The organism is Myxococcota bacterium, assembly GCA_035498015.1.
Classification (GTDB): Bacteria; Myxococcota_A; UBA9160; order SZUA-336; family SZUA-336; genus VGRW01.
Map to the genome: position 1 here is coordinate 1 of DATKAO010000092.1, position 52174 is coordinate 52174.

At 72.5% G+C, this 52174-nt stretch carries 53 protein-coding genes; 23 read left to right on the top strand and 30 right to left on the bottom strand.

Annotated features, from left to right (window positions below; genetic code table 11):
- The coding region (locus VMR86_07525) for a glycosyltransferase family 39 protein (protein HTO06895.1) at positions 1-710 on the top strand (710 nt) is incomplete at its 5' end.
- Complete coding sequence (locus VMR86_07530) at positions 707-1756, top strand: glycosyltransferase family 39 protein (GenBank protein ID HTO06896.1); 1050 nt, start codon at positions 707-709, stop codon at positions 1754-1756. The genes VMR86_07525 and VMR86_07530, both read left to right, overlap by 4 nt.
- Here VMR86_07530 and VMR86_07535 read toward each other — a convergent pair.
- Positions 1753-3510, bottom strand: a complete 1758-nt coding sequence (locus VMR86_07535) for an acyl-CoA dehydrogenase family protein (GenBank protein HTO06897.1) — start codon at positions 3508-3510, stop codon at positions 1753-1755. The genes VMR86_07530 and VMR86_07535 overlap by 4 nt on opposite strands.
- Positions 3511-3564: 54 nt before the next feature.
- On the opposite strand from VMR86_07535, the gene VMR86_07540 reads away from it, so the two are divergent.
- Positions 3565-4206 (top strand): IMP cyclohydrolase, encoded by a 642-nt coding sequence (locus tag VMR86_07540; protein HTO06898.1) that lies wholly within the window; start codon positions 3565-3567, stop codon positions 4204-4206.
- A 23-nt stretch (positions 4207-4229) separates the two neighbouring features.
- Complete coding sequence (locus VMR86_07545) at positions 4230-5519, top strand: AmpG family muropeptide MFS transporter (GenBank protein HTO06899.1); 1290 nt, start codon at positions 4230-4232, stop codon at positions 5517-5519.
- Here the strand turns inward: VMR86_07545 and VMR86_07550 are convergent.
- From VMR86_07550 to VMR86_07570, 5 genes are read right to left on the bottom strand one after another with little or no spacing between them, the layout of a single operon-like run.
- The gene (locus tag VMR86_07550; GenBank protein HTO06900.1) at positions 5465-7246 is read right to left on the bottom strand and encodes a hypothetical protein; all 1782 of its coding nucleotides are present in this window, start codon (positions 7244-7246) and stop codon (positions 5465-5467) included. The genes VMR86_07545 and VMR86_07550 overlap by 55 nt on opposite strands.
- Complete coding sequence (locus VMR86_07555) at positions 7243-8436, bottom strand: glycosyltransferase family 9 protein (protein HTO06901.1); 1194 nt, start codon at positions 8434-8436, stop codon at positions 7243-7245. Before VMR86_07555 ends, VMR86_07550 begins: the two co-directional genes overlap by 4 nt.
- Positions 8408-9235, bottom strand: a complete 828-nt coding sequence (locus VMR86_07560; GenBank protein HTO06902.1) for a methyltransferase domain-containing protein — start codon at positions 9233-9235, stop codon at positions 8408-8410. Before VMR86_07560 ends, VMR86_07555 begins: the two co-directional genes overlap by 29 nt.
- On the bottom strand, positions 9232-10815 hold the full coding sequence (locus VMR86_07565; GenBank protein HTO06903.1) for a hypothetical protein: 1584 nt from the start codon (positions 10813-10815) through the stop codon (positions 9232-9234). Before VMR86_07565 ends, VMR86_07560 begins: the two co-directional genes overlap by 4 nt.
- Positions 10816-10824: 9 nt before the next feature.
- Positions 10825-11721 (bottom strand): DNA-formamidopyrimidine glycosylase family protein, encoded by an 897-nt coding sequence (locus VMR86_07570; GenBank protein HTO06904.1) that lies wholly within the window; start codon positions 11719-11721, stop codon positions 10825-10827.
- 146 nt (positions 11722-11867) lie between these two features.
- Between VMR86_07570 and VMR86_07575 the strand changes: the two genes are divergently transcribed.
- Positions 11868-12116, top strand: coding sequence for a hypothetical protein (locus tag VMR86_07575; GenBank protein ID HTO06905.1), 249 nt, complete (start codon positions 11868-11870; stop codon positions 12114-12116).
- Between the two features lie 17 nt (positions 12117-12133).
- On the opposite strand, the gene VMR86_07580 is transcribed toward VMR86_07575, so the two are convergent.
- From VMR86_07580 to larE, 4 genes are all read right to left on the bottom strand, one after another.
- Entirely contained in the window at positions 12134-12463 is a 330-nt protein-coding gene (locus tag VMR86_07580) for an FHA domain-containing protein (GenBank protein ID HTO06906.1), read from the bottom strand.
- Between the two features lie 80 nt (positions 12464-12543).
- Positions 12544-13926 carry a carotenoid oxygenase family protein gene (locus VMR86_07585; GenBank protein HTO06907.1) on the bottom strand — a complete coding sequence of 461 codons (1383 nt, stop codon included), beginning with the start codon at positions 13924-13926 and terminating at the stop codon, positions 12544-12546.
- A 10-nt stretch (positions 13927-13936) separates the two neighbouring features.
- Positions 13937-14728, bottom strand: coding sequence for a hypothetical protein (locus tag VMR86_07590; GenBank protein ID HTO06908.1), 792 nt, complete (start codon positions 14726-14728; stop codon positions 13937-13939).
- Positions 14725-15582: an ATP-dependent sacrificial sulfur transferase LarE gene (gene larE / locus VMR86_07595; GenBank protein HTO06909.1), complete on the bottom strand. Its 858-nt coding sequence runs from the start codon at positions 15580-15582 to the stop codon at positions 14725-14727. Before larE ends, VMR86_07590 begins: the two co-directional genes overlap by 4 nt.
- 71 nt (positions 15583-15653) lie before the next feature.
- Here larE and VMR86_07600 point away from each other — a divergent pair, with 71 nt between their 5' ends.
- Positions 15654-16754 carry a D-alanine--D-alanine ligase family protein gene (locus VMR86_07600; protein ID HTO06910.1) on the top strand — a complete coding sequence of 367 codons (1101 nt, stop codon included), beginning with the start codon at positions 15654-15656 and terminating at the stop codon, positions 16752-16754.
- 10 nt (positions 16755-16764) lie between these two features.
- Here the strand turns inward: VMR86_07600 and VMR86_07605 are convergent, their stop codons facing one another.
- Entirely contained in the window at positions 16765-18039 is a 1275-nt protein-coding gene (locus VMR86_07605) for a patatin-like phospholipase family protein (GenBank protein HTO06911.1), read from the bottom strand.
- 357 nt (positions 18040-18396) lie between these two features.
- On the opposite strand from VMR86_07605, the gene VMR86_07610 reads away from it, so the two are divergent.
- Both VMR86_07610 and VMR86_07615 read left to right on the top strand, forming a co-directional pair.
- On the top strand, positions 18397-18933 hold the full coding sequence (locus tag VMR86_07610) for an ACT domain-containing protein (protein HTO06912.1): 537 nt from the start codon (positions 18397-18399) through the stop codon (positions 18931-18933).
- A 5-nt stretch (positions 18934-18938) separates the two neighbouring features.
- Positions 18939-20144 carry an FAD-dependent oxidoreductase gene (locus tag VMR86_07615; protein HTO06913.1) on the top strand — a complete coding sequence of 402 codons (1206 nt, stop codon included), beginning with the start codon at positions 18939-18941 and terminating at the stop codon, positions 20142-20144.
- 86 nt (positions 20145-20230) lie between these two features.
- Here VMR86_07615 and VMR86_07620 read toward each other — a convergent pair whose 3' ends face one another.
- Positions 20231-22648 carry a Smr/MutS family protein gene (locus VMR86_07620; protein HTO06914.1) on the bottom strand — a complete coding sequence of 806 codons (2418 nt, stop codon included), beginning with the start codon at positions 22646-22648 and terminating at the stop codon, positions 20231-20233.
- Between the two features lie 15 nt (positions 22649-22663).
- On the opposite strand from VMR86_07620, the gene VMR86_07625 reads away from it, so the two are divergent.
- Complete coding sequence (locus VMR86_07625) at positions 22664-23506, top strand: N-acetylmuramic acid 6-phosphate etherase (GenBank protein HTO06915.1); 843 nt, start codon at positions 22664-22666, stop codon at positions 23504-23506.
- 1 nt (position 23507) lies between these two features.
- Here VMR86_07625 and bamE read toward each other — a convergent pair whose 3' ends face one another.
- Genes bamE through VMR86_07640 form a run of 3 tightly spaced genes read right to left on the bottom strand, consistent with a single transcriptional unit; the run spans position 23508 to position 24993 of the window.
- Positions 23508-23837 carry an outer membrane protein assembly factor BamE gene (gene bamE / locus VMR86_07630; GenBank protein HTO06916.1) on the bottom strand — a complete coding sequence of 110 codons (330 nt, stop codon included), beginning with the start codon at positions 23835-23837 and terminating at the stop codon, positions 23508-23510.
- Complete coding sequence (locus VMR86_07635) at positions 23834-24619, bottom strand: hypothetical protein (GenBank protein HTO06917.1); 786 nt, start codon at positions 24617-24619, stop codon at positions 23834-23836. Before VMR86_07635 ends, bamE begins: the two co-directional genes overlap by 4 nt.
- A gap of 5 nt (positions 24620-24624) precedes the next feature.
- On the bottom strand, positions 24625-24993 hold the full coding sequence (locus VMR86_07640; GenBank protein ID HTO06918.1) for a cytoplasmic protein: 369 nt from the start codon (positions 24991-24993) through the stop codon (positions 24625-24627).
- Positions 24994-25090: 97 nt separating this feature from the next.
- Here VMR86_07640 and VMR86_07645 point away from each other — a divergent pair, with 97 nt between their 5' ends.
- From VMR86_07645 to VMR86_07660, 4 genes are all read left to right on the top strand, one after another.
- The gene (locus VMR86_07645; protein HTO06919.1) at positions 25091-26029 is read left to right on the top strand and encodes a 1-acyl-sn-glycerol-3-phosphate acyltransferase; all 939 of its coding nucleotides are present in this window, start codon (positions 25091-25093) and stop codon (positions 26027-26029) included.
- The gene (locus tag VMR86_07650; GenBank protein ID HTO06920.1) at positions 26029-26820 is read left to right on the top strand and encodes a DUF1295 domain-containing protein; all 792 of its coding nucleotides are present in this window, start codon (positions 26029-26031) and stop codon (positions 26818-26820) included. The genes VMR86_07645 and VMR86_07650 overlap by 1 nt, the downstream gene beginning before the upstream one ends.
- 83 nt (positions 26821-26903) lie before the next feature.
- Positions 26904-28178 (top strand): cyclopropane-fatty-acyl-phospholipid synthase family protein, encoded by a 1275-nt coding sequence (locus VMR86_07655; GenBank protein ID HTO06921.1) that lies wholly within the window; start codon positions 26904-26906, stop codon positions 28176-28178.
- The gene (locus VMR86_07660) at positions 28179-29636 is read left to right on the top strand and encodes a deoxyribodipyrimidine photo-lyase (GenBank protein HTO06922.1); all 1458 of its coding nucleotides are present in this window, start codon (positions 28179-28181) and stop codon (positions 29634-29636) included.
- Here the strand turns inward: VMR86_07660 and VMR86_07665 are convergent.
- From VMR86_07665 to VMR86_07675, 3 genes are read right to left on the bottom strand one after another with little or no spacing between them, the layout of a single operon-like run.
- A complete protein-coding gene (locus tag VMR86_07665; GenBank protein HTO06923.1) occupies positions 29618-30235 on the bottom strand; it encodes a 3-isopropylmalate dehydratase small subunit in 618 nt (205 codons plus the stop codon). The two genes, VMR86_07660 and VMR86_07665, sit on opposite strands and share 19 nt — an antisense overlap.
- The gene (gene leuC, locus VMR86_07670) at positions 30232-31632 is read right to left on the bottom strand and encodes a 3-isopropylmalate dehydratase large subunit (protein ID HTO06924.1); all 1401 of its coding nucleotides are present in this window, start codon (positions 31630-31632) and stop codon (positions 30232-30234) included. The genes VMR86_07665 and leuC overlap by 4 nt, the downstream gene beginning before the upstream one ends.
- A 27-nt stretch (positions 31633-31659) precedes the next feature.
- A complete protein-coding gene (locus VMR86_07675) occupies positions 31660-32418 on the bottom strand; it encodes a class I SAM-dependent methyltransferase (GenBank protein ID HTO06925.1) in 759 nt (252 codons plus the stop codon).
- A gap of 126 nt (positions 32419-32544) precedes the next feature.
- Here VMR86_07675 and VMR86_07680 point away from each other — a divergent pair, with 126 nt between their 5' ends.
- Both VMR86_07680 and VMR86_07685 read left to right on the top strand, forming a co-directional pair.
- The gene (locus VMR86_07680; protein HTO06926.1) at positions 32545-33513 is read left to right on the top strand and encodes a lysophospholipid acyltransferase family protein; all 969 of its coding nucleotides are present in this window, start codon (positions 32545-32547) and stop codon (positions 33511-33513) included.
- 18 nt (positions 33514-33531) lie between these two features.
- Positions 33532-34827, top strand: a complete 1296-nt coding sequence (locus VMR86_07685) for a hypothetical protein (protein HTO06927.1) — start codon at positions 33532-33534, stop codon at positions 34825-34827.
- Between the two features lie 3 nt (positions 34828-34830).
- On the opposite strand, the gene VMR86_07690 is transcribed toward VMR86_07685, so the two are convergent.
- Positions 34831-35370, bottom strand: a complete 540-nt coding sequence (locus VMR86_07690) for a hypothetical protein (protein HTO06928.1) — start codon at positions 35368-35370, stop codon at positions 34831-34833.
- Between the two features lie 39 nt (positions 35371-35409).
- On the opposite strand from VMR86_07690, the gene VMR86_07695 reads away from it, so the two are divergent.
- On the top strand, positions 35410-35934 hold the full coding sequence (locus VMR86_07695) for a DUF4149 domain-containing protein (GenBank protein HTO06929.1): 525 nt from the start codon (positions 35410-35412) through the stop codon (positions 35932-35934).
- Between the two features lie 119 nt (positions 35935-36053).
- Positions 36054-36257, top strand: a complete 204-nt coding sequence (locus VMR86_07700; protein HTO06930.1) for a hypothetical protein — start codon at positions 36054-36056, stop codon at positions 36255-36257.
- Positions 36258-36299: 42 nt separating this feature from the next.
- On the opposite strand, the gene VMR86_07705 is transcribed toward VMR86_07700, so the two are convergent.
- A complete protein-coding gene (locus VMR86_07705; protein HTO06931.1) occupies positions 36300-36761 on the bottom strand; it encodes a M48 family metallopeptidase in 462 nt (153 codons plus the stop codon).
- A gap of 44 nt (positions 36762-36805) precedes the next feature.
- Here VMR86_07705 and VMR86_07710 point away from each other — a divergent pair, with 44 nt between their 5' ends.
- Positions 36806-37480 (top strand): LON peptidase substrate-binding domain-containing protein, encoded by a 675-nt coding sequence (locus VMR86_07710; protein ID HTO06932.1) that lies wholly within the window; start codon positions 36806-36808, stop codon positions 37478-37480.
- Positions 37481-37826: 346 nt separating this feature from the next.
- Positions 37827-39182, top strand: a complete 1356-nt coding sequence (gene dnaA / locus VMR86_07715) for a chromosomal replication initiator protein DnaA (GenBank protein ID HTO06933.1) — start codon at positions 37827-37829, stop codon at positions 39180-39182.
- Here the strand turns inward: dnaA and rfbB are convergent.
- Genes rfbB through VMR86_07735 form a run of 4 tightly spaced genes read right to left on the bottom strand, consistent with a single transcriptional unit; the run spans position 39121 to position 43478 of the window.
- Entirely contained in the window at positions 39121-40149 is a 1029-nt protein-coding gene (gene rfbB / locus VMR86_07720) for a dTDP-glucose 4,6-dehydratase (protein ID HTO06934.1), read from the bottom strand. The two genes, dnaA and rfbB, sit on opposite strands and share 62 nt — an antisense overlap.
- Before the next feature lie 32 nt (positions 40150-40181).
- A complete protein-coding gene (gene cofH / locus VMR86_07725) occupies positions 40182-41396 on the bottom strand; it encodes a 5-amino-6-(D-ribitylamino)uracil--L-tyrosine 4-hydroxyphenyl transferase CofH (GenBank protein HTO06935.1) in 1215 nt (404 codons plus the stop codon).
- On the bottom strand, positions 41377-42603 hold the full coding sequence (cofG, locus tag VMR86_07730) for a 7,8-didemethyl-8-hydroxy-5-deazariboflavin synthase CofG (protein HTO06936.1): 1227 nt from the start codon (positions 42601-42603) through the stop codon (positions 41377-41379). The genes cofH and cofG overlap by 20 nt, the downstream gene beginning before the upstream one ends.
- Before the next feature lie 23 nt (positions 42604-42626).
- Positions 42627-43478 carry a site-specific DNA-methyltransferase gene (locus VMR86_07735; protein HTO06937.1) on the bottom strand — a complete coding sequence of 284 codons (852 nt, stop codon included), beginning with the start codon at positions 43476-43478 and terminating at the stop codon, positions 42627-42629.
- An 18-nt stretch (positions 43479-43496) separates the two neighbouring features.
- Here VMR86_07735 and VMR86_07740 point away from each other — a divergent pair, with 18 nt between their 5' ends.
- Positions 43497-44240, top strand: coding sequence for an HAD family hydrolase (locus VMR86_07740; protein ID HTO06938.1), 744 nt, complete (start codon positions 43497-43499; stop codon positions 44238-44240).
- Here VMR86_07740 and VMR86_07745 read toward each other — a convergent pair.
- Positions 44237-45418: a glycosyltransferase gene (locus tag VMR86_07745; protein HTO06939.1), complete on the bottom strand. Its 1182-nt coding sequence runs from the start codon at positions 45416-45418 to the stop codon at positions 44237-44239. The two genes, VMR86_07740 and VMR86_07745, sit on opposite strands and share 4 nt — an antisense overlap.
- Before the next feature lie 251 nt (positions 45419-45669).
- Between VMR86_07745 and VMR86_07750 the strand changes: the two genes are divergently transcribed.
- Positions 45670-46866, top strand: a complete 1197-nt coding sequence (locus VMR86_07750; protein HTO06940.1) for an aspartate aminotransferase family protein — start codon at positions 45670-45672, stop codon at positions 46864-46866.
- The gene (locus VMR86_07755) at positions 46863-47477 is read left to right on the top strand and encodes a YceI family protein (protein HTO06941.1); all 615 of its coding nucleotides are present in this window, start codon (positions 46863-46865) and stop codon (positions 47475-47477) included. Before VMR86_07750 ends, VMR86_07755 begins: the two co-directional genes overlap by 4 nt.
- An 8-nt stretch (positions 47478-47485) precedes the next feature.
- Here VMR86_07755 and VMR86_07760 read toward each other — a convergent pair whose 3' ends face one another.
- The 4 genes from VMR86_07760 to VMR86_07775 are packed head-to-tail and all read right to left on the bottom strand — an operon-like array spanning position 47486 to position 51440.
- Entirely contained in the window at positions 47486-48178 is a 693-nt protein-coding gene (locus VMR86_07760) for a hypothetical protein (GenBank protein HTO06942.1), read from the bottom strand.
- Positions 48175-48828 carry a hypothetical protein gene (locus VMR86_07765; protein HTO06943.1) on the bottom strand — a complete coding sequence of 218 codons (654 nt, stop codon included), beginning with the start codon at positions 48826-48828 and terminating at the stop codon, positions 48175-48177. The genes VMR86_07760 and VMR86_07765 overlap by 4 nt, the downstream gene beginning before the upstream one ends.
- 34 nt (positions 48829-48862) lie before the next feature.
- Positions 48863-50503 (bottom strand): thiamine pyrophosphate-binding protein, encoded by a 1641-nt coding sequence (locus VMR86_07770; GenBank protein HTO06944.1) that lies wholly within the window; start codon positions 50501-50503, stop codon positions 48863-48865.
- 49 nt (positions 50504-50552) lie between these two features.
- Positions 50553-51440 carry a hypothetical protein gene (locus VMR86_07775; protein ID HTO06945.1) on the bottom strand — a complete coding sequence of 296 codons (888 nt, stop codon included), beginning with the start codon at positions 51438-51440 and terminating at the stop codon, positions 50553-50555.
- Positions 51441-51585: 145 nt separating this feature from the next.
- Between VMR86_07775 and VMR86_07780 the strand changes: the two genes are divergently transcribed.
- Positions 51586-51921: a hypothetical protein gene (locus VMR86_07780; protein HTO06946.1), complete on the top strand. Its 336-nt coding sequence runs from the start codon at positions 51586-51588 to the stop codon at positions 51919-51921.
- A gap of 51 nt (positions 51922-51972) precedes the next feature.
- Here the strand turns inward: VMR86_07780 and VMR86_07785 are convergent.
- Positions 51973-52174, bottom strand: a 202-nt coding sequence (locus VMR86_07785; GenBank protein ID HTO06947.1) for a hypothetical protein, incomplete at its 5' end; no start/stop codon positions are given.

Here is a 52174-nt window from a genome sequence, read left to right on the forward strand (position 1 = left end):
CGCTCGAGCCGGCGAGCGGGCTCGCCGCGGCGGCGGCGCTCGCGGCCATGGCGCAGTTCTGGCTCTCGGCCCGGCTGGGCACGGCCGACATGCTGCTGGTGCTCTTCACCACCGCCGCGCTCGCCGCGTTCGAGAGACTCGCGGTGACTCGCGAGCTGCGCTGGCTGCCGGTGCTCGCGGCGCTCTTCACCGCGGCGTTCCTCACCAAGGCGACCGCCGCGCTGGTCGACGTGGCGGTGCCGGCGCTGGCCTGGCTCGCGGCCGAGCGCCGGCTCGGTGCGCTGCTCCGGCCCCGCGCGCTCGCCTGGGCCGGTGTGGCCGCATGCGCGTCGCTCGCCTGGTACGCGGCGGCTCTGCTCAGCGTGCCCGAAGCCGCGCCGCACCTGCGCGAGTTCTTCTTCGTTCCGCTGGGCGCGGGCCACAGTGACCTGGCGAGCGACCACTACCACCCGGTCTGGTGGTACCTGCCGCGCTTTCTCGGCGCGGCGCTTCCCGCCGTGCTACTCCTGCCGCTCGTGCTCCGGGACGGCGTGCAATCGAAGCTCTGGCGCGGGGTTCCCACGCTGCGCTTCGCGGCGACGAGCTTCGTCTCACTGTTCGCAGTGTGGTCGCTGATCCCGCAGAAGGGGCGTCACTACCTGTTGCCCATGCTGCCGTTCTTTGCGCTGCTCGCGGGCTCCTCGCTCGCGCGCCTCGCGAGGCGCGCGTGACTCTGCGCCGCAGCCTGCTCGTGCTCGCGCTGTTCGGCGCGATCGCCGCCGGTCTGTTCGTGGGCTCGGCGCGGGGCAAGCTCTGGCGCTCGTCGGAGGAGCGCTGTCTGGGCGTGGTCCAGGAGATGGTGCGGAGCGGCGACTGGCTGGTGCCGCGGCTCGACGGCCAGCCGCGCCTGCAGAAGCCGCCGCTCTTCTATTGGGCCGGCGCGGCGGCGGTGGAGCTGACCGGCGCGCCCGCGCTCTCCGCGCTGCGCTGGCTGTCGGGAGTGATCGCGCTCGTTCTGGCCGCGGCGGTGTTCGCAGCGGGTCACTCGCTCGGCGGCTTCCCGGCCGCGCTGGCCAGCACCGGGGCGCTGGGCGCGAGCGCGCTCCTCTACGCGCAGGGCCGCGTCGGCGACGCCGAGATGCTGCTGACGCTCCTGGTCTTCGCAGCGTTGGCTGCGTTCGAGACACTCTGGCGCACGCGCGACCGCCGCCTCCTGCCCGTGCTGGCGGCGCTGGTCGGGCTGGCGTTTCTCACCAAGGCGACCGCGGGCCTCGTCGACGTGTTTGCGCCGATCGGCGCGTGGCTCGCGCTGCAACGCGCGCTCCGCCTGGCGCTCCGGCCCGCGGTGCTGGCCTGGGGGCTCCTGGCGCTGGCGATCAGTCTCTCGTGGTATGCGCTCATGCTCTGGCGCGTGCCCGACGCGCTCGGGATGTTCCGCGAGTATCTCATCGGTCCGCTCGGAGTCCATGCCGCCGGGCGCGACGCGACTCACCTGCGGCCATTCCTGTACTACTGGCCGCGCTTCCCGCTGCAGAGCGCGGCCACCGGTCTCCTGCTGCCCTGGCTGCTCTGGGAGGCGTGGCGGAGCCGCGGCTTCGCCAGAGACCCGCGGGCGCGCTTTCTCGCGCTCTCACTTGTCGCGCTGCTGGTCGCCTGGTCGTTCGTGCCGAGCAAGCAGATGCACTACCTGCTGCCGATGGTCCCGCTGCAGGCGCTGTTGGTGGCGAAGCTCGGGGTGGAGCGCTGGCAGGCCTTCCGGGCTCGAAGCGCGAGCTAGCCCCAGAGCCGGACGATCTTCTCGCAGCGCTCGATGCGGCCGGCGTCGCCGTCGATCACGCGCCGCGCCTGGCTCTCGAGCTCGAGCATCTTCACGAAGATCCAGCGCGCGGCGAGCTCCGTGCGCTCGGGGGCGTGCTCGGCCTGACGGAGCAGCTCCGAGGACACGATCACCGAGATCACCATCTCGGCGACCGCGCGCGCCGAGAGCAGCGCGTAGCCGAAGTCACTCAGCAGCGCGTGCGCCGACTGCTCGATGCGCTCGATGCCGGCCACGACCCGCTCCGCGAACGACTTCAGCACGGGCTGGGTGAGCGCGCCGAGCTCCTTGCGCAGCTCCTCGAACACGATCGCGAGCGCCCCCTTGCCGATCTCCTTCAGCGCGAAGCTGACCTGGATCTCGCTCGTGCCCTCGTAGATCGTGGTGATGATGCCGTCGAGGTGGAGCTTGCCCGCGACGCTCTCCGCCATGAAGCCGACGCCGCCGTGCACCTGGATCGCGGCGCGCGTGATCTCGTCGCAGCTCTCGGTCGCGAGGAACTTCGCGAGCGGCGTGAACAGGCGGATCTGCACCTGGTTGCGCTCGATCACGCGCTCGAGCTCGCCCCGCTCGGACGCCGAGATCGTCTTGTCGCGCTGCAGGCTCGAGCGGAGGGCGTTGGAGTGGTCGATCAGCGCCGACACGCGGTAGAGCAGCGAGCGGCTGCCCTCGAGTGACACGATCATGCGCGAGAGCAGATTCTTCATCAGCGGCTGGTCGCCGATCGGCATGCCGAACTGTTTGCGCTCGTGCGAATAGCGCACGGCCTCCTCGACCGCGGCTTCGGCGATGCCGATGCCCTGCGCCGCTACGCCCAGGCGCGCGTTGTTCATCAGGTCGAGCATGGCCTTGAAGCCGTCGCCCCGGGTGCCGATGCGCCAGGCCTCGGCGCGCTCGAAGCGCATGACCGCGGTCGGAGACCCGTGCAGTCCGAGCTTGTGCTCGAGTCTCTCGACGCTGACCCGGTTCTTCGTGCCGTCGGGCAGCGTGCGCGGGCAGATGAAGAGCGAGAGACCCTTGGTCGTGCCCTTGGACTGCTCGAAGGTCTCGGCGTCGCGTGCCAGCACGAGATGGATCTCGGCGCCGCCGTTGGTGATGAAGATCTTCTGGCCGTCGAGGAACGAGCGGCCGTTCTCCTCGTACGCGCGAGTCACGATGCCGCCCAGGTCGGAGCCGGCCTGCGGCTCGGTCAGGTCCATCGCGCCTTGCACCTCGCCGGACACGAAGCGCGGCAGGTAGCGCTCGGCGAGCTCGTCGGGCGCGTAGCGCTGGATGTCCTCGGCGACGCCCGCCTGCAGGCCCATCACCGTCATGAGCGCGGCGTCGGCGCGCGCCACCATCTGGATGAGGACGTTCGCGATCAAGGTCGGCAGCTCGAAGCCGCCGAAGCGCTCTCTCACGCCCACGCTCACCAGCCCCGCCTCGCGCAAGAGCTCGTAGCCGTGGCGCACGTGCTCGGGGTGCACGACCTCGCCGTTTGAGAGCTTCGCGGGCTCCCACCAGCCGGCGCGCGCCTCGGGCTCGATCTTGGTGCAGATCTCGGCGGCGGTCTCGAGCAGGCTGCGCAGCGCGCCGCGCTCGGCTCCGAGGTCGGCGCCGTCCCCTTTGCGGCGCGCGTAGTAGTCGTCCCAGTCGACGAGCTTGTCGAGATAGAGCAGGACGGCGTCGTGGAGATAGGCGGCCATGTGACCCTCGGAGCATGGGTAGGTGCCCATGCGATCAAGACGTTTCTGGCTATGATCGCCGGGCTCCCCGCCGGAGGTTAGCGCATGTACGTCGGACGGATCGTCGCCGTGGGTCGCACTCGCGCGGGCATGAACGCGGCTCTGTACCGCGTATCGTCGCGCTCGTTCCCGAATCGGATGGCCGTCGAGGTCGAGGGCCGGCTCGCGGTCGTGCCGCGGCCCGGGCACGAGGGCGACCTGCACAAGAACCCGTACATCGCCTACAACTGCGTGCGCGTCGCGCGCGAGCTCGCCGTCGCGACCAACGGCAGTCAGACCGATCCGATCGCCGAGAAGCTCGCGCTCGGCGTGCCCGCGCGCGACGCGCTCGCCTCGGTGCTGCTCGCGCTCGACTTCGAGAAGGATGCCCTGCAGACCCCGCGCATCGCGGGCATCGTGCCGCGCGACGGCGACGTGGGCTGGCTCGCGATCGTGCGCCACGACGCGCTCGTGGTGAAGGCCGTGCCGCTCGAGCCCGGCCGCGCGTGGTACGTGGCCACCTACGAGCACGACGACGTGCGCGAGGCGCAGCGCGTGGACTTCGACGCCCCCGACGCCGAGGCGTGCGCGCGCTTCGCGGTCGACGGCGGGCGCTTCGCGGAGCTCGAGAAGCCGGTGACCGCCGCGGCGGCGCTGGCGTCGAGCCGGGGCTTCCGGCTCGGCACCTTTCTCGTCAATCCGTCGTAGGAACGCGCCGATGAGGATGCCAGATGCGTCCTCGTGAGGTGCTCGCCGCCTATCGCAACCCGCGACAGCTGACGGTGCTGGCCATGGGCTTCGCCAGCGGTCTGCCGCTGGCGCTCACGGGCGCGAGCTTGCAGGTGTGGCTCACGCGGGCGGGTGTGTCACTAAAGGACGTCGGCCTGTTCGCGCTGGTCGGCTTCGCGTACAGCCTGAAGTTCCTGTGGTCGCCGCTGCTCGACGCGCTGGCCGTGCCATGGCTCGGCGCGCGCCTGGGGCAGCGGCGCGCCTGGCTGGTGCTCCTGGGTCTGGGGCTCATGGGCGCGATCGCGGCGCTGGGTCACACCGATCCCGCGCTCGAGCCGTGGCGCACGGCCGGGCTGGCCGCGCTCGTGGCATTCCTGTCCGCGAGTCAGGACATCGTTATCGACGCCTACCGCATCGAGCTGCTCACGAAGGAGGAGCAGTCCGCGGGCGCGGCGGCGACTCAGTGGGGCTACCGCCTCGGCATGATCGCCTCGGGCGCGTTCGCGCTCTCGCTGGCGCAGCACTACGGCTGGCCGCTGAGCTATCTCGCGATGGCGGCGCTCGCGGGCGTGGGCGTCGTGACCGCGCTCGTCTCGCCGGAGCCGGAGCACCTGCGCGGGCGGAGTGACTCGTTCCTGGCCAGCGCGGTGATCGAGCCGTTCCGCGAGTTTCTCTCGCGGCCCGGTGCCTGGCTCTTGCTCGTGTTCATGCTGGTGTACCGCATGGGCGACGCGCTCTCGGGCGGCATGGCCAGCCCGTTCTACGTGCGCCTGGGCTTCTCGAACGACGAGATCGCGAGCGTGGCCAAGGTGTTCGGCGTGATCGCCTCGATGGCGGGCATCGCGGCGGGCGGCGCGTTCGCGTTCCGGCTGGGGGTTTCGCGCGCGCTCGTGGCTGCGGGCGTGGTCCACGCGCTCGGCAACCTGGCGTTCATCGTGCAGGCCTATGCGGGTCACGACCTGCGCGCGCTCACGCTCACGATCTTCGTCGAGAACTTCACCGGCGGGCTCGTGTCTGCCGCGTTCGTCGGCTATCTCTCGACGCTCTGTCACCCGTCGTTCACTGCGACTCAGTTCGCGCTGTTCACCTCGCTCACGGCGGTTCCGCGCAACTTCCTGGCCTCGGGTGCGGGCTGGCTGGCGGAGCAGCTCGGCTGGCCGGCGTTCTTCGCGGCGGCCTTCGTGGCGGCGCTGCCGGGCATCGCGCTGGCGGTGTGGCTCGACGGGGGAATGGGCGGTCAGTCCTTCCGGCGCCAGAGCTCGAACGCGCCGAAGCTCTCCTCGAACTCGTAGGTGGCGTCGAGGTAGCTCATCACCTCGGGAATTGCCTTGCGATAGCCGATGGCGTCGACCGGATCGGCGTAGCGGTACACCGCCGCGTAGTGCGGGCGTGTGCGCTCCAGATCGGCCACCAGCTGCTGGCGCTGCTCGCGAGTCACTGCGAGGATGGCCATCGGGAAGCGCGTGGGCTGCGGGCGGTCGGCCAGGAAGTAGAGCAGCGCCTCGTTCGGGAAGGCCAGAAAGGGCTCGTCGGGGCGCACCCGCGCCTGCAGGACGTGCGTGATGGTCTCGAGGTGCAGGGCGATCTCCGCCGGCATGCTCGCGCCGCCGCCGCGCGCCACGTCGAGCACGCGATAGCCCGTGGGAGTGGCCGGCCACAGTGACTGCGCGTTGGCCAGCGCGACGCTCGTCCAGGGCGCGAGCGCCAGCGTGCCCGCGAGCGCGCCCGCGGCGCAGGCGACTCGCCACGCGGGCGTGGTCAGCCCGAGCGCCGCCTCTTCCAAGAGCCCCGCGAGCAGGATCAGCACGGGCGGCGCGGCGAAGGCGAGATGCGTGTCGTCGGGCCGCGACAGCGCGCCGCTGAACAAGAGCGCCCCGAACACGGCGAGCGCAAGCTCGCTGCGCGTGCGCGGATCGCGCGCTCCCCGCAGGAGCTTCGTGCCCGCGACGAAGCCGGCCACCACGAGCAGCGCCGGCGCGAACCACGCGCGCAGTGACTCCGCGGTGGGCTCGAGCGCGGGGAACGGCAGGGCGCCGAAGCCGAGCAGGCGCGTGCGCGGGAACACGAACAGGTTGTCGAGGGTCGCGGACAGCGCTCCGACCGCGCCGAGATAGACGCCGATCGGGAGCAGCACCGCAGCCGCGCCCACGGTCAGGCGCGCCCACACGCGCCACGGCTCACGAGCGGCGAGCAGGGCCGCGCCGGCGCCCGCCGCGCACGCGACGCCGACTTCCTGACTGAATCCGAGCGTGATGGCGAGCAGCGCGCCCGAGACCCCGGGCCGCCCGCGCGTGAGGGCCGCCAGCGCCGCCAGGCCGAGGCCGACGCGCGCCAGACACCAGCTCATGGCCGGGAGCGCGGGCGCACACAAGAGCCCCACGACCAGCGTCGCAGCGAGCGCACCGGCGCGCGTGCGCAGGAGCTCGCGCACGAGCCAGTAAGTCGCCACGAGCGCCAGGGCGTCGAGCGCGAAGACCCAGATCCGCCACAAGCCCAGCGAGGGACCGGCCACGCGGAACAGCCACGACGTCGGCCAGGTGGCGAGCGGCCCGTAGAGACAGAAGGTGTCGCGCGACAGGACTTCTCCGCGCAGCACCGTGTTCACCCAGGCCAGCGCCTCGCCTTCCTCGGAGAACAGCATGAACGGATTGGCCCAGGACGAGCGCGCGGTCCACGGCCGCGCGAACAGCAGCGCGAACAGTGCAGTCACCGCGAGCAGCTCGAGCCAGGTCAGCTTCGGCCCGCGCGGCAGCGCGACCCAGGGCTCGCGTGGCCGCGCCCAGACCGCCCAGATGCCCAGGCCCACCGCGAGCGCCACGGCCATGCCCACGGCGTAGGCCAGTGACTCTGCGGACTTCGAGTGACCCGCGAGGATCGACACCGACACGATGCCGAGCTCGCGCGCGCGCGCGACGTCGCCGCCCGTCGCGGGCAGCAGCCAGATCGCCGCGCGCGCCGCCAGCGTGCCCGCGGCGAGCGCACCCGCGCCGATCCAGAAGCCCGCGTCCGCGCGCTTCACGCAGGGCCCCGCGCCGGCAGCACGCTCCTGCCCGACGCGTCCTCGCACCAGGGCGTGGCGGGCACGCGGTCGAGCGTGAACAGCCGCATGCACACGTTCTCGCCCTTGCACGGCGGGACCTGGGCCACGTGCAGGCACGGCGAGCAGATCGGCGGCCGGTAGTGGACCGTCTCGCTGTAGCCCTCGATCGGCTCCAGCAACGTGGCGGGGTCGGTCGGCCCGAAGAACGAGACGCTCGGCACGCCGAGCGCGCGTGCCGCGTGCACCAGCGCGGAGTCGATGCCGAAGAAGCGGCTGGCGTGGGCGAGCACGCCCAGTGACTCGCCGAGCGTGAGCTGGCCGCACAGGTTCTCGTGCTGGAGCTCGCCGCCCAGGGCGTCGCGCAGCGCAGCCGCGACCTCCTCGGCCACGGCGCGGTCGCGCGCGTCGCCCAGGAAGCGCCACAGGCGGCCCGCCAGCTCGCCGCGCCGCGCCTGCGCCCAGGCCCGCCACTCCGCGGCCGGCAGCTGCCGGACCGAGGCGAAGTCCGAGCAGCCGGCGCCCAGCGCGAAGTACTCGCCCGCGTGAGTCACCGGGCCCAGGCGCGCGCGCAGGTGAGCTCTCACGTCGCCACGCGTGGCCGGCGGCGCGCCCAGCAGCGCGGCCGCCGCCGCGTAGAAGTGGAACACGCCGCGCGCGCGGTTGAAGAACACCAGATGCGTGAGCACGTTGCGCCGCCAGTACGTGCTCTCCACGTAGAAGCCGATGCGATTGCGGGCCAGCGTGAGCAGCGAGAACACCGTGCTGAGCTGCGAGTACACCTCGAGGTCGACCACCGTGTCGACGCGCCGCCGCACGAGGCGCGCGAGCACGCGCGCCGTGCTCCACAACAGCGCCGCCAGCCCGCGCCGGTCCTCGACCCGCTCCACGCGGTCGAACACGCCGCACAGCTCGGCGAACGGCGCGACCGGTGACCCGCACACCAGCGTGAGCGCGTGGTCGGGGTAGCGGCGGCGCACGCCGAGCAGCGCAGGCAGCGCGATCAGCAGGCTGCCGCCGCCCATGAGCTTCAGGAACACGATCTCGCCCTGCGGCGCCGGCGAGTGGTCGCGCTGCATGAAGCGGCCGGTGAGCTGCGCCAGCGGGCGCAGCAGCACCAGCAGCCAGGCCCCGAGCCAGCGGTCAATCCGCTGCTTGTCGTCGACCGTCATGACGCTCCAGCCACAGACCCATCTCGCCCAGATTGAACCAGACCCGCGCAGAGTCGCGGGCGTTTTCTCGCGCCGGCGCGGGCGCGCCCGCCAGCAGCCGCAAGTGACTCCAGACCATGGCGAGTGACACGAGCTTCACGGGTCGGAACTCGCGGGTGATGCGGAAGCCGGCGCGGCCGAAGATCGCCGCCACGCCGCCGCGCGTGTAGTGCACGAGGTGGTCGGGCACGTCGTGCAGCCAGAGCGGCCCCATCCAGCGGCGGCTCCACGAGTCGGCATCGGGCAGCACCATCAGCACGGCGGCCGACGGCGCGGACTGCCGGGCGATCCACGCGGCCAGGGAGTTCGGGTCGGGCACGTGCTCGAAGCTGTCTTGGAACAGCCACAGATCGGGCGGGCGCGGCAGCGCGGGTAGGGGCGCGGCAGCGAACAGGCACGCGCGCGGCACGCCGAGTGACTCCGCATGCGCGCGGTTGGCGGGCACCGGCTCGAGTCCCAGCACGAACGCGCCGCGCGCCTGTAGCGCCGCGAGACACGCGCCCCCGCCGAAGCCGACCTCGCACACGGTGAGTCCCGCCGGAGACACTCCCAGCGCGCCCAGCCAGCGCTCGAGCGTGCGCACCTTGCAGCGGCCGACGGCCGGATCGTGGTGGCCGCGCGCCGCGGGATAGTCGTCGCCGTAGCGCTCGGCCGGGCCGGCGCCGCGCCGCACGCGCGTGTGGCAGGCGGGGCAGACCAGCCAGCGCCCCGTGGACGCCGCCGGCGCGAGCTCCGGGTGGCACGGCAGCGGGCCGCTCACGGCTGCCTCCGCTGCAGCACCGAGACCCAGTACTTCGACTCCGGCTGGTAGCTGCGCGCGGCCTCGCCGAACACGTAGCGCGTGCCGCCGGGCAGGATGTCGGCCACGCCGACCGCGTCGTAGTCGCTCTGGGCGGCCGACGCCGCCCAGTCGAGCAGCACGTGCGGTGACTCCGCGCGCATGAGCCAGGAGGTGGACACGTTCACCCACACCAGGATCTCGGGCCGCGCCGCCTCCAGCTGCGCGACCATCTCCTCCTGCATGGCCCGCGCGTAGGGCTGCGGCTCCATCAGCGGGTAGGCGTAGATGTAGCCGGTGGCGGAGCGCCGGCCGGCGTAGAAGGGAATCTCGGGCTCCGAGCCGAGCACGGCGATCCGGTCGCCCGGGCGGGTGCGGGCGGCGATCTCACGCCCCAGGACCACGGCCTCCGGGAAGGGGTTCAGGGCGTACACCGCGCGCGAGGCCTGGTCGGGCGTGGCGCGCACGAGCACGTCGGACCGTACACCGATCGGTGTCACGAGCCCGGCCGCGGCCAGCCCCGCGCACGCCCAGCCGTGCGCGCGCGGCGAGCGCAGAGGCAGCGCCTGCGCGCCGGCGCCGGCCAGGAGCGCGAGGCCCGGCAGCGCCAGCACGAAATACTGCGGGCGGAAGTAGAAGCCCAGGCTCGCGCCGACCAGTCCCGCCGCGAGCAGTGCCGCCCCGAACCCGACGCCGCGGCGCAGCTCGGCGTTCCACAGCGGCGCCGCGAGCCCCAATGCCGCGGCGGCCCACCACACCGCCTGGTCGTGCCAGAGCCGCCGCAGCGCGAGCTCGAGGTCGCCCAGACCACGCCCGAGCGACACCTGCGAGCCGTAGCTCGCGGCATAAGTCACCGTCCAGAACCAGAAGCGCGGAAAGACTCCCGCCGCCCACAGACCCGCGAGAGTCACGGCCGGCATTGCGATTATGCCTGCGCCAAACGCGCCCAGCCGAGCGAGTGACTCGGCGCGCCGGCCGCGCGCGTGGGTCAGCGTTACTCCGAGCGCGCCGAACAGCGCGAGCGGCGCCGCGTTCTGCTTCACGACCACGGCCGCGCCGAGCAGAAGACCCGCGCCGGCGAGCCCGCCGCGGCCACGGGCATGCTGCGCGAGCAGCAGCCCCGCGAGCGCCGCCGCCACCGCGAACTGCTCGGCGTGAGCCCACAGCCCGAACACCGCGGGCGAGACACTCGCCGCTGCGCAGGCCGCTCCGGCCACGGCGGCGGCGCCATCCCCGAACCAGCGCCGCGCGAGCAGCGCACAGGCGAGCGCGCTCCATGCGCTCGCGACGAGCAGGCCCGCGTGGATGGCGGCGACGTTCGGCCCGCCGACTCCGATCAGGAGCGCGTACAGCGCGTAGACGCCGGGCCACTTCATGTTCCAGGCCTCAGCCCAGGGCGGCACGCCGTGCAGCAAGAGACTCCCGATGTAGGCGTACTCGCCCTCGTCCCGCTCGAGCGGGACGGTCAAGAGGCGCACGCGCACGGCCACCACCACGAGCAGCACCAAGCCGAGCGCCGCCCACGGGAGCCACCGCGAGAAACGGTCGACCGGCTCCCGCATGGCGGAAGCTTACCGCGAGCGGAGCGCCTCCATCTCCTCCAGGGTGCGGGGCCAGTCCGACTTCAACAGTCGAGACAGCGCGCGGTCCGCGAGCAGTCTCCCGCCCGTCTGACAGGTCGCGCAGTAGTTGGTCTCGTTCTCGGCGTACACGATGCGCTGCACGGGCGAGCCGCAGACCGGACAGGGCTTGCGGTAGCGGCCGTGGACGGCCATCTCGGGGCGGAAGGCGGTCACGCCCTCGGGGAACCCCGCGCCGGCCTGCGCGCGCAGTCGCTCGACCCACTCGCGCAGCACCGCGCGGGTCGCATCGAGCAGGCGCTCGATCTCGGCGTCGCCGAGCTTCGAAGTCATGGCGATCGGCGAGAGCTTCGCGCGGTGGAGTATCTCGTCGGAGTAGGCGTTGCCGATGCCCGAGATCAGCCGCGGGTCGGTGAGCGAGCGCTTGAGCGTGTGATTCGCCGAGCGCAGCGCGCGCGCGAAGCCGGCGACGTCGGTCTCGAGCGGCTCGATGCCGCCCGGATCGACGGAGGCCAGCGCGTCGGGGCCGCGCAGCACGTGCAGCGAGGCGCGGCGCTTCGAGCCGGCCTCGGTGAGCGTGAGCGTGCCGGTCGCGAAGCGCAGCTCGAAGAGCGGCCGGCGCGCCGGCTTCTTGTCCGGCGGGGTCCAGTGCAGCCGGCCCGCGATCATCAGGTGGATCACGAGCCACAAGTCGTCGTCGAAGCCGAGCGCGATGCGCTTTCCCACGCGCCGCAGCTCGCGCACGCTCTTCCCCACGAGCTCTGCCGGCTTGGGGTCCACGGTGCGCAGCAGGAACGGCTGCCCGATGCGCAAGGCTTCGAGCCGCGCGCCGCGCACACGCTGCGCCAGCGCCGAGAGGTAGACCTCCACGTCGGGAAGCTCGGGCATCGCCCGAGAGTCACATCGGGGGTGTCGAGGCTGCAACCGGGCGCCTGCGTGTCGCCGCCTCGCTGCACCGCCGTAGGCCGCGCGTCCGTGTCACGCCGCCGCGCCGGGCATACCCCTTGCTCAAAGCCCCCGAGGAGGACTCGACCATGCCCCACGACCGCTACGACTATCCCATGGAGCGCAGCGAGCGCGTGCCGAGCCCCGGGCTCGCGGCCGTGCTCTCCGTCCTGGTTCCCGGCCTCGGACACATCTACGCGGGCCGCCTCGGCGCCGGGCTGGGCTGGTTCCTCGCGACCATGTTCGGCTACTGGGCGATCCTGGTGCCCGGCTTCCCGATCCACGTCGCGAGCGTGTACTTCGCCTACCAGGCCGCGAAGCACTTCGAAGGCTACTGAGTGGCGGAGCTCTCCGCCTAGTCGCGCGCTTCGAGCGTGAACTGCAGCTCGAGCCGGCCCAGGTGGAAGCGATCGCCGTCCTTCAGCTCGAGCGCGGCGGGCAGCTCGCCTTCCACGTCGGCGTGGCGCAGCACGAAGCCGCCGCTCTTGAACTCGACGAGCGCGTGCCGGGTGCGCAGTGACTCATCGTTCAGGGCGAGGTCGACTCCGGGGCCGCGGCCGAGCGCGGTGCGGGGCTGGTCGAGGCGGTACTCGAGGCCTCGGGCTTCGCCGGTGAGGATCACCAGCGCGGGGCGATAGCGGGTCAGGAAGTCCGACAGGTTCCAGGAGACGGAGGAAGGTTTCATCGATCCTCGGCTTGGACGGGGGGAGGACGGTAATGCTTCTCCCAACGGTCCGCCGCCGCGCGGCTTGAGTCCGTGGTGAATCAGACCCGATCCTCGGGGACCCAGAGGCCGTGGAAGCCGTACGGCACGCGCTGCGGCAGGAGCACACGCGCGATCGGCGGCGCGGTCAGGTCGCGGGCGTCGGCGACCAGGAGCTCGCTCCGGCCCTCCGACTCGTCGTGGACGAACGCCAGGAGCCAGCCGTCGTCCTCGTCCGAGCCGCCCGGCCGCGGCACGAACACGCCTTCGCCGCCGTTGCGGTTCGGGCCGAAGCGGTGGAGCTGCGACGCGCAGCCGCGGTCGAGGTCGTACTTCAAGAGACCCTCGGCGAGCGGAAGACGAACGTCGCTGCGCATGCGCGAGGCGAACACGTAGCGCGCTCGCCGGCCGACCCGCGCCGGGTTCACGCTGGGCAGCTCGGCGTTCTGGTCGTCGAGCTCTTGCTCGCGCACCGAGCCGCGCTGCAGGTCGATGCGCCAGCGCCACAGGCGCGTCGGGTGCGGCGGCGCGTTGCCCGGCTCGACCTCGGCCGCGAGGTCGAACGCCGCGCGCTGGATCACGTCGAGCACCACCTCGGAGCCCTCCTCCCAGGCGTTCGCCACGTGGTACGCGAAGCAGGGAGCGATCGGGAACCAGCGCAGGTCGCCGCCGGAGCCGCGCCGCGGCATGAGTCCCAGGTGTGACCCGCGCTCGGGCTCGAAGCGCGCGATCGGCTCGCCGCGCAGAAAGCGCCGCACGTCGAACGTGTACGGGTGATTCATGAACACGGCCCAGCGCTCGGTGATCGCGAAGTCGTGCATCCAGACGCCGATCGGCAGCTCGATCGCGGTGGTGTGCGCGAGCGTGCCGTCGGCCGCGATCACCGAGTACTGCGCGTGCGGCTTGGCGACCGGGCTGTAGCCGAAGGCGAACAGCTCGCCGGTCCGCGGGTCGAGCTTGGGATGCGGAGTGAGTGGATGGCGCAGCCGGCGCCCGAAGCTGTACACGCCGAGTGTCTCGAGCTCGGGCAGCGCGATCTCGTACGGCTCGCCCTGGTCGTGCAGCGCCAGCAGCCGGCCCGCGTGGCGGACCAGGGCCTGGTTCGCGGTGTTCTTGGTCGCGCCCTCGGGGTTGTCGAACTGCGGGCGCTCGAGCACGCCGGTCCAGAGCGCGCGCCCGCGCCGCCGCTCGAGCTCGTACGCGCGCGTGCGCACCGCGCGGTTGCGGTAGCTCGCGCGCCCGTTCTCGAGCCGCACCGCGTGCAGCATGCCGTCGCCGTCGAGCCAGTGATACGCGCCGAGCGGCGGGAACTGCGGATTGGGTCCGTTGCGCACGAACGTGCCGGCGAGCTCGCGCGGTAACTCACCGCGCACCGGCAGGTCGTCGGCCGCGAGCTCGTGCTCGACGGGTGCGAAGTTCCCCTCGAGGAACGGGCTCTTCGGCATCGGCGCGATTCTAGCGCGCGGCCGCGTCGAGCCGAGTGGCCGGGGCGCCGCCGTCGACGCCGAGCCAGGTGAGTCGGCCCGCGCCGGGGTCGAGCTCGACCTGCGGCCGCAGCGCGCGTGCGGCGCCGGGCACGGGACGCAGCTCGAGTCTCCCGCCGCGGAACGCCAAGCTGCGCGCGCGCCCGGCTGCGTCGGCCACCACGAGCTCGCCGGTGCCGCCCGCGTAGGCCGCACGCCGGCGCAGGTGGTCGATCCCGGCCTCGAGGTCGCGCGCGCGGAACAGGAGCTCCTGCGCGAGGAAGCGCAGCGAGAGCTCGTCGCGCGAGAGATCGCGCGTGCACACCGCGGCCAGGCCCTCGGAGTTCACGCCGCACAGGCAGCCGGCGAGCGGCGCGAGCACGAGCTCGGCGCTGGCGAAGCCGCCGGCGTCGGGGCGGCTGCGGCGCAGAGCTACGAGTGACTCGAGCCCGGCCGGGAGCTCGAACGCCGCGCCGAGCGGCGCGCTCGCCGCCACGAACGCGGCCCCTTGCACGCGGGTCAGCGCCTCGCCCAGGAGCAGCAGCCACTCGGGCGTGCCGCTGGCCAGCGCCATGCCCTCGATCCGCTCGCGCTGCCAGGGCAGCTGCGTCTCGAGCGCGCGCGCGCTGGTCCCGCGCACCCGCCGCACCAGCGCGCGGCGCGCGAGCCAGGGCAGAGACCCGCGCAGGCGCAGCGCAGCGGCGCGGATCTCGCTCGCCAGCGACTCGCCTTGCGCGCGGCCCTGCTCGACCGGCGCACCCGGAGTCTCGAAGAGCGGCGTCATCGCGCGGGCGGCGCGATCTGCAAAATCTCGTTCGCGGAGCCCATGCGGTAGCCGTCGACGTCGAGCGCGACCCAGCGGAAGCCCGCGTCGTGCAGCGCGCGCGAGATCGCGCGCAGCGCGTCGGGCGCGAGCGCGCGCGGCATCTCCTCGCGCGCCAGCTCCACGCGCCCCAGGTCGCCGTGGTGGCGCACGCGCAGCTGGCGGTAGCCGAGCGCGCGCAGCGCGTCTTCCGCGCGGTCGATCTGCGCCAGCTTCTCGGGAGTCACCTCCATGCCGTAGGGCACGCGCGACGAGAGACAGGCCGAGGCGGGCAGCTCCGCGGTCTCGAGCCCGGCCGCCGCCGAGAGCGCGCGAATCTCGGCCTTGCCCAGGCCCGCTTCCAGGAGCGGCGAGAGCACCCGGTGCTCCTCGGCCGCGCGGTGACCGGGGCGGAAGTCGCCGGTGTCGTCGCGGTTGATGCCGTAGGCCACGGCCGCGAAGCCGCGCTCGACCCGCAGGCCTTCCAGGAGGTCGAACAGCTCGGTCTTGCAGAAGTAGCAGCGGTCGGGCGCGTTGCGCGCGTACTCCGCGCGCTCGTGCTCGTGTGAGTCGATCCACTCGTGGCGCAGCCCGACCTGGCGCGCGACGCGCTCCGCGGTCTCGCGGTGACTGCGCGGGTACGACGGAGACACCGCGGTGACCGCCAGCGCGCGCGGCCCGAGCGCCTGGTGCGCGGCCCAGGCGAGGTACGCGGAGTCGACGCCGCCCGAGTACGCGACCACGAGCGACTCGCAGCGAGACAGTCGCGCCAGGAGCGCCGCTTGCCTGGCGCTGGCGTCGTCGCTGGCGCGCGTTTCCGCTGGCTCGTTCGACACGCGGGCAGGTTACGAACGCGCTCGTTCGCGTGTCAATGACAGTGGCCCCGCGGCGGCTATCCTCGCGGGCCATGGCGAAACGGCGCATCGGGATCGTCTTCGGGGGCCGCTCGACCGAGCACGAGGTCTCCGTGGCGTCGGCCAGCGCGATCCACGATGCGCTCGACCCCGCGCGCTACGCGCCGGTCCTGATCGGCGTGGCGCACGACGGCAGCTGGCACGTGGCCGAGGCGGGCTCGGGACTCATGCCCGGCGAGGTGATCGGCCACGCGAAGAGCCGCACGGCCTTCGCGGGTCTGCGCTCCGGCCTCGAGCTCCTGCGCCGCAGCGACGCGGCACCGGCGCTCGCCGAGAAGCTCGACGCGGTGTTCCCGATCATCCACGGCCGCGGCGGCGAGGACGGCTCACTGCAGGGCATGCTCGAGCTGGCCGAGATCCCGTACGTGGGCTGCGGCGTGCTCGCCACCGCGCTGTGCATGGACAAGGCGCTCGCGAAGTCGGTGTTGCGCGACGCCGGCGTCCCGGTCGTGCCCGCGAACGAGATCTCGCGCCACGAGGCGCTGCTCTCGACCGCCGACTTCGAGGAGGCCGTCGAGGCGCGCTTCGCCTACCCGTTGTTCGTGAAGCCCACGAACACCGGCTCGTCGGTCGGCGTGCAGAAGGTGCGCACGCGCGCCCACCTGCACCACGCGATCAAGGAGGCCGCGAGATACGACCACGACGTGCTGGTCGAGCCCGGCGTCGAGGCGCGCGAGATCGAGTGCGCGGTGCTGGGCGGTCACTCGCCGCAGGCCTCGCAGCTGGGCGAGGTGCGCTACAGCGCGGAGTTCTACGACTACGAGGCCAAGTACGCCAGTGACTCCACGCAGATCCTGATCCCGGCCGACGTCACGCCCGAGCAGGACCAGACCATGCGCCGCTACGCGCTCGAGGCCTTTCGCGCGCTGAAGTGCTGGGGCATGGCGCGCGTGGATTTCTTCCTCGAGAAGAAGACCGGGCGCATCCTGCTGAACGAGCTGAACACGCTGCCCGGCTTCACCGACGCCAGCATGTACCCGAAGCTCTGGGAGGCCAGCGGCATCTCGCTGCCCGAGCTGGCCGACCGGCTGATCGAGCTGGCGTTCGAGCGGCGCAAGGAGACGGCCTCGCTCGAGATCCGCTACGCGAAGTGACTCGCCGCAGTCAAGCGGAGAAGAAGCGCAATAGCTCGAGCTCCATCGCCTGCGCGTCGGCGTAGCCCAGGTCGATCAGCTCCGAGGCGTACTCGCCGTCGAACAACAGGTAGCTCATCAGGTCGGCCTCGTTCTCGGGTGAGCCGCGCGTGAGCGCGTCGAAGGCGAAGCGGCCCAGGATGCTGCGCTGCGGGTTGGCCTTGGCGCGCGCGACGTGGCGCGCGGCGATCACGCCGATGTCGCGGCTCGGGCGGATCAGACAGTCCTCGACCACGCGGAAGCCCATGCCGCGCTCTTTCTTCACCTGCACGTTCACCCGCTCGAGATACTCGTCGCCGTAGAGCTCGAGCCCGGCGCGCAGGATGCGGTTCACCACGCGCATCTGGCCCAGGTCGTACTCGAGCCGGTCGATCAGCAGCGCGTCGAGGATCTTGCCGAACAGGAAGCCCGCCGACTGCATCTGGCCCAGGCGCTCGGCCGCGAGCGGATCGCCGAGCGACGGCGGCCGCCCGTGGCGCAGGCCCACGACCAGCACCCGGTTCGAGCCGAGGCGCAGCGCAGGCGCCAGCGGCGTCTGCTGCCGCAGGCTGCCGTCGCAGTAGAACGTGTCGCCGATGCGCACCGTGGGGAACAGCAACGGGATCGCCGCCGAGGCCAGGGCGTGCTCGGGGCCCATGCGCGCGGGCTGCGCCACGTGCAGCACGTCGTTGGTCCAGCTCGGCACCTCACGATCGCGGTGGTCGATGAACGCGACCGTGCGCCCGGTCGCGACCTCGGTCGCGCTGACGCACACGGCGGTGAAGCGGCCCGCGCGGCGGTTGCGGCGCAGGCGCCGCCACGGAATGCCCTCGACCACGAGTCTCTCGAGCGGCGAGGTGTTCAAGAGGCCCGGGATGCGCGCCTGCGCCGCGCCCGGCGAGATCGAGCGGCCCACGAGCGAGCCGAGCAGTGACTTCGAGAAGCTCCACGCGTCGCCCACGCCGAAGCGGTACACGCGCGCGAACGACATGTTGCGCCACACGTCGACCAGGCTGCGCACGCCGGCCGCCGGGTCGTCGGACAGCGCGGCCAGCCAGCACGAGTGCACGGCGCCGACGCTGGTGCCCGAGTAGACGTCGAAGCGCGGGTAGTAGCCGAGCTTGCGCGGCAGGTCGCCGAGCACGAAGCGCAGCACGCCGGCTTCGTAGGCGCCGCGCGCGCCGCCGCCCGAGAGCACGATCGCGCGGCGCACGCCTTCGCGGCGCGGCTCCAGAGGCAGCGCGCCGTCTGTCGCGGGAGGGTCCACTCACTAGAAGGTCGGCAGCAGCGCGCGAGACACTTAGGACGCAGAGCAGCAGAAACAGAAAGCCCGGACCGGAACCTCGCACTGCGCGAGGGGAGGGGTTTCCGGCCCGGGCACTCCCATGCCCGGGACAACGAGCCCCGGGCAGCTCTCTGCCGAGCAATCGACATGCCAGACGACGTTTCTCGTGCAGCTCCGCGCCGAGTCACGCGACTTGCCGTGGGAACGCCCCCGAGTCACCGAGCGTGATCCCGAACACCAACGCGCATCGATCCTGTGGGCCATGCGCAACATGACGCCGAATTGCGGCCCGAGGTGACGCGTCGCGGCCCGGGCGGCGCGTTCGGCTAGACTGGTTGCATGCGGAAGTGGTTCATCGTCTCGGCCGTCGGTCGCGATCGGCCCGGCATCGTCGCGGACCTCGCACAGCTCGTGTACGACTGCGAAGCGAACCTCGAGGACTCACGGATGACGCTGCTCGGCAACGAGTTCGCGTCGATCCTCCTGTGCTCGGGTAGCTCGCCCGAGCTCGAGCAGCGCCTGGCCGCGGGCGCGCGCCGGCTCGAATGGGAGAACCGGCTCACGGTGTTCATCCGCCCGCTCGAAGGGCAGCCGCGACCGGCCGTGCCCGCGCCCGGCACGCGCCTGTTCCGCGTCGAGACGCAGGGCATGGACCGGGCCGGGATCGTGGCGCGCATCTGCCGCACGCTGGCCGACCACCGCGTGAACATCGCCGACCTGCAGTCGCGCTCCGTGCCCTCGCCGTCGGGCTCGGCCCTGTACCGCATGACGGTGCTGGCCGAGGTGCCCGACCACCTCGACCCGCGCACGCTCGGCAAGGCGCTCGAGGAGCGCGGCGCGGAGCTCGGGCTCGAAGTCACGCTGACTCCGGCCTGAACGGGGTGCCCCGGCACGTCATCGTGGTCGGCGCCGGCCTCGCGGGGCTGGCGGCGGCGTTCCGGCTCGAGTCACTGGGCGCGCGTGCGACCGTGCTCGAAGCGCGCGCGCGCCCGGGCGGGAAGCACGCGCGCGAGTCACTCGCCGGGCTCGCGCTCGAGCCCTGGCCGGGCTGGCTGCCGCGCCCCGCGCCGGCCTTCACGGAGCTCGTGCACGAGCTCGACCTGCTCCGGCTCGTGGAGCGGGCGCCGCTCCGGCCGCCGCTGCGCCTGCGCGACCTGCTGCGGCGGTCCTGGCTGGGCCCGTGGCGGCTGCGCCGCCTGGCGCTGCTCGCGGCCTGGCTCGGCGGCGGGCTCGACCCGGACCTGCCCTGGCGCGACACGCGGCTCGACGACCGCAGCGTGGCCGACTTCTGCCAGGTGTATCTCGGGCGGCGCGCGCACGACCAGCTGCTGGGGCCGCTGTTCGCCGCCGTGTTCGGGCTGGCGAGCCGCGAGACCAGCCGCCAGCTCCTGTTCTCGTTTCTCGAGCCCACAGGCGAGCTCGCGCTCGACTCGGTCCAGGGCGCGGGTCAGCTGGTCGAGGCGCTCGCGGCCAGGCTCTCCGACCTGCGCACCGGCGCGCGCGTGGCCGCGCTCGAGCCCGACCGCCGCGGCGTGAAGCTCGCCGACGGCACGGCTCTCGCCGCCGACGCCGTGCTGCTGGCCGTGAGTGCGGGCGAGGCGGAGCGCCTGTCGGGCGCGCTGGCGCCGGCCGCGCAGGCGGGCTTCGCGGCGCTGCGCAGTCAGTCGTCGCTCGTGCTCCAGGTCGTGACTCCCGAGGACGTGCCCGCCCGGACGCGCGAGACCTGGCTCTCTCGGGCCGAGGGCGGCGAGCTGGGGGCGATCTCGCTGCGCGGGCCGCGCCAGCTCGCGCTCGTGGCCCGGCCCGATCTCGCCGCGCGCCACGGCCATCGCCCCGACGCCGAGCTGGCGCACTTCCTGCTCGAGTCCGGCGCGCGCGCCGTGCCCGCGCTCGCCGACCCACGCGCCGTCTGGCGCCTCTTTCGTGTCTCGCAGCCCGCCTTCGGCGTGGGTCACTACCGCGCGCTGGCGCGCATCGACCCGGGCTACGCCGGTGACTGGTGCGGCGGCCCGCACCTCGAAGGCGAGCTGGCCTCGGGCCTGCGCGCGGCGCGCGAGCTCCTGGCAGCCGAGCGAAGGCCGCCCTGAGCGAGGCCCGCAAGCGCCGGAGCATGGGTAGGGTGCCCATGCGATCACAGGGCAGCCACGCGCAGTGAGGCGAAGCCGAACGAAGCTCAATCAGACAGAGTCGCGACGGTCACGCCGTTCCCGCCCTCGCGCGGGCCGCCGGGCTCGAACTTCTCGACCCCGCGAATGCCGCGCAGCCAGCTGCGGATCGCGTCGCGCAGCGCGCCCGTGCCGTGGCCGTGGATGAAGGTGACTCGCCCGCCGCCGCGCCCGAGCAGCCGCTGCAGCGCGGCGTCGGCGCGCTCGAGTGCCTCGTCGACTCGGAGCCCGCGCAGGTCGCACTCCAGGCTCGACGGCTCGTCGGCGACCTCGCGCCGCACGCTCACGCCGCCGCCCGTTGCCCGCGGAGCGTGGGTAGGGTCCGGCCCCAGCACGCGCGTGACTCGCTCGCGCGCGACCACGGTGCGCACGGCTCCCACGCGCACCGCGATCCGGCCGCGCTTGTCGGGCGGCTCGAGCACCAGCGCCGGCGCGCGTACGCCTGCGAGCTCCACGCGAGCCCCGACCACGAGCGCCGCTTCGGGCACGGCGGCGGCACTGACTCGCGGCGCCGGCTCGGGCTCGGCCTGCGCGCGCTCCGCGGACGCGGTGCGCTCGCGGATGCGCGTGAGCTCCGCCTGCGCGCGGTTCGCGGCTGGCCCGGGCGCCGAGTCGCCGCGCTGCAGCCCGCGCACCACGTGCGCGATCTCGGCCCGCGCGCGCGAGAACGCCGCCTCGAGGTCGGACTTCATGGCGGCCAGCGCCTGCTCGCGCGCGCCGCGCAGCGCCGCCAGGCGCGTCTCGTAGGCGCTGCGCGCGGCCTCGGACTCCTCGCGCATGCGCAGCGCGAGGCGCCGCTCGGCCTCGAGCTCCTGGCGCAGCTCGGACAGCCCGCGCGTCAGCGCTTCGAGCCGCGAGTCCTCGCGGTCGAGCAGCTCGCGCGCGCGCTCCACCACCGCCTCGTCGAGGCCCATGCGCTGCGCCGCCCACATGGCGCCGCTCGAGCCGGGCTGGCCCAGGTGGATGCGGAACGTGGGCAGGAGCGTGTCGGGGTCGAACTCCGCGCTGGCGTTGGCGAAGCGCGGGTCCGAGCCGGCCAGCTCCTTCAGCCGGTTGAAGTGAGTCGTGGCGAGCACCAGCGCGCCGCGCGCGACCAGCGCCTCGAGGATGGCCTGCGCCAGCGCCGCGCCTTCGCCGGGCTCGGTGCCCTCGCCGACCTCGTCGGCGATCACGAGTGACTCGCGGTCGGCCTGCGCCACCACCTCGGCCAGGTTGGCCATGCGCGCCGAGAACGTCGACAGACCCGCGCGCAGGTCCTGCTCGTCGCCGATCTCCGCGAACACGGACTCGCACAGCGGCAGCGCGCTGCCCTCGTCGCACGACACGTGGAGCCCGGCGCGCAGCGACAGCGCCGCGAGCCCCACCGCCTTCGCCGCCACCGTCTTCCCGCCGGCGTTGGGGCCCGAGATCACCAGACAGCGCGCGCCGTCCACCAGCGCCAGGTCGTTCGGCACCACGTCTTCGGGCGCGAGCCCCGCCTCGAGCAAGAGCAGCGGATGGCGAAGGCCGCGCAGGTCGAGCGCGCCGTCGGAGGCGATGCGCGGCTCGCGCTGGCCCGCGCGGCGCGAGAGCCGGCCGCGGGCCAGCGCGCAGTCCAGCGCCTCGAGCGTCTCGCCCTGCGCCTCGAGCTCGCCCGCGTGCCCGCGCGCCCGCCCGGACAGCTCGGCGAGCAGCCGGTCGATCTCGCGGGTAAGCTCCGTCTGCGCGATGCGCAGGCGGTTCCCCGCTTCCACGACGTCCTCGGGCTCAATGAACACCGTCGTCCCGCTCGATGAGACGTCGTGCACGATGCCGCGCACGCGCTGGCGGGCTTCGGCGCGAATGGGCAGAACCGGGCGGTTCTCGCGAAACGTGGCGTAGGAGTCCTGCAAGTGAGTCTGCACGTCGGGATCGCGCAGGTGTCTCGCCATGTGACGCTCGATCTCGGTCTCGAGCTCGCGGATGCGCCGGCGCGCGCGCCGCAGCTCGGGGCTGGCATCGTCGCGCAGCTCGCCGGCCGGCGTCACCACCGCCGCGATCGCGCGCTCGAGCTCGCGCAGCTCGGGCAATGTCTCGGCGAGCGCGGCCAGCCCGGGCGCGAGCTCGCGGTTGCCCGCGAAGGACAGCCGCACGCGGCGCGCAGCCTCCAGCGTCTGGCCCAGGGCCGCCAGCTCGCGCGCGTTCCAGGCGCGCCCGCGCGAGAGCTCAAAGAGCGGCGCGCGCAGGTCGGCCACGCCCGCGAACGGCGGCTCGGACCCGGCGTCGAGCAGCCGCCGGGCTTCGCTGGTGTGCGCCAGCCGCTCGCGCACCGCAGAGTGAGTCGCCGGGAAGTCGAGCGCGCGCAGCGCGGCCGCGCCGCGCTCGGTCGCGGCCTGGCCGGCGCACAGCTCGAGCAGTCTCTGCCACTCGAGCCGCGCGAGCGTCGCGTCGCTGGCCCGGAACGTCACGGGGCGGAATTGTAGATGGCCGACGAAACACCGACCGGCCGGAAGCTGGTGACCGAGGCCCCGAACCCGCGCACGGCCGACCTCGACCGCCTGCCCGTGGGCGAGCTCGTGCAGCGCATCCTCGACGAGGACGCGGGAGTCAGCGCCGCGGTGCGCGCGGCGCGCCCCGCGATCGAGCTGGCGTGTCTGGCGCTGGTCGAGGCGCTCGACGGCGGCGGCCGCTGGTTCAACGTGGGCGCGGGCACGAGCGGGCGGCTGGGGGCGCTGGACGCGGCCGAGATTCCGCCCACGTTCGGGCTCGAGCCGCAGCGGGTGCAGGCGTTGATCGCGGGCGGCCCGCCCGCGCTGCTCGGGCCCGTAGAAGGCGCCGAAGACGACACCGCTGCCGCGCCGCGCGAGCTCGACAAGCTCGGGCTGGGCCCGGGCGACGCCGTGGTCGCGCTGTCGGCCAGCGGGCGAACACCGTACGCGCTGGCGGGGCTCGAGCACGCGCGCCGGCGGGGTGCGCGCGCGATCGCCATCACCTGCGCGCCCGAGTCACCGCTCGCCAAGGCCGCCGAGATCGCGATCGTGGTCGTGGTGGGCCCCGAGGTGATCGCCGGGTCGACCCGCCTGAAGGGCGGCCTGGCGCAGAAGATGGTGCTGCACACGCTGTCCACGGCCGTGATGGTGCGCCTGGGGCGCGTGCACGGGAACTTGATGACGGGCCTGCGCGCCGTGAACTCGAAGCTCTACGAGCGCGGCGTGCGCATCCTGTGCGAGCTGGCAGGCGTCGGCCCGGCCGAGGCGGCCCGGGCGCTCGAGGAGGCCGAGGGCTCGGTCGAGCGCGCGCTCGAGAAGCTCGGCGGCGCGAGCTAGCTCAGAGACTGCCTTCCAGCGGCGGCGCCGAGTTGAAGGTGTACGACGCGACCACTCCGTTGCCGTCGAAGCGCACGACCAGGTCGCGCGTCTCCGTCGTCCCGAACAGCTTGTAGCGGTAGTGGCCGTAGGTCCAGGTGCGCCGGCCGTCCTCCAGGCCGGTGCGCCAGGGCTCGCCGAACATGCGGTGGATCTCGTCGCGGGTGGTGTGGCCGATCTCGATCTGGCCCACCTGATCGGCGGGGAAGTCGCGGCCCACGGTGAGACAGCCCCCGAGCGCTAGCGCCAGCGCCGTGGCCACGACCGTACGCGCCAGTGACTCGCGGGTCATTTGGTCTCCGGCTCGTCGGGGGTCTCGGGCACGTCGTCGCTGTCCTCCTGGCCCGCGAGGCGATCGTGCTGGCCCCAGATCAGCACGTTGTCGACCGCAGCCTGTGCGGTCGAATTGCCGCGCACCATCACGCGCATCGAGCCCGGCACGTTGATCGAGATCGGCGTGTCGGGCAGGGCGGTCTTGCCGTCGAGCGCGATGCGCCAGGTCTTCTGCTCGAAGTCGACGTCGACGGCGACGTGCACCGGCTTCCTGCGCAGCCAGCTGCCGATCTTCTGCGGCAGAGCGGGATGGTTCGGGTCCGTGGACGGCACCGTCACGACGATCTGTCCGGCGGGGTCCAGGCCGATCGCGTGCGCGTTGATCATGTCGAGGAACACCACGACCGGAGCGTCGTGGTTGCGCGTGTCTGCGACGTCGAGCTGGTTCACGCACAGGTCCAGCTCGAAGTGGTACTGACCCCAGCGCGGGTCGAGCGAGAACACGACGCCCTCGCTGTTGCTGTCGCCCGTGGCCGCCGTGAGTCGCAGCGGCTGGTGCTCGAGCCCGCAGAAGCGCTCGACCACCATCGGGTGGCCGAAGAACACCGCGCTCGGCACGTGCTGCGGCCAGACCTCGGTCTTGCCCGGCTCCACGGTCTTGGGCGGCTCGTTGATCTTCTGGCCGTCGGGCGAGAAGTCGACGTCGAACACGAGCTCGGCACCCGAGGGGACCTTTTGCCCGCGGCAGGCGCACAGGCAAAAGACCAGCGCGAACGCGGTGAGTCGAGCGAGCCGGCGCATGGCGCTCAGGTGATGATCTTCCGCACCGAGGCCGTGTCGGGCACGACGATGCGCGAGGCCTCGGAGCGCTGGATCTCGCGCGCCTCCTCGATCATCTCCTCGACGGCGCGGCCCACCGCCTCGGGGAACTTCGCGATCGCCTCCTGGAGCGTCTTGGCCTCGATCAGCGTGGACACCGGCACCGGGCCGACCTGAGACATGAGCTGGGTCTGGGCGATCCAGCGCGCCTCGCGCGAGGGATCGGGCTCGCCGGTCGCGGTGATCGGAACCAGGCGCCGCAGCGACGCGACCTTGAGGTCGGTGTAGCTCTCTTCGCGGTACAGGTTGTTCACGTCGACCGTGAGGTCACCGACGACGCGCCTGGGGTCGCTCATGACGGGGCCCTTTCCTGAAACAGGGAACGCAGTGTACCGCGTCATTCCGCATCGACTAGGATCGTGGCTGGTGGGAGAGGGCTGGCGAGAACGCTGGTTGCGCCGAGCGTGGACGATCCCCGGATACGTCGCGGCCTGGCTCGTCTCGCTCGCGCTCGCGCCGTTCGCGGCGCTGGGCGTGTGGCTGGGCGCGGGCGTCGCCGCGCGGCTGTTGCTGTTCGCGGCCGTCTACCTCAGCTACGAGATGATCGGCCTGGCCGCGGCGGGGCTGCTGTTCGTGGCAGGGCGCGCGCGCGACCGGCAAGCGCACGCCGCGCTCCAGCGCTGGTGGGCGTGCAGCCTGTTCCGGGCCGCGGCGCGCATCTTCCGGCTCGAGCTCGAGGTGGCGGGCGACGAGGCGGCCGAGCCCGGCCCCGTGGTCGTGCTGATCCGCCACGCGAGCCTGCTCGACACGCTCCTGCCCGAGGTCGTGCTCGCCGACCGCCACCGCCTGCAGCTGCGCTACGTGCTGAAGCGCGAGCTGCTCGCGGACCCGTGCCTCGACGTGGTCGGCCAGCGCATCCAGTGCGCCTTCGTGCGCCGCGGCAGCGGCGAGACCGAGCGCGAGCTGGCGGCGATCGAGTCACTCGCCCGGGGGCTCGGCCCGCGCGAGGGCGCTCTGATCTACCCGGAGGGCACGCGCTTCACGCCGGACAAGCTCGCGCGGGCGCTCGAGCGCGTGCAGGCGCTGGCTCCCGAGCGGAGCGCGCGAGTGAGTCGCCTGCGCCACGTGCTGCCGGTGCGCAGTGCAGGGCCGCTCGCGCTGCTGGCTGCCGCGGCCCCGGCCGACGCGCTGTGGTTCGCGCACACGGGGCTCGAGGGACTGGCCACGCTGCGCGACGTGCTGCGCGGCGGGATCGTCGGGAGGCGCATCCGCGTCGCGCTGTGGCGCACGCCGCGGAGCGTGATTCCGGCCGCCGACGCGCTGCGTTGGCTCGATGAGCAGTGGGCGCGGGTCGACGACTGGGTCGACGCTGCGCGCGCGGAGGCGGGCTGATGGAAATCGGGCAGCTCCTGGCAGCGAACGCGCTCGGGGTGACGGCGCTCATGTTCGGCACCTGGCTCGTGAGTCTCTCGCGCCGCGACGCGAGCATCGTCGACGTGGTCTGGGGGCTGGGCTTCGCGGCGATCGGAAAGGCGAGCTCGTTCCTGGCCGACGGCGTGCCCGCGCGGCGCGTGCTGATCACGGTGCTCGCCATGGTCTGGGGCCTGCGGCTGGCGGTGTATCTCTTGTGGCGCAACCAGGGCAAGCCCGAGGACCATCGCTACCAGGCCATGCGCCGGCGCTGGGGCGCGCGCTTTCCGTGGGTGAGTCTCTTGACCGTATTCGGCCTGCAGGGCGTGCTGATGTGGACGATCTCGCTGCCGCTGCAGGTGGCCTGCGCCGCGCGCACGCCCGAGTCACTCGGCGCGCTGGACGCGCTGGGTGTGGCGCTGTGGCTGGTCGGCATGGCGTTCGAGACGCTCGGCGACGCGCAGCTGGCCCGCTTCCGCGCCGACCCGGCGAACGCCGGTCGCGTGCTCGACACCGGGCTGTGGCGCTACACCCGCCACCCCAACTACTTCGGCGACTGCCTGGTCTGGTGGGGGTTCTTCGCCCTCGCCGCGGGCACGCCGGGCGGCCTGTGGACGGTGATCTCACCGCTGCTCATGACGGTGCTGCTGCGGCGCGTGTCAGGAGTGACTCTGCTCGAGCGGTCACTTTCGCGGCGCAAGCCGGGCTGGGCCGAGTATGCGGCGCGCACCAACGCCTTCGTGCCGGGTCCGCCGCGCCGGCCGCGCGCCTGACCCAATCCGCCGCAATCGGCCTATACTGGGGGCCGGACGGAGTGGAGCCCCCCTATCGTGGCCCCAGTCACGAACACTCCCGTATGAGCACCTCGAGCATTGCGCCGCGACACCTCCGCGGGAGTCATTCGCGGCCGCTGCAGCGGCTCGCGCGCCGAGCCCTGCTCGGGGCGCTCGAGAAGCTCGAGCGCGGCATGCTGCGCGTCGAGGACGAGCGCGGCGCGCGCGCGTTCGGCGCGCCCTGCGCCGACTTCCCCGAGCCGATCCGGCTCGAGGTGCGCGACGCGGCGTTCTGGCCGGCGGTCGTGCTGGGCGGCAGCGTGGGCGGGGGTCACTCGTACGTGCGCGGTGACTGGCGTACGAGCGATCTCACCGGTCTCTTGCGCATGATCCTGCAGAACGAGTCGGTGCTCCAGGGCTTCGACGCCGGGCTCGGGCGGCTCGGCGAGGCGGCGCGCCGCGTGCTGCACCGCCTGCGGCGCAACGACCGGCCGGGCAGCCGGCGGAACATCCGCGCGCACTACGACCTCGGGAACGACTTCTTCGCGCTGTTCCTCGACCCGACCATGACTTACTCGGCGGGCATCTTCGAGCGCGAGTCGTCGACGCTGGAGGAGGCCTCGCTCGCGAAGTACGAGCGCATCTGCCGCAAGCTCGCGCTCGGCCCGAACGATCGCGTGCTCGAGATCGGCAGCGGCTGGGGGGGCTTCGCGCTGCACGCGGCGCGCACGCGCGGCTGCCGGGTCACGACCACGACGCTCTCGCCGGCGCAGCGCGAGGTGGCGCTCGAGCGCGTCGCGGCGGCGGGGCTCGCCGACCGGGTGCAGGTGCTGCTCGAGGACTACCGCGAGCTGCGCGGCCGCTTCGACAAGCTGGTGTCGATCGAGATGATCGAGGCGGTGGGTCACCAGTATCTCGACGCCTTCTTCCGCACCTGCGCGGCGCGGCTCGAGCCGCACGGGCTGATGGCGCTGCAGGCGATCCTGATCGCCGACGGGCTGTACGAGTCGGCGCGCCGCGGCGTGGACTTCATCAAGGCCTACATCTTCCCGGGCGGCTGCCTGCCGTCGCTGGCCCGGATCGGACAGTCACTCGCCAGCGCCTGCGACCTGCGCGTGGTGCACTTCGAGGACCTGACGCCGCACTACGCGCGCACGCTGCGCAGCTGGTGCGCGCGCTTCCTGGAGAACCGCGCGGCGATCTCGCGCCTGGGCTACTCGGCCGAGTTCCAGCGCATGTGGGAGTACTATCTCTGCTACTGCGAGGCGGGCTTCCTCGAGCGCCGCACGGCCTCGGCGCAGCTCTTGCTCGCCATGCCGGGGGCACGCGGCGAGCCGATTCTCGGGGCTCTTGGCTGAATGACTTCGTTCGCCTTCGGCTCACTGCGCGGGCCTTCGGCCCTGGCAGCCGGCCCCGCCTCCATCCGGGCGCTTCACTGGTTCCGCAGCGACCTGCGGGTCGCGGACAACACGGCGCTCCTCGCCGCGGCGGCGCGCGCCGAGCGACTCACCTGCGTGTTCGTGCTCGACGACCGCCTGCTGCGCGGGCCCGGGTGCGCGGCGCCGCGCGTGCGCTTCCTGCTGGATTGCTTGAGCCGGCTCGCGGGGGAGCTCGAGCGGCGCGGCTCGGCGCTGGTGGTCCGGCGCGGCGACCCGGCGGCCGAGCTGGTGCGTCTGGCCGCCGAGGCGCGCGCGGAGCTCGTGACCTGGAACCGCGACTACGGCCCGTTCGCGCGGGCGCGCGACGCAAGGGTGACTCGCGCGCTCGAACGCGCCGGCGTGCGCGTCCAGACCCACCGGGACCGGGTCGTGTTCGAGTCCGATCAGGTGCGCACGCGCGCCGGCCGGCCGTTCTCGGTCTACACGCCCTACCGGCGCGCCTGGCTCGAGCGCTGGTCGCGTGAGCCGGCGCCGGCGCAGCGCGCGCCCCGCCTGCCGCCGCCGATCCACGGAGTGACTCGCGGCGCGCTGCCTGCGGCCGAGCCCGGCCCGCCGCTTCCGGCCGGCGGCTCGAGCGCCGCGCTGCGCCGGCTCGACGCCTTCCTCGAGCGCGCGCTCGCCGACTACGCCTGGCGCCGTGACCTGCCCGCCGAGGCCGGGACCTCGCGCCTCTCCGCGGCGCTGCGCTTCGGCACCGTGTCCGTTCGTACCTGTCTGGCGCGCGCCGCCGCCGCCGCCGCGGACGACCGCCGCCGGCGCAGCGGCGCGGCGAAGTGGCGCGACGAGCTGGTGTGGCGCGAGTTCTACCACGCGGTCCTGGCGGAGAACCCGCGCGTGCTGACTCACGCCTGGCGGCCCGAGCTCGACTCGCTCGAGTGGAACGACGACGAGGCCGGGCTCCGCGCCTGGTGCGCCGGCCGCACGGGCTATCCCTTCGTCGACGCCGGCATGCGCGAGCTGGTTGCGACGGGCTGGATGCACAATCGCGCACGCATGGCCGTGGCGAGCTTCCTGACCAAGGACCTGGGCATCGACTGGCGCCGGGGCGAAGCGTTCTTCATGCAGTCACTCGTCGACGGCGACCCGGCCAGCAACAACGGCGGCTGGCAGTGGGCCGCCTCGACCGGCAGCGACGCGCAGCCCTGGTTCCGGATCTTCAACCCGGTGACTCAGGGCGAGCGCTTCGATCCCGACGGCCGCTACGTCCGGCGCTGGCTGCCCGAGCTGCGCCGGCTGCGCGGCGCTCGCGCGCACCGGCCGTGGCAGGCCGAGTCACTCGCCCGCGGCTACCCGCCGCGCATCGTCGACCACGCCGAGGCGCGCGCGCAGGCGCTCGCGCGCTTCCGCGCCGCGCTGGCTCAGAAGCCCTTCACGTAGGGCAGCGACCAGGCCTTCGCGAGCACCTGCTCGCGCGCCTCGAGCAGCGTGCGCATGGCGTCCCAGCTGCCGTCCATGAGCTGGCCGCGCGCGCCGTCGGGCATGCGCACCGGCGCCGAGCCGCCGCGCCAGGTCACGTTGCGCGCCGCCAGGTCGATCACGATCTCCTGCGAGGGGTCGAGCTCGACCGCGTCCATGAGCTTTGCCACGTCGGCGCGCGCCGCGGTGACTGCCGGAATGCCCAGGGCGATGCAGTTGCCGAAGAAGATCTCCGCGAACGACTCACCCACGATGGCGCGGATGCCCCAGCGCGCCAGCGCCTGCGGCGCGTGCTCGCGCGAGCTGCCGCAGCCGAAGTTCTGGTTCACCACCAGCACCTCGGCGCCGCGGAAGCGCTTGTCGTCGAACGGGTGACCCTTGGGCACGCCGTCGGAGGTGAAGCGCGAGTCGCGGAACACGAACTCCTCGAGCCCCGCGAAGCGGATCGAGGTCATGTAGCGCGCGGGGATGATCTGGTCGGTGTCGATGTCGTTCCCGCGCACCACCACGCCGCGACCGCGGCGCTTGGTGACTCGCTCGGCGTCGAGCTTGGTGCTCACAGCAGCTCCCGCACGTCGGCCACGCGCCCGCGCAGCGCCGCAGCGGCGACCATGGCCGGGCTCATCAACAGCGTGCGCCCGGTGGGGCTGCCCTGGCGGCCCTTGAAGTTGCGGTTCGAGCTCGAGGCGCACATCTCGCGCCCGATCAGCTTGTCGGGGTTCATCGCGAGACACATCGAGCAGCCGGCCTCGCGCCACTGGAAGCCCGCGGCGCGGAACACCTCGTGCAGCCCCTCGGCCTCGGCCTGCACGCGCACCGCCTCGGAGCCGGGCACGACCAGCGCGCGCACGCCGGGCGCCACGCGTCCGGTCTTCGCCACGCGCGCGGCCTCGCGCAGGTCGCTGATGCGGCCGTTGGTGCAGGAGCCGATGAACGCGACCTGGATCGGCGTGCCGGCGATCGGGCGGCCGGGCACGAGGTCCATGAACTTGTACGCGTCCTCGGCCGACGCGCGGTCGTCCTCGGCGAGCTCCGAGGTCTTGGGCAGGTTCTCGGTCACGCCGATGGCCTGACCCGGGTTCGTGCCCCAGGTCACCGTCGGCGCGATCTCGCTCGCCGGCAGCTCGACCGAGTCGTCGAAGGCCGCGTCGGAGTCACTCGCCATGCTGCGCCACCAGCCGACCGCGCGCTCGAAGGCCGCACCCTGCGGCGCAAAGCGCCGCCCGCGCAGGAAGTCGAAGGTGGTGTCGTCGGGGTTCACGTAGCCCACGCGCGCGCCGCCCTCGATCGACATGTTGCACAGGGTCATGCGCTCCTCCATCGACATGCGCTCGACGGCCGCGCCCGCATACTCGTACGCGAAGCCCACGCCGCCCTTCACGCCGAGCCGGCGGATGATGTGCAGGATCACGTCCTTGGCGTACACGCCGAAGCCGGTCGTGCCCGACACCTCGATGCGCCGCACCTTCGGCCGCGCCAGCGCGAGACACTGCGAGGCCAGCACGTCGCGCACCTGGCTCGTGCCGATGCCGAACGCGATCGCGCCGAACGCGCCGTGGGTCGAGGTGTGGCTGTCACCGCAGGCGATCGTGAGCCCGGGCTGGGTGAGCCCGAGCTCGGGCCCGATCACGTGCACGATGCCCTGGCTGCCGGAGCCGATGTCGAAGAACGGGATGCCGTGGCGCTGCGTGTTCGACTCGATCGCCTGCAGCATCTCCTCGGCCTGCCGGTCGCGCAGCGGCCGCGCGTGCGTGTCGGTCGGCACGATGTGGTCGACGGTCGCGAACGTCCGCGAGGGCACGAGCACGGGCAGGCCCGCGTCGTCGAGCATCTGGAAGCCCTGCGGGCTCGTCACCTCGTGGATCAGGTGCAGCCCGATGAAGAGCTGGGTCTGGCCGCCCGGCAGCTCGCGCACCGTGTGCAGGTCCCAGACCTTGTCGAGCAGGCTCCGTCCCATGGGAGGACGGATGTTAACAAAGGTTGGCTAGCGCTCGGCGACCAGCTGGTACGGGCCGGTCGGGCGTTCGCCTTCGCCGATCGGGCGGGCGTTCGCCAGGTCGTACTCCTGCAGGTAGCGCACGCTCTCGAAGCCGGCTTCGGCGAGCAGCTGCTCGGCCTGCTGCGGCGGCACGTAGCGCCGGTGCGACACGTGCTCGCAGGGCGGTCCGCCGTCGATCGTGAACACCTGCGTGCGGCGCTCGAGCAGTGGCGTCAGCATCTCGCGCTTGTCGCGCACGTGCAGCACGCGGCCCTTCACCGTGCGCTCGATGTCGCGCCACTGACCATTCGTCTCGGGCCGCATCATGGGCAGCGGACAGAAGCAGTCGAGCGCGATCACGCCCGGCGCCTTCATGCAGCGCGACAGGTGACGCAGGAAGAGCCGCTGCTCCTCCACGTCGATCAGCGCATTGAACGCGTAGAGCGTGGCGAAGACGACGTCGAACTTCTCGAAGAGCGCGCTGTTGCGAAAGTCGAAGTCGGCCAGGCGCACCCGGTCCTGCCAGGGCTCGAGCTTGCGGCGCGCGACCTCGAGCATGGGCCGCGACACGTCGACGCCCAGCGCCTCGTGCCCGGCTTCGCCGAGCTTCGCCAGCACGCGGCCGGTGCCGCAGCCGACCTCGAGGACCGGACCCGGGTACTTCGCCGCCAGGTCGAGGTACAGCGGCAGATCCAGGCGGAAGTCGGCCGCGAACAGGGCGTGGAACTCGGCGTACTGGCGCTCGGCGGAGTGGCGGGTCTGCATGCGCGCGGGACTCTGCGCGGGACGAAAGGTCCACGCAAACTCCGTGTCGTGATCGGCGACACAAGAGCTGCCACGATTGGAAGGTCCGAGACATCACGCGAGCCGCGCGCGCTATGCTCGGGCGTGTTGGGCGAGGCGGCGAACCGGAGACACTCCGCACTCGATCGGACCGCGCTGTTCGCGGAGGTCGCGGCGGGCCTCTCTGCCTGGGGTGCGGGCGAGCGCGACCCGCTCGAAGTCTCGGTCGCGAAGGAGCTCGAGGCGTTCTCCGACACGGAGCTCTCGGAGTTCGCGGAACGATTGGTCGGGACCGGCGCTGACTGGGGCTTCCATCCGTTCGATCCGATCGCGCGCCGGCTGTCGCGGCTCGCGCAAGCGCGGGTGCTCCTGCCCGGCTCGGGTCTTTCGGCGAGCGAGTCGCTCGAGCGCGCGCGCAAGGGTCCGGTGTTCTTCGTCGCCAATCACCTTTCGTACGTCGACGCGAACATTCTCGACGCGCTCTTCGTCTCGGCCGGCTTCCAGGACGTGGCCGACCGACTCACCGTGCTGGTCGGCCCCAAGGTCTTCCAGACACCCACGCGGCGGCTGGCGAGTCTGTGCTTCGGGACGATCAAGATTCCGCAGAGTCAGAGCATCGCGTCGGAGGAGGCGGTGATGCCGCGCCGCGAGGTCGCGCGCCTGGCGGAGCAGACACTGCGCTCGGTGGCGGAGCGGCACGCGGCCGGCGAGCACGTCCACATCTTCATCGAGGGCACGCGCAGCCGCACCGGCGCCCTGCAGCGCGTGCTGGCCGCCTCGGCGCGCTACTTCGAGACCGAAGGCGCCACGATCATTCCGATCGGTCTGTGGGGAACGGAGCGGCTGGTGCCGCTCGACCGCATGCAAGTGACTCCCGCTCAGGCCAACGCCCGGGCGGGGCGGCCGATCGCCGCGGCGGAGCTGTCCGCGCGTGCCGGCGGCAAGCGGCCGGTCATTGCCGACGCGCTCGGCTTCCTGATCGCGGACCTCCTGCCACCGTCCTACCGCGGCGTGTACGGCGAGGTCACACCGGCGCTCGCGGCGGCCCGCGCGGCGGCGGCGAGCTTCTCCGTCTGATGCGCCGATAGGCGAGTCATGCGCGGGCTGGTCGTGCTCGTCCTCCTCTTCGCGGGCGCGGCCCGGGCGGACGAGCTCGAGACCAAGGCGGAGCTGTTCCGCGAGGCGCTGCACGCGCGCCACCTCTCGCGCGAGGGCGTGGTCCTGTACAACGTCGACCTGCGCACGGTGCAGCGCGACCTGGCCGACGGCAGCTACCCGGTCGCCGCCGACGGACCCACGTTCAACGGCCTGTACGCGGCGGCCGCGTGCGCGCGCGCCGAGTCGACCCAGGGCACCGAGAGCGCCCGCGCGAAGGCCGAGGCCGGGCGGGCGCTCGACGGCCTCGAGCTCTTGATGAATGTGACCGGTACTCCGGGCCTGCTCGCGCGCAGCGTGAGGCGCAGGCCGCCGCCCGAGCGCGTGGCGAGCGAGTGGCACCCGGGCACGGGCGAATACGCGGGCTGGTACTGGCGCGGAGACGTGTCGCAGGACCAGTACGCCAACGGCCTCGTGCCCGCCGTGGGGCTGTGCCGGCGGCTCTTCCCCGAGCGCGCGCGAAAGCTCGCCGTGGCGGCCGCGACTCACTTGGTCACGCACGGCTACCAGCTCACCGACCCCGACGGAAAGCCCACGACCTACGGCGACCTGTCGTGGCACTCCGGCCTGGGCTGGAACGGCATCGCGCAGCTCACCTCCTACGCCGTGATCTCGCTGGCCGCCGCGCTCGACGAAGACCCGCGCTGGCGCGCCGAACACGACCGCCTGCGCGACCACTACCGCCTGCCCGCCCGGTCACTCTTCACGAACCTGCGCCTGTTCGGGATCACCGGTCACTCGAACGACCTGATGGCGTTCGACCTCTACCGCGTGCTGGTGCCCCTGGCGCGCGAGACCCGCGACCCGGCGCTCGCCGACCTGCGCGCCGGCCTGTGGCGCAGCTGGCTCCGCGTGCGGCCCGACGGGAACGCCTATCTCACACTGGTGTTCTGCCAGCTCGAGCCGCGCGCGTGCGGGCCCGAGCTCCTGGCCGGCGTGCACGCCACGCTGGCCGACTTCCCGACCGAGAAGCGCAAGCTCGCACCGCCGCCCGAGCTGGCACAGCTGCCGCGGCGCTGGCTGCCCGGCCGCAAGTGGCAGGATCTGACGCGCGACGTGGTGCCGATGCGGCTCCGGCCCGCGAGCTCGTTCGAGTGGAAGTCGAGCCCCTACCGAGTGACCGATGACGGCGCGAACCCGAACGTGGAGTACACCGGGCTGGACTATCTGGTCGCGTACTGGCTCTACGCCGAGCTCTGCGCCGCGCGCAGTGATTGCCCGGCCGCGGCGGAGTGAGTCCTAGCTGGAGCCGCGCGCGAGGCGCAGCTCGACGCCCGTGGCCCCGGGCTCGACCGGCGAGGCGAGCTCGGCCGAGAAGTCGTCGGGGTCGCGCGTCAATGGATCGCCGTCGCGGTCGACGCGGGCGGTGAGCGCGATCGGCCCGACCCAGGGCCGGCCTTGGATCATCTCGTCCTCGGGTCCGATCTCGAAGTCCATGGGGAACGGCCCGACGGGCAGGCGCTTCACCGCGAGCGGCGGACCCGGAGTGTCTGGGATGCGCGCGATCAGGAACAGCACCGAGCCGCTGGCCTCGCCACCCGCGAGCGTGATCGTGCCGCGGATCGGCTCGCCCGATGACGCAACGCCGGTGCGCTGGCCCTCGGCGGGCGGACCCAGCGGCATGGCCGCGCGCGGTGCGGGTGTCTCGAGCCCGGGGACGCGCACCGGATGCTCGACCGGCGGCGGCTCGTCCTTCGGATCGACATACGGCTCGACCCGGCGATCGCAGGCCGTGGCGAGCAGCAAGGCGAGACAAGTGTGTCGCAGAATGCGCGTCATGGCCGCAGAGGGTACTCGCTCGACCCGGCGCGAGACAGCGTGCTGACGCACGCGCGCAGCGCCTTGCTCGGCGTGTGGGTCGGCGCGCTCGCAGCGCTCGGCGCGGTGTTCGTGCCGGCCGCGTTCGAGCACCTGCCGACCGCGCTCGCGGCATCGGTGCTGGGCGAGGGCTTCGCGGCGCTCGATCGCAGCGGTGCCGCGATCGGCGCGCTGTGCGCCGTACTGGGCTGGCTCGACGCGCGCCGGCGCGGCGATGCCGCGCTCGCGACCCGGCTGCGCGCGCTGCTGCCACTGGTCGGCGTGGCGGCGCACCTCGCGAGCGGGCTGGCCGTCACGCCGCGGATCCATGCACTGCGGGTGGCTGCGGGCGGCGGCATCGGCCAGCTCCCGCCCGGCGACCCGGCGCTCGCGCAATTCGCCCGCCTGCACGCCGCATCGCGCGGGCTGTTCGGACTGGCGGTGGCCTGCGCTCTCGGGGCGTGCATCTGGGACCTCCTGGCCGCGCATCTCCGCGTGGGAGCGCGGGTTTCTCGCGACATCGGGCCGCCGAATTTTCTGAGTTGAAACGCGAAAAATCCGTAGCGGGAGCGAGTGCCTTCGTTATAGTCCCGGCCCCTGCGAAGAATCCCCTGGGGCTTCAGGGGTTCGCGCACGCGAGCGCTCTACGGAGGCGGAAGGCGCCCATGGCCATCGACATCACGCTGCAAATCAAGCTGTCGGTCGAAGAGTCGTCCCTTGAGGACGCGCTCGCCGAGTACGACGAGCTGACCGTGAGTGCGCTCGTGACGCAGATCCTCGACAAGGCGATCGCGCTCGAGCACATCGAGACCGAGATCAAAGCCGGCCCGAACTCGCTCGAGGAATACGACAAGGTTCGCGACGTCTGAGCCTCCCGTTCAGCGGACGGCGCGCTCCGCGCGCCGTGCGGCTCAGAACAACGCGAGCTGACCGGTTGCACCGTCTGCAGGCGCGCGCACGCGCTCGCGTGGCAGCGCGCGAGTCACTGCCGCGGGCAGCCCTTGGAAGGGCGTGGCGCGCGCCGCGATCGGCTCGGGCCCCGGCCGGTAGATCCCGTGGCGCCGCGCGTAGGCGAGGATGCGCCGGTAGAGCCGCCAGAACCTCTGCCCGTGATTCAGGTGCCGCAGGTGCGCGAGCTCGTGACACAGGGTGTCGACCATGACCGAGTACTTGAGCAGCTCGGGCGTGCGCACCTGGTGCAAGCGGATCTTGATGCGGCCGTCGGCGAAGCAGATGCCGTAGCGGCGGCGCACGCGCGGACTCTCCGCCTCGACCGAGTGCAGCGGCAGGTCGAACGCGTGCGCGAGCAGCGACGCGTGCCTGCGCAGCCGGTCGAGCGCGCGCTCGCGTGCCTCGTGCGGAATGTCGCTCAAGAGCCGGGCTCCCGAGGAGGGTGCGCGCAGTATAGCCTTGTGACATGGCCGAGGCCGGATTCCCGACGCGCTTCGCGATCTTCCCGCTGCCCAACGCCGTGCTCTTCCCCGGGACCTATCTCCCGCTGCACATCTTCGAGCCGCGCTACCGCGCGATGATGGAGGCGGCGCTGGCGTCGCAGCCGGTGATCGGCATGATCCTGTTGCGGCCCGAGGCCGACGCGATGGCCGAGCGCGCGCCGGTCTTCTCGGTCGGCTGCGCGGGCCGCATCGCGGAGCACCGGCGCCTGCCGGACGGCCGCTTCCACTTACTGCTGCACGGTGAGCGGCGCTTCCGCATCGCGCGCGAGCTGCCGCTCGCGCCCGGCGGCTTCCGCGAGGTCGAGGCCGAGCTGCTCGCCGACCCTTCGTTCGCCGAGCTCGCGCCCGCGGCGCAGCGCGCGCTGGAGACGGCGCGCACGGAGCTCGAAGCGCGCATGCTCGAGCTCGTGCGACTCACTTCGCCAAAGAGCGCCGACGCGCTGGGCGAGCGCATGCGCGCGCTCGACCCGGTGCTGCTCGCGAACGCGATCGCGTTCGGCCTCGACGGCCCGTCGCTCGAGCGCCAGAGCCTGCTCGAGAGCTCGGATCCGATGGCCCGGAGTGAGTTGCTGGCGCGCGTGCTGAGCATCCGGGTCGCCGAGGCAAGACTTCCGGACGGTCCGCAAAGCGTGAACTGATATTCGCCGAAATCGTGCGATCTGACGCAAATTCGTGCGATTTGTGAAGACCGATCGACACCACTCCGTGGCACTTCGCTGTGTGAAGCGCTGTGCAATGCGCTGTGGACCCGCGGTCTCGCCGCCGGCCGCGGCCGCCAAGAGCGATGCGAATCTGGCGACTTGGCCACCGTCGCGCATTGCCCGCGTGAAGCCTGGGGGTCCGCGCCCGTGTAGGCCCGAGGCGAAAGCCGCGCTGCGCGCGAACCGGCTTTGCGCCCGCGGGAAGCCCGTGGGAGAGTCGCGCGTCGCAAGGGCGGCGGGGTCGAGTCCGAGATCGGCTCCGGTTGGGGGGAAATCGCGGGAAATGACCACTGGGGGGTGGGAGACCGTCCGTTCTGCGCTCGGAGAACGCCTGGACGCCTCGGCGTACGACGCGTGGTTCCGAACGCTGGACGGACGGTTCGAGAACGAGACGCTGGTGCTGCGCTGCCCGGACCGCTTCACGCGCGACTGGCTGCGCAGCCGCTTCGGGCGCGTGATCGAGGAGTGCGCTCCCGGGATCCGCGGCGTGGAGTACCGGGTCGAGCCGGGAGCGCTGCGCGCGCCCGCGCCCGAGGCCAGCGCGCCGCGCGAGCCCGAGGCCGAGAGCGCCGCCCCCGAGTCACTCGACTGGAGTCACTCGCAGGAGCACCTGTTCGAGCGCTTCGTGTCGGGGCCGGGCAGCGCGCTCGCGCTGGAGGCGGCGCGCGCGGTGGCGCGCGGCGAGGCCGGGCGCTGCAACCCGCTGTTCCTGGTCGGCGCCACGGGCTCGGGCAAGACACACCTGTGCCGCGCGATCCACGGCGCGGTGGGCTCCACGGCGCTGTACCGCTCGAGCGAGGAGTTCACGAGCGAGGTGACCGACGCGCTGCGCTCGGGGCAGATGCCGCGCATCCGCCAGCGCTATCGCCGCTCGGCCAACATGCTGATCCTCGAGGACGTGCAGTTCCTGGCGGGCAAACGCGCCACGCAGGCGGAGCTGTTCCACACGCTCGACCACCTGACGAGTCACGGTCGCACGGTCGTGCTGAGCGCGGACCGCCAGCCCTCGGAGCTCGACGAGCTCGACCCCAAGCTGCGCTCGCGCATGGCGTCCGGGCTGGTCGCGCGCATCGGCCCGCCGGAGTCACAGACCCGGCGCGCGATCCTGCGCGAGCGCGCCGCACGCGGCGGCGTGCGCGTGCCGGACGAGTGTCTCGAGCTCCTGGCCGAGCGCGAGCTGCCGTCGGTGCGCGACCTGATCGCCGGCTTGAACCAGGTGGTGGCGCGCGCCTCGCTCCTGCGCGCGCCGATCACGCCCGAGCTCGTGGCCGAGGCGCTCGACGCCGTCGACATGCCGGGCCGCCCGCGCTCGCTGGACGAGATCGCGGCCGTGGTGACGCGCGCCTACGGGCTCGACGCCGACGCGCTGCGCAGCCGCTCCCGTAAGCGGGTGGTGGTGCGGCCGCGCCAGGTCGCCATGTATCTCGCGCGGCGCTACACGGCGGCGTCGCTGGCCGACATCGGGCGCGTGTTCGGCCGCGACCACACCAGCGTCATGTACGCGATCGACGTGGTCGAGCGGCGCATCGTCGAGCGGCCGCAGCTGCGCTACGAGCTCGAGGCGCTGGCCGCTCGCATCAGCGGCTCGCCGCCGCTCCGTAGTGCTTCTGGTAGTACTCGCGGTACTCGCCCGACTTGATCGGCTCCCACCAGTCGCGCCGCGCCGCGTACCAGGCCGCGGTCTTCTCGATGCCTTGGGCCAGCTCGAGCTGCGGGCGCCAGCCGAGCGCGCGGATCTTCGAGGTGTCGACCGCGTAGCGCTGGTCGTGACCCGGGCGCAGCCCGCTCACCGGCTGGATCAGTGAGTCGGGCTTCGAAAGGCAGCGCAGGATCAGCGCGGTCAGCTCGCGGTTGGTGACTTCCGGGTCCTGGTTCGCGCCGATGTTGTAGACCTCGCCCTTGGCGCCCCGGCGCAGCAGCAAGAGCAGCGCCCGGCAGTGGTCCTCCACGCGCAGCCAGTCGCGCACCTGCGTGCCGCCGTCGTAGAGCGGCAGCGGCTGGTCGTCCAGCGCGTTGGTGATGAAGACCGGAATCACCTTCTCGGGGTACTGGTACGGCCCGTAGTTGTTGGTGCAGCGCGACAGCACCACGTCGAGCTCGTGCGTGCGGTGGAAGGCGAGCGCGATGTGGTCGCCGCCGGCCTTCGCCGCCGAGTACGGGCTCGAGGGGCGCAAGAGCGCCGACTCGTTCGGGAAGTGCGGAAACTCCACGTCGCCGTAGACCTCGTCGGTCGAGACCTGCAGGAAGCGCGCGCGCGGATTCACCTGGCGCATGGCTTCGAGCAGCACGTACACGCCGTACACGTTGGTCTCGATGAACTCGCCCGCCCTGGTCTTGGTCGAGCGGTCGACGTGAGTCTCGGCGGCGAAGTTCACGATCCAGTCCGCGTCGGCCACGAGCTCGCGCGCGGTCTTCTCGTCGCGGATGTCGCCGCGCACGAAGCGGTAGCTCGGCGAGCCCGCCACGTCGGCCAGGTTGGCGAGGTTGCCCGCGTAGGTGAGACAGTCGAGGTTCACCACGCGCGCGTCGGGCTCTTCGGCCAGGAGCAAGCGCACGAAGTGCGAGCCGATGAAGCCGCAGCCGCCCGTGACCAGGATGCGTTTCATGACCGGCTCATCGACCCGTCGCGCGGGCGCCCTTAGTAGCCGCTGGGCAGCGCGAAGCCCGGCCGTTCGGCCGCGCGGATCTGCGGCAGCTCGAGGGCCGCGGGCTGGAGCTGCTTCTCGCGCCGGCCGTAGGTGGTGGTGCGCTCGTAGGGCACGCGGCCGATCTCGCGGATCAGCCGCTCGATGGTCTCGACCTCGACGTGGTCACCGTGCTCGGAGCCCGCAGCCTTGGAGATCGACTCCTCCATGAGCGTGCCGCCGAAGTCGTTCGCGCCCGACATCAGAGCCACCTGGCCGAGCTTCAGACCCATCTTCACCCAGGAGATCTGCACGTTCACGATGTGCGGCCGCAGGAACAGGCGAGACACCGCGATCAGCCGCAGGTCCTCGGGCATGCTCGCGCCGTGGCGCGAGCCCTGCTCGCGGAACAGCCGCGTGTTGTGGTGGATGAAGCCCAGCGGCACGAACTCGGTGAAGCCGCCGGTGCGCTTCTGGATGTCGCGCAGTCTCTCGAGGTGACCCGAGATGTGGCGCGCCGACTCGATGTGGCCGTACATGAGCGTCGAGGAGGAGCGCAGGCCGACCTCGTGCGCGGTGGTCACGATCTCGCTCCAGCGCTCGGTCATGAGCTTGCGCGGCGAGAGGATCTTGCGGACCTCGTCGTCGAGGATCTCCGCCGCCGTGCCCGGGATCGTGCCCAGGCCCTCGTCGCGCAGCATGACGAGATAGTCGCGCAGGCTCATGTCGCCGACGCGCTGCGAGGCGAAGTGGATCTCCTCGGGCGAGAACGCGTGGATGTGCAGGTCGGGCAGCTCGGCCTTGATCGCGCGCACGATGTCGCGGTACCAGAAGCCGTCCTTGTTGGGATGGATGCCGCCCTGGATGCAGACCTCGGACGCGCCGCGGCTCACCGCCTCGTGACAGCGCGCCAGGATGTCGTCCAGGCCGCGGTCGTAGGCGTCCTCTTCGTGCTTGTGTCTCGCGAAGCCGCAGAAGCTGCAGCCCACGTAGCAGATGTTGGTGAAGTTGATGTTGCGGCAGACCACGTAGGAGATCTCGTCACCCACGTCGTCGAAGCGCGCCGCGTCGGCCACGGAGCACAGCGCCTGCAGGTCGCGGCCGAGCGCGCCGAGCAGGGTCTCGGCATCGGCGCGCGACAGCTCGCGGCCCTCCAGCGCGCGCTCGAGCACGGCGCGCACCGGCGCGCTGGTTCCACGGAGGATCGAGTCAGACAGGGGGGCGGACATCGGCGGCTCCTGGCTTGCGCACCGCCGGCCAGCCACCGTCGTCGGTGACTGCGCGCAGGCGGCGCAGCATCTCGGGTTCGAAGAAGTCGGGGCGCTCGGCGACGTACTCGGGGTACACGCACAGCCGGTCGCGCAGCGCGTAGCCCGCGGCTTCGGTGCGCGTGCGCAGCTCGTCGAGCTCGGGCCACGGCATCTCGGGATTGATGAAGTCGATGGTGAGCGGCGAGACGCCGCCCCAGTCGTTGATGCCCGCGCGCAGCAAGAGCTCGAGCGCGCTGGGCGACAGGTTCGGCGGGGCCTGCAGGTTCATGTCGGGCCCGAGCACGAGCCGGGCAAGCGCGGTCGTGCCGGCCATCAGCGCGTCGCTCGGCGCGGGCAGCTGCGACATGCCCGTGCCGGGCTTGGGATGGAAGTTCTGCACGATCACTTCCTGGATATGACCGCCCGCGGCGTGCAGGTCGCGGATCGCGAGCAGTGTGTCGACGCGCTCTTCGGCGTTCTCGCCGATGCCGACCAGGATCCCGCTCGTGAACGGGATCTTCTGCTCGCCCGCTTCGCGCGTCATGCGCAGGCGCGCGGAGGGCTCCTTGTCGGGCGCGTGGAAGTGCGCCTGGCCGCGCTCGCGCAGGCGCGGCGAGGTGCTCTCGAGCATGAGGCCCATGCTGGGGTTCAACGGCCGCAGCGCCGCCAGCTCCTCGCTGGACAGGATGCCGGCGTTCGAGTGCGGAAACAGTCCCTCGGCGAGTGACTCGCGGCAGGCATCGGCGAGATACTCGGTGGTGCGCGCGTAGCCGCGCTCGTGCAGCCACGCGCGGTAGCCGCGGTAGGCGACCTCGGGCTTGTCGCCCAGGCAGAACAACGCCTCGAGACAGCCGTTGGCGTATGCGCGGCGCGACGTGTCACGCACCTCGCGCAACAGCCAAGTCTTCGCGCGCGGCGAATCGGGCTCGACCGCGAAGGTGCAGTACGCGCAGCGATCGCGGCACAGATTTGTGAGCGGGATGAACACGTTCCGCGAGACCGAGACCACGCGCCCGTGGCCGCGGATGCCCGACTCCTGCGCGGCCTCGAGCAGTGGCTCGAGGATGGTCTCGGGCGCGCGCTCGACGCGCTCCATCGCCGCGATCGCGGCGGCGCGCTCCAGCGGCTCGCCGTCGACCGCCTTGCGGATGCGTTCCACGAGCTCGGCGAGCGGGGGGGCAGTCACCTCGCGGAGGCTAACACTCGCCTCTACAGGCCTTCAAACTGACGTGACGTCAGGGTTTTCGGCTGCGCGAACGCCAGGCGCTTCTGCATCACGCGCACGGCCTCCGGGCTGCGATCGACCAGGATGAAGTCGCGCCCGAGCCGCGCCGCCGCCTCGCCCGTGGTGCCGCTGCCCGCGAAGAAATCGAGCACCAGGTCGCCCGGCCGCGAGTGCACGGCCACGATGCGCGACAGGATCGCGAGCGGCTTCTGCGTGGCGTAGCCCGTGCGCTCGGCGCCGTTCGTGGGCACGATGGTCTGCCACCAGACGTCGGTCGGGGTCTTGCCGCGCGCCGCCTTCTCGGGCCCGACCAGGCCGGGCGCGGCGTAGGGGATGCGGTCGATCGCCGCGTAGTCGAAGCAGTAACTGGCGGGGTCCTTGGCGTACCACAGGATCACGTCGTGTTTGGCGGGCCAGCGCTTGCGCGTGCGCGCGCCGTAGTCGTAGGCCCAGACGATCTCGTTCACGAAGGACGCGCGGCCGAAGATGCGGTCGAGCAGCAGCTTCACGTAGTGCGACTCGCGCGGGTCCAGGTGCACGAACAGCGAGCCGTCGGGGCGCAGCACGCGCCGGGCTTCGCGCAGGCGCGGCTCGAGATACTCCGGCAGGTCCGTGAACCGGTCGTCGAACTCCGAGACACTGACCACCTCGCTCGCGTAGCGCCGGCCGGCGAAGCCCGTGCGGTCGCCGCCCGAGGCGACGCGGCGCGTGCGCAGGCGCGTGTGTCTCTGCCTGCGGCCGGTGTTGAAGGGCGGGTCCACGTAGCACAGCGCGACGCGGCCGTCGGGCAGCGCGCGCAGCGCGTCGAGGTTCTCGCCCTGCACGATCCAACGCACGCGCGTATGCTCGCGCGCGTGCGGGTGCGCGCCGTCTCTCTCGACCTGTTCGACACGCTGGTCGACATCCACATGGACCGCCTGCCCCTGGTCGAGATCGGCGGGCGGCGCATTCCGTCGACCTACGGGCTCCTGCATGCGGCGAGTGTGCACTGGCACGGGCTCGATTTCGAGTCATTCGCGGCCGAGCTGGGCCGCGTGGACCGCGAGCTCCGCGACCGGCTGCAGAAGCAGCACGTGGAGGTGCCCACGCTGGAGCGCTTCGGCGAGCTGGCGCGGCGGCTGGGCCGCGGCGGCGACCCCATGGCGCACGCGCTCACCGAGACTCACATGGCAGAGCTGCGCAAGCACGTGTCGTTCCAGCCGCACCACGCGGAGCTGATCGCGCGCCTGCACCGGCGCAGCCGGCTGGCGGTGTGCTCGAACTTCAGTCACACCGACACCGGCCGGGCCGTGCTGGCCGAGGCCGGCTTGCTCGAGCACTTCGACGCGGTGGTGATCTCCATGGACCTGCGCATCCGCAAGCCGCGGCCCGAGATCTTCCGCGCCGCGCTCGAGTCACTGGGCAGCGCGCCCGAGGAGACGCTGCACGTGGGCGACCGGCTCGACGCCGACGTCGCCGGCGCCGCGGCGCTGGGCATGCGCACGGTCTGGCTCACGCGGCGCGTGCCGGACCCGGCCGCCGACCTGGCGGCGCACGCAGGCCCGCGCCCCGCGCACGTGATCGCCGACCTGTCGGAGCTCGAGGCGCTGCTCGGCTAGGGAAACAAGAGCCGCTCGAGCACCGCCGTCTGCCGCTCCCAATCGTAGTGCTGCGCCACGAAGCGCGTGCCGCGCCGGCCGAGCTCGCTGCGCCGCGCGCCGTCGCGCATCAGCGCGAGCGCCTGCCGCGCGAACTCGTCCGGGCTCGCTGCCACGCACACCCCGTCCTCCTCGCCGCGCGCGCCCAGGCCCTCGAAGCCTTCGGGGCTCGTGACCACGGGTACGCCCAGCGCCAGTGACTCGAGGATCTTGTTCTGCACGCCGCCCGCCACGCGCACGGGGCAGAGACTCGCGGCCGCCCGCTCCACGTAGGGTCGCACGTCGTCGACCGCGCCGGTCACCGTGACTCCGTCGACGCCGTCGTAGGCGCGCACCGAGGCCGGCGGGCTGACGCCCACCACGTACAGCGTGGCCTTGCCGTGGAGCGCGCGCACCCGGGGGAAGATGTCGCGCAGCATGTGCTCGGCGGCGTCGGTGTTGGCGAAGCTCGACAGGTTGCCCACGAACACCAGCCGGTCGATGTCGTAGCTCTCCGCGCGCGGCGCGAAGAACTGCCGGTCGACGCCGTTGTTCACCAGCTCTAGCCGCTCGGCGGGCGCGCCCTTGGCCGCCAGCACGTCGCGGTCCACGTCGGAGATCACCGCCGTCGCGTCGAAGGCGCGCACCAGGCGTGTCTCGTAGCGGCGCAGCCTCGGGACCTCGAGCGCGAAGATCGGCCGGAATGCGCCGCGCTGCATGGCGCGCGCGCGGTCGTAGACCAGCGAGATCGCGTCGGTGATGTCGAGCACGCGGCGCAGCGGCGCGCGCTCCACGTACTGCGCCATGCGCAGCAGGTGCACGTAGACCGCGTCGAAGCGGCGCTCGGCCAGCGTGCGCGCGACCAGCGCCCGCATGCGCCGCGAGCGGTAATAGTGCACCTGCAGCGGCAGCGCCGATGCGACACCGATCAGTGTATTGAGCCGCGAGCGCCACACCGGCAGCACGACCGTGTCGAGCGAGATACTCGGGTGCCGGGCCTGCAGCGCCCGCCCGTGCTCGAGCTCGGCCTGGTCCGCGACGAACGAGCACAGATGGATCTCGTGGCGCGCGGACAGGCGCGCCAGGAACTCGTATGCGCGCAGCTTGTCACCGCCGACCGGCGGGTAGGGCAGGCGCGGGGTCAGGGCGAGCAGGCGCACGCGCCGAGATTGACACGCCTTTCCGCCTGCCGCATTCTGCGCGGCCGATGCTGGTCCCGTTGGCAGAGTGTGTTCGCGACTTCGCGCCGGCCCCGATGCCGGCCGCGGCGGTCGTGCGTCGCGCCCGTACGGGGTCCCTCCGGCACGGATAGATCCGCCTCGCGATCGACGCCGGCCGGCGGGACCGACACCGAGTTCCGAGACCCGCGTCGCCCGATCCCATGATCTGATCGCATCCGAGAGGTGGAATCATGTCCGAGAAGTACGACCGACTGGTGAGCCGAGAGAAACGGGTGTTCCTGCCGACCGTCCGGCGCTGGCCCATCGCGCTGGAGCGCGGCCAGGGCTCGCGCGTGTGGGACGTCGACGGCAAGGAGTACGTCGACCTCACCGCGGGCTGGGGAGTCACTTCGATCGGTCACTGCCATCCGGCGCTGGCCGACGCCATCGCGGACCAGGCGCGCACGCTGATGCAGACGACCAACAACGTCTACACCAAGCCGCAGCTCGACCTGGCCGAGCGGCTGGCGCGCGTGGCCCCGGGCGGCATGCACCGGACGTTCTTCACCTCGAGCGGCGCCGAGGCCAACGAGGGCGCGCTCAAGCTCGCCGCGCGCGCCACCGGCCGCAGCCGCTTCGTCTCCACCGTGAACAGCTTCCACGGCCGCACGCTGGGCGCGATGGGCTGTCTGGGCCAGGAGAAGTACCGCGGCCCGTGGCGGGGGATCGTGCGCGAGGCCACGTTCATCCCCTACGGCGACGTCGACGCGCTGCGCGCGGCGCTGACTCCGGAGCACGCCGCGTTCATCGTCGAGCCCGTGCAGGGCGAGGGCGGCGTGGTCGTGCCGCCGGTCGACTACCTGAAGCGCGCGGCCGACGTGTGTCACTCGGCGGGCGCGCTCTTGATCGCCGACGAGATCCAGACCTGCATCGGCCGCACGGGCCGCTGGTTCGCCTGCGAGCATGGCGGCGCGGTGCCCGACATTTTGACCTACGGCAAGGGCGTGGGCGGCGGCTTCCCCCTGGCCGGCTTCATGGCGACCGAGGCCGTGATGGGCGCGGTCCAGGCCGGTGACCACGGCGGCACCTACGCGGGCAACCCGCTCGCCTGCCGCGCCGGCGTCGCGGTCATGACGGTGATCGAGGACGAGAAGCTCGTGGAGCGCGCGGCCATGCTCGGCAAGGAGACACTCGCCCGCCTGGCGGCGTTCGCGGCCAAGCACGAGCAGCAGGTCGAGGGGGTGCGCGGGCTCGGGCTCCTGATCGGCGTGGTCATGCGCAAGCCCGAAGCCGCGGCCGCGGCGCACGCGGCCATGCGCGACCAGGGCGTGCTCGTGAACCTGACCGCCGACCGGGTGCTGCGCATCTTCCCGCCGCTCAACATCCCCGAGGGCGACCTGTCGCACGGCCTCGACGTGGTCGAGGCGTGCGTGGCCGCCGCGAAGTGAGAGCTCGGGCTGCGCTGCTGCTGGCGGTCGCGCTCGGCGCGTCGGGCTGCGCGCTGGTCCGACACCGTGACGTGTCGGGTGTGTGGCGGCTCGTGCCCGCGGAGTCGGCGCTGCACTTCATCGGCATCAAGAACGACGCCGTCGCCGTGCCCGGCACGTTCACCACGCTCGAAGGCGCCTACGATGCCGCGAAGCGCACCGGCTTCGTCGAGGTGAAGCTCGGCAGCACCGACACCGGGAACCCGGCGCGCGACGAGAACATCCGCAGCCACTTCTTCGAGGTCGCGAGCTTCCCGCTCGCGCGCTTCGAGGTCAGCGGGCTGCCGATCGCCGAGACACTGCCCGAGCCCGGCGGCAGCGCGCGCATCGAGCTGGCCGGAACCTTGTCGCTGCACGGCGCCACGGTCCCGCTCAAGCTCGCCGCGCGCGTGTCGCGCGACGTGCAGAACCACCTGCACGTGCGCAACGAGGCGCCGCTCGTGCTCTCGGTGCACGAGCTCGGCATGGACGCGCAGCTCGCCGCGCTCCGGGCCGTGTGCGGCCACGAGTCGCTGTCCGGGGCGATCCCCGTGGATTTCGATCTGGCGTTCGCTCCCGTGGCCGCGGACTGACCGAGGCTCTAAGGCTTCTGCTCGGGCAGGTCCGGCAGCTTCACGCCGTGCCAGGGGCAGTAGGTCCAGCTCGCTTCCAGCGGCTCGCCGCCCTTCGGACACTTGCGCACGCCGGCCACCGAGGTGAGCGGCGCGTGCCAGCGGATGTCGTGCGCGGGGCCGTCCTCTTTGAAGCGATACTGGAGCACGAGCTCACCGCGCGTGCCGGCGGTGAGATACGGGTTGCCCTTGGGGTCGACGTTCGCGAGCGGCAGGAGCCGCAGCCCGTCGCCCAGCGGGCCGAGTGAGTTCCGCAGCAGGTACACGAGCGTGGGCACGAGCTTCGAGACGTCGGGGTTCACCTCGTGCAGCACCTCGAGCGTCTGGCCGTCGCGCGAGAAGCGCGCGCGCTTCACCACGTCGGCGATCGAGGCCATCGCGGGCTTCTTCTTCTCCGACAGGTCCGCATCGAGCGCGCCCACGATCACGTAGTCGCGGAAGATGCGCGCGACCTTGGCGCGCTCCTCGTCGGGAATCGACAGCTCGTTCGCGGTCCGGATCCAGTACTCGGGCGGGAGCCACCAGAAGTTCGCGACGTGCGCGCCTTCCTCGATCGTGCGCGCGGTCTCCGCGGCGATGTCGCTGCTGGTGTCTGCGGCGCGGGCGCGCGCGGTCACGAGTGACAGGAGGGCGAGCCCGGCCAGGAGCGCGATGCGTTTCATGGCGGGGCAGGGTAGCGGCGCCGCTCGCGGTAGGCTTCCACGCTGGCTGCGGAGCGGCCGATGCGCACGAGCTCGTCCGGCACCTGGCCGCGCCAGGCGCGCACCAGCGCGCCGGTGTCCTCGTCGTCCGGCAGCGCGGCGTAGGCGAAGGCCAGCTGGCGCTGCGCGCGCGGCGGCAGGGCGACGGTCACGTCGAGCGCCAGGCCGCGCGCGGGCTCGGCCTCGGGCGCGAGCGCGCGCGTGGCGTCCGAAGCCTCGGCCAGCGCGAACACGTGCCCGCCGAAGCGCCGCTCGCAGGCGGCCGGCGCCACGCGGTACTCACCCGACGGCAGGTCCCAGATCTCCGTGTACTCCACCGCCACGAGCTCGCTGCCGGCGTTCTCGAGCCGCGCCAGCCCCAGGAGCAGGGCGCGGGAGCTTGCGGGCGCGAACACCACGTGAGTCACTCGGAGCGCGCCCACGGTCAGCAGGCGCCGCACCTGGGCGACACCGAAGCGTGTCGCGTCGGGCGCGCGCGTGGTGAGCACGGCGCCGTCGCAGCGCACCAGCGCGTCGATGCGCGCGCCCGCGAAGGTCACGGAGTCGCGCAACGCGAGTCCGCGGCAGCCGTCGTTCGCGAGCGGATGGCCCCCGGCGGGTGCGCCCGCCACGCTCGGTCCCCAGTCCGGGTCTCCGAACCCGGAGTCAGACGTACGTGCTGCCCTTGGGCTCCGTCTCGTCGCGCCGGATCACCACGTTCACGAGCGCCGGCTTGCCCGACGCGAACGCGCGCTCGAGCGCGGGCCGGATCTGCTCCGGCCGCTCGCAGAACTCGCCGTGACCGCCCAGCGCCTCGACCACCTTGTCGTAGCGCGTGTAGTTCAAGTAAGTCGCGACGGCGCGCTCCTTGCCGTAGATGCCGATCTGCGGGCGCAGCATCTGACCCCAGGCCGCGTCGTTGCCCACGATGCCCACGATCGGCAGGTTGAAGCGGATCGCGGTGTCGTACTCGAAGCCGTTCAGGCCGAACGAGCCGTCGCCGTAGATGATCAGCACCTTCTTCTCGGGGAAGGAGACCTTCGCGGCCAGCGCGAACGGCATGCCAACGCCGAGGGTGCCGAGCGGGCCCGGGTCCATCCAGCAGTTCTCCTTCATCACGGGCACGACCTTCGCGGCCTGCGCGACGATGTCGCCGCCGTCGCCGATCAGGATCGTGTCCTCGTCGATGAAGTCGCGGATCTCGCGGCACATGCGCAGCGGGTCGATCGGGACCTCGTTCGAGTTGAGCTCGCTCTCGAAGCCCTTCTCGATCTTCTGCTCGAGCGCGCGCAGCTCGTCGCGCCAGGCGTGGAAGTCGAGCTTCAGCGACTCCTCCTTCATGACCTGCAGCATCTGCTCGAAGGCGATCCCGAGGTTGCCCACGACGGCCGCGTCGGCCGAGCGGTTCTGCCCGACGAGCGTGTTCTCCATCTCGAGCTGGATGATCTTGGCGTTGGCCGGGATGGCCTTGCCGAAACGCAGCCGGAAGTCGAGCGGCGAGCCCGCGAGCACGAACACGTCGCACTTCGACATGGCTTCCTTGCGCGAGCGGTTCATGAACTGCGGGTCGTCGAAGCGGAGCTGCCCGCGGCCCATGCCGTTCAGGAAGGTCGGCAGGCGTGTCTCCTCGACGAAGCGGCGCATGGCGGTTCCGCCCTGCGACCACTTCACGCTCGTGCCCGCCATCATGATCGGGCGCTGCGCGCCGGCCAGGATCTCGAGCGCCGCCACGACGTCGGCGCGGTCGGGCGCCTGGCGCGGGGCGCGCCGGAACTTGGGGAACCAGGCCTTGGCGAAGTCACCGGGCCCCATCAGCACGTCCATGGGAATCTCGAGGAACGCGGGGCCGGGAATGCCCGAGGTGGCGTGGCGCACCGCCAGCTCGATGTACTCCGGAATGCGCGACGTGTCGTAGCAGGCGTCGGCCCACTTCGAGATCGGGCGGATCATGGACACGTGGTCCATCTCCTGGAGTGACCCGCGGCGCAGGTTCGAGAACGGCCCCTGACCGCCGATCACCAGGATCGGGCTGTTCGCGCGCCAGGCGTTCGCGATGCCGGTGACTCCGTCGGTGACTCCGGGCCCCGCGGTCACGATCGCGCAGCCGACCTTGTCCGGGTTCAGCCGGCTGTAGGCGTCGGCCGCGTGCACGGCGGCCTGCTCGTGGCGCACGTCGATGATCTTGATGCCCTCGTCGAGCGCGCCGTCGTAGATCGGCATGATGTGTCCGCCGGACAGCGTGAAGATGCAGTCGACGCCGGCCAGCTTCAGAGCCCGGGCGGCGAGCTTTCCACCGTGGGTGGCCATCGCGAAATCCTCCCAATGGAGTCCGGGCGCAGCATAGCAGGCGGGGCGCTCAGGGCGTCTGGCGGAGCTCCGGGAAGCGCTGGGCGAGGTCGTCCAGGTGCAGCCCGATGGCCTGGGCCTCCGCGAACGCGGCGCGCGCGCGCTCGGGCCGCTGCGCGTCGAGCGACGACAGGATCCGGTTGCGGTGCGCGAGCTCGAGCTCGCTCGAGTCACAGCGCGCGCCGTCGCACGGCAAGAGCCGGGCGTACTCGGCGACCGCTTCGGTGTAGCTCTCCTGCGCGCCGTCGTAGTCGCGGCTCTGCGTCTGCTCGCCGCCGAGGCGCACCAGCGCCTGGGCGAGCATGCGCGCCGCCTGGGCGTTCTGCGGGTACTCGCGCGTCACGGCGCGCAGCTGGTCGATGCCCGCGTCGATCGAGCCGCGGTCGATCAGGTCGTAGGCCAGGTCCAGGCGCCGCTCGACGGGCAGCCGCACCGCGGGGGTCTGGGCCGCGAGGTCGGGCGCGAGCGCCGTGGCCTCGGCCCGGAGCTCCTCGGCCAGGGCATCATCGGTCTCGAAGGCCGCGCGCTCGAACAGCACCGACGCCAGGCTGCGCGTGACGCTCGCGTCGTCCGGCGCCAGCTCGCGCGCCGCGCGCAGGTCCTTCTCGGCCAGCGCCAGGCCTTTCGCCCCACCCGGCTTGCGCCGCTTGGCCTCGGCCCGGCTCGCGTAGGCGGCCACGAGCTGGCTGCGCAGGCGGTCGTTCCAGGGCGTGCGTTCGATCGCCTGCTGGTAGCCGCCGATCGCGCCGTCGAGGTCACCGTGGGCTGCGGCGGCTTCCGCCCGCTCCACGATGGGGGCGACGCCCGCCGTGGCCGCCGCGCGGGCCGCGTCGTCCGGGGCGCGACCGCCGCAGTCCGCCCCCGCGAACGCCATCAGCGCCACGCAGAGGGTGCGCACGAGAGATGCAACACCAGACTTCGGATGCACCGGCAACTCCCCCGGAAGGGCGGCGAGGATACCGGGAGTCCCCGGAGTCGAACAACGCATGCAAGCCCCCGAATCTACATACAGTCCGGCCGCTCGGGCGCCGATACCCATGACCGTGGGTGAGACGCAGATTCCGCTGAACTCCGAGAACGACGTGGAGCTGTACACGTCGCCCTGGGTCAGCGGCACGCGCGCGGCGGCGTATTTCGGCCCGATCAGCTCGGAGCTGTTTCTACAAGATGACCAGGTCGAGGACCGGTCGTCGGCGTGGACCAAGGCCGAGCGCGAGCTGCTCGAGTCGCTGCGCGACAAGGCGCGCCTGCTCGGCGCCAACGCGGTGGTCGGGCTGGAAGTCACGCTCGACCCGTTCGCGCGCGCGAGTGACTCGGACGCGACGGGCCTGCGCCTGCACGCGGTCGGCACCGCGGCCAAGCTCGAACCTCTGTTCTGAGTCCGTTCGGGCTGGGTGTCGTCTGCCAGCCCGCGCAGCGGGCCCTGCGAGTCACTTCACGCAGATCCGGAAGCGCAGCGCGAAGCTCGGATCCGGGGTCGCCGTGTCTGCCACGAAGGTGCCCTTCAGGTTCACGCGCACGTTGGTCACCTGGGTGTCACAGCCGTTCGCGCCCGCCACGGGCACGTAGGTCCAGGTGGTGCCGCTGTCCTTCGAGAACTCGAGGTCGTCGGTGGTCGAGGCGAGCGAGGTG

Excerpts from the sequence above, each read along its gene's own strand:
- VMR86_07535 (HTO06897.1), bottom strand. The coding sequence starts at position 3,510 with ATGGGCACCTACCCATGCTCCGAGGGTCACATGGCCGCCTATCTCCAC.
- VMR86_07540 (HTO06898.1), top strand. The coding sequence starts at position 3,565 with ATGTACGTCGGACGGATCGTCGCCGTGGGTCGCACTCGCGCGGGCATG.
- VMR86_07545 (HTO06899.1), top strand. The coding sequence starts at position 4,230 with ATGCGTCCTCGTGAGGTGCTCGCCGCCTATCGCAACCCGCGACAGCTG.
- VMR86_07555 (HTO06901.1), bottom strand. The coding sequence starts at position 8,436 with ATGACGGTCGACGACAAGCAGCGGATTGACCGCTGGCTCGGGGCCTGG.
- VMR86_07565 (HTO06903.1), bottom strand. The coding sequence starts at position 10,815 with ATGCGGGAGCCGGTCGACCGTTTCTCGCGGTGGCTCCCGTGGGCGGCG.
- VMR86_07570 (HTO06904.1), bottom strand. The coding sequence starts at position 11,721 with ATGCCCGAGCTTCCCGACGTGGAGGTCTACCTCTCGGCGCTGGCGCAG.
- VMR86_07575 (HTO06905.1), top strand. The coding sequence starts at position 11,868 with ATGCCCCACGACCGCTACGACTATCCCATGGAGCGCAGCGAGCGCGTG.
- VMR86_07580 (HTO06906.1), bottom strand. The coding sequence starts at position 12,463 with ATGAAACCTTCCTCCGTCTCCTGGAACCTGTCGGACTTCCTGACCCGC.
- VMR86_07585 (HTO06907.1), bottom strand. The coding sequence starts at position 13,926 with ATGCCGAAGAGCCCGTTCCTCGAGGGGAACTTCGCACCCGTCGAGCAC.
- VMR86_07590 (HTO06908.1), bottom strand. The coding sequence starts at position 14,728 with ATGACGCCGCTCTTCGAGACTCCGGGTGCGCCGGTCGAGCAGGGCCGC.
- VMR86_07600 (HTO06910.1), top strand. The coding sequence starts at position 15,654 with ATGGCGAAACGGCGCATCGGGATCGTCTTCGGGGGCCGCTCGACCGAG.
- VMR86_07610 (HTO06912.1), top strand. The coding sequence starts at position 18,397 with ATGCGGAAGTGGTTCATCGTCTCGGCCGTCGGTCGCGATCGGCCCGGC.
- VMR86_07625 (HTO06915.1), top strand. The coding sequence starts at position 22,664 with ATGGCCGACGAAACACCGACCGGCCGGAAGCTGGTGACCGAGGCCCCG.
- bamE (HTO06916.1), bottom strand. The coding sequence starts at position 23,837 with ATGACCCGCGAGTCACTGGCGCGTACGGTCGTGGCCACGGCGCTGGCG.
- VMR86_07635 (HTO06917.1), bottom strand. The coding sequence starts at position 24,619 with ATGCGCCGGCTCGCTCGACTCACCGCGTTCGCGCTGGTCTTTTGCCTG.
- VMR86_07640 (HTO06918.1), bottom strand. The coding sequence starts at position 24,993 with ATGAGCGACCCCAGGCGCGTCGTCGGTGACCTCACGGTCGACGTGAAC.
- VMR86_07650 (HTO06920.1), top strand. The coding sequence starts at position 26,029 with ATGGAAATCGGGCAGCTCCTGGCAGCGAACGCGCTCGGGGTGACGGCG.
- VMR86_07655 (HTO06921.1), top strand. The coding sequence starts at position 26,904 with ATGAGCACCTCGAGCATTGCGCCGCGACACCTCCGCGGGAGTCATTCG.
- VMR86_07660 (HTO06922.1), top strand. The coding sequence starts at position 28,179 with ATGACTTCGTTCGCCTTCGGCTCACTGCGCGGGCCTTCGGCCCTGGCA.
- leuC (HTO06924.1), bottom strand. The coding sequence starts at position 31,632 with ATGGGACGGAGCCTGCTCGACAAGGTCTGGGACCTGCACACGGTGCGC.
- VMR86_07675 (HTO06925.1), bottom strand. The coding sequence starts at position 32,418 with ATGCAGACCCGCCACTCCGCCGAGCGCCAGTACGCCGAGTTCCACGCC.
- VMR86_07685 (HTO06927.1), top strand. The coding sequence starts at position 33,532 with ATGCGCGGGCTGGTCGTGCTCGTCCTCCTCTTCGCGGGCGCGGCCCGG.
- VMR86_07690 (HTO06928.1), bottom strand. The coding sequence starts at position 35,370 with ATGACGCGCATTCTGCGACACACTTGTCTCGCCTTGCTGCTCGCCACG.
- VMR86_07700 (HTO06930.1), top strand. The coding sequence starts at position 36,054 with ATGGCCATCGACATCACGCTGCAAATCAAGCTGTCGGTCGAAGAGTCG.
- VMR86_07710 (HTO06932.1), top strand. The coding sequence starts at position 36,806 with ATGGCCGAGGCCGGATTCCCGACGCGCTTCGCGATCTTCCCGCTGCCC.
- dnaA (HTO06933.1), top strand. The coding sequence starts at position 37,827 with ATGACCACTGGGGGGTGGGAGACCGTCCGTTCTGCGCTCGGAGAACGC.
- rfbB (HTO06934.1), bottom strand. The coding sequence starts at position 40,149 with ATGAAACGCATCCTGGTCACGGGCGGCTGCGGCTTCATCGGCTCGCAC.
- cofH (HTO06935.1), bottom strand. The coding sequence starts at position 41,396 with ATGTCCGCCCCCCTGTCTGACTCGATCCTCCGTGGAACCAGCGCGCCG.
- VMR86_07750 (HTO06940.1), top strand. The coding sequence starts at position 45,670 with ATGTCCGAGAAGTACGACCGACTGGTGAGCCGAGAGAAACGGGTGTTC.
- VMR86_07760 (HTO06942.1), bottom strand. The coding sequence starts at position 48,178 with ATGAAACGCATCGCGCTCCTGGCCGGGCTCGCCCTCCTGTCACTCGTG.
- VMR86_07770 (HTO06944.1), bottom strand. The coding sequence starts at position 50,503 with ATGGCCACCCACGGTGGAAAGCTCGCCGCCCGGGCTCTGAAGCTGGCC.